The organism is uncultured Pseudomonas sp., from assembly GCF_913777995.1.
Taxonomy (GTDB): domain Bacteria; phylum Pseudomonadota; class Gammaproteobacteria; order Pseudomonadales; family Pseudomonadaceae; genus Aquipseudomonas.
The window spans coordinates 1-53,056 of the sequence record NZ_CAJYVE010000001.1; the positions used below are offsets into that span (position 1 = coordinate 1).

Genomic DNA, 53,056 nt, shown 5'->3' on the forward strand with positions numbered 1-53,056 from the left:
GGCGCCGGAAGGAGGGAAGTCTGCCCGCAGGGCAGACCCAAGCCAGGAGCAATGGCTTTTGGTTACTTTTGGCGCGCAGGGCACCTGGAAACCAAAAGTAACCCGCCGTAAAGGCGGAAAGGTGACTCAAGGGCACTGATGCAGCGACGGGTGTACCCGCTCCAGATAGTCTGCTATTCGCGAGCAAGCTCGCTCCCACCAAGCCGCAAAGCGCTTAACCGAACAGTATTGGCTTTAGCCGCGAAAACGCCGGGTAATTCACTGCATCTGTCGTGAACATGCGGCCGCTTCGCGGCTGGAGCCGCTCCTACCGGCCTAACTGACCCATATTGGCTTCAGCCGTGGGATATCCATGCTGGAATCAAGGATCCTATGCAGCGTGCTCGCCCCCTCGGGGTGAGGCCTAGTAAACTTCGCCGCCATGAACAGAACCCTCTATACCCTGCTGTTTCACCTGGGCCTGCCGCTGGTTGCGCTGCGCCTGTTCCTGCGTGCGCGCAAGGCTCCGGCCTATGCCAGACGGATCCGCGAGCGCTTCGCCTTCGGCCTGCCGCCCCTGCGCCAGGGCGGTATCTGGGTGCATGCGGTGTCGGTGGGCGAGAGCATCGCCGCTGCGCCCATGGTTCGCGCGCTGCTGGCTGCCTATCCGGAGCAGGTCATCACCCTGACCTGCATGACCCCCACCGGTTCTGAGCGCATTCAGGCGCTGTTCGCCAACGAACCGCGCGTGCAACATTGCTACCTGCCCTATGACCTGCCCTGGGCGGCCGGGCGCTTTCTCGACCGGGTCAAACCGCGGCTGGGCATCATCATGGAAACCGAGCTGTGGCCCAACCACATTCACCAGTGCGCCCGGCGCGGCATTGCGGTGTTGCTGGCCAACGCGCGCTTGTCCGAGCGTTCGGCGCGCGGTTATGCACGCTTCGCCGGCTTGACCCGGCCGATGCTCGCCGAGATGAACGGCATAGCCGTGCAGACCGAAGCCGAGGCCCAGCGCTTTCGGGACCTGGGCGCGCGGCCCGAGTGCGTGACGGTGACCGGCTCGATCAAGTTCGACCTGCGCGTCGACCCGCACCTGCCCGAGCAGGCCAGGCAGTTGCGTGAGCAATGGCAGGCTGACGGGCGGCCCGTATGGATCGCCGCCAGCACCCATGCCGGTGAAGACGAAAGCGTCCTGGCCGCGCATCGTCAGTTGCTGGCCAGTCACCCCCAGGCGCTGTTGATTCTGGTGCCGCGCCACCCGGAACGCTTCGACAGCGTGTATCAACTGTGTGAACAACAGGGTTTCGCCACGGTGCGTCGCTCCAGCGGCCAGCCAGTCACGGCGCAGACCTCGGTGCTGCTTGGCGACACCATGGGCGAGTTGCTGTTTCTCTATGCGCTGGCCGACTGCGCCTTCGTCGGTGGCAGCCTGGTGCCTAACGGCGGGCACAATCTATTGGAGCCGGCTGCGCTGGGCAAACCGGTGCTCAGCGGCCCGCACCTGTTCAACTTCCTGGAAATCGCCGCGATGCTGCGCACTGCCGGGGCCTTGCTGGAAGTCAGTGACTCGGCGGCCCTGGCCCGTGCGGTGGGTGAACTGTTCGAACAGCCGCAAACCGCCCGGCGCATGGCCGAGGCGGGGCAGCAGGTGATGCAGGCCAACCAGGGCGCCTTGCAGCGCCTGCTGGGCATGATTGCGCGGTTGATGGGGTAGTTCGTTGGCTCAGCGCTTGGCCGGGCGCTCGAAGTTCTTGCGGGCTTCCTGGGCCAGGTCCGGCGGCAGGAAGTCCCGGTCCGGGTTGTAGTCGGCCTTGAGGTAGCCTGACAGCGCCTGCAGGTCGCTGGGGCTGAGGGTGCCGGCAGCCTGCTTGAGGCGCAGGTTGTCGATGATGTAGTCGTAGCGGGTGTTGTTGTAGTCGCGCACCGAAGCGTAGAGCTGGCGCTGCGCGTCGAGTACGTCGACGATGTTGCGGGTGCCGACCTGGTAGCCGATCTCGGTGGCTTCCAGGGCGCTCTGGTTGGAGATGATCGCCTGTTTGCGAGCCTGCACCTGCTCGACGTCGGTGTTTACCGCACGGTGCAGATTGCGGGTGTTTTCCACCACCTGGCGGCGCAGGCTTTCGCGACGCTGTTCGCTCTGGTTCAGCCGCGCATAGGCCTCGCGCACCTGGGAACTGGTCAGCCCGCCGCTGTACAGCGGAATGTTCAACTCCACGCCGATGCTGCGCTGGTCAACGTCACCCCGATAGTCCATGCCGGTGTAGTTGGGGTTGGAAAAGCCCAGCAGATCGTTGTCGCCGCGCTGCCACCTGGCTACCGCATCCACCGTGGGCGCATGCCCGGCCTTGCGCTGGCTGAGGGTCTCGCGCGCCGCGTCCACGGCATGGTTGCTGGCCAGCAGGTCGAGGTTCTGTTGTGCCGCGGTGTCGACCCAGGCCTTGGCATCGTTCGGTGTCGGCGGCAGCACCGGCAGGTTGTGGTTGATGCCCTCGATGGCGTTGTATTGGCGGTTGGTCAGGGTCACCAGGGCCTGAAAAGCATCTTCGACCTGACGCTGGGCGATGAGTCGGGAGGCCCGCGAGCCGTCGTAGCGCGCCTGCGCCTGCAGCACGTCGGTCTTGTCCGAGAGGCCGACGTCGAAGCGTTCGTTGGCCTGGTCCAGTTGGCGGCGCAGCGCGGCTTCTTCGGCCTTGGCGGTGGCCAGGTTGTCCTGGGCGCGCAGGACGCCGAAGTAGCCCTGTGCCGACTGCAGGATGAGGTTTTGTTCGTTGGCCGACAGCTCCAGTGCGGCCTGCTCGTTGACCGCTTTGGCCGCTTGCAGCTGGAACCAGCGGTCGGCGCGGAACAGCGGCTGGCTCAGGGTTGCCTGGTACAGGGTGCCGTTGCGTGTGGCGGTGGCGTGGGGCTGGTCGATCTGCGTACGGGTGCTGCTGTTCTGGGCGCCGGCGGAGAGATTCGGCAGCAGCCCGGCGCGAGCTTGCGGAACGCCTTCGCTGCGCGCCTGGTAGTCGGCGCGTGCGGCGGCCAGGTCTGCGTTGTTGTCGACTGCCTGCTGGTAAACGTCGAGCAGCCCGTTGAGCGCCGTGAGCGGCGCGTCGCCGGCCTGGCTGGGGGCGCTGCAGGCGCAGGACACGGCAATGGCCAACGACAGTTTGCGCAGCATGGGGCGTTCCTTTTCCAGAAGATGATGGCAATCAGATTCGCGAGTGTAGAGTCTGCGGGTCATGGCAACAATCAGCCATTTCCGCCTTTTATCGCGGGTTTTGCTGCAAGGTCTGGCGCTCGCCCCCCTGGCCGGCATAGACTGGCGCCGTTCTTGTCGGGGTGCCTTGATGTGAGGCTGAGATCGGTTAAGCCGGATCCCGTTGAACCTGATCAGGTTAGCGCCTGCGTAGGGAACAAGATTGCTCGCTCCCGGCGAGTCCTCTTGAGTGTCGTCCGGGGTCGTGCGTTCAATTTTTTTGCACTCCGCCTCTTTCGACACTCTGCATCCACGTTCGCTGGATCGCGCCCCCCGTCCGTTCAGGTCACTCCGACAACCAATCCGCCGCTGGATGTCTGGAGAGACCGTGATGACTACAAGAGCAAAAAACGCCCCCCATCTGAGTGAATCGGCCCAGGTCGACTCGGGTTCGGTTCAACCCTTCGCTCGTTCGCAGAAAATCTACGTTCAGGGCTCGCGCCCGGACATTCGCGTGCCGATGCGCGAGATCAGCCTGGACGTGACACCCACCGACTTCGGCGGCGAGATCAACGCGCCGGTCACCGTCTATGACACCTCCGGCCCCTACACCGACCCGAACGTGATCATTGACGTGCGCAAGGGCCTGGCCGACGTGCGTTCGCCCTGGATCGAGTCGCGCGGCGACACCGAGCGCCTGGGTGGCCTGAGTTCGAACTTCGGCCAGCAGCGCCTCAACGACGCCGAACTGGCCGCGCTGCGCTTCGCCCACGTGAAAAATCCACGGCGTGCCAAGGCCGGCGCCAATGTCACGCAGATGCACTATGCCCGCCAGGGCATCATCACCGCCGAGATGGAGTACGTGGCCATCCGCGAGAACATGAAACTGCAAGAGGCGCGTGCCACCGGTCTGCTCGACCAGCAGCACGCCGGGCACAGCTTCGGCGCCAGCATTCCCAAGGAAATCACCCCCGAGTTCGTGCGCCAGGAAATCGCTCGTGGTCGGGCGATCATTCCGGCCAACATCAACCACACCGAGCTGGAGCCGATGATCATCGGCCGCAACTTCCTGGTGAAGATCAACGGCAATATCGGCAACAGCGCCCTGGGCTCCTCCATCGAGGAAGAAGTCGCCAAGCTGACCTGGGGCATCCGCTGGGGCTCGGACACGGTCATGGACCTGTCCACCGGCAAGCACATCCATGAAACCCGCGAGTGGATCATCCGCAACTCGCCGGTACCGATCGGCACCGTACCGATCTACCAGGCGCTGGAGAAGGTCGGCGGCATCGCCGAGGACCTGACCTGGGAGCTGTTCCGCGACACCCTGATCGAACAGGCCGAGCAGGGCGTGGACTACTTCACCATCCACGCCGGCGTGCTGCTGCGCTATGTGCCGCTGACCGCCAAGCGGGTCACCGGCATCGTCAGCCGCGGTGGCTCGATCATGGCCAAGTGGTGCCTGGCGCACCACAAGGAAAACTTCCTCTACACCCATTTCGAAGACATCTGCGAAATCATGAAGGCCTACGACGTCAGCTTCTCGCTGGGCGACGGCCTGCGCCCCGGCTCGATTGCCGACGCCAACGACGCCGCGCAGTTCGGTGAGCTGGAAACCCTCGGCGAGTTGACCAAGATCGCCTGGAAGCACGACGTGCAGACCATGATCGAAGGCCCCGGCCACGTGCCGATGCAACTGATCAAGGAAAACATGGACAAGCAGCTGGAGTGCTGTGAAGAGGCGCCGTTCTACACCCTCGGCCCGCTGACCACCGACATCGCACCCGGCTACGACCACATCACTTCCGGTATCGGTGCGGCGATGATCGGCTGGTTCGGCTGCGCCATGCTCTGCTACGTCACGCCCAAGGAACACTTGGGCCTGCCGAACAAGGATGACGTGAAGACCGGCATCATCACCTACAAGATCGCTGCCCACGCCGCCGACCTTGCCAAGGGCCACCCCGGTGCGCAGATCCGCGACAACGCGCTGAGCAAGGCGCGCTTCGAGTTCCGCTGGGAAGACCAGTTCAACCTGGGCCTGGACCCGGACACCGCCCGGGCCTACCACGACGAAACCCTGCCCAAGGAGTCGGCCAAGGTGGCGCATTTCTGCTCCATGTGCGGGCCGAAGTTCTGTTCGATGAAGATCACCCAGGAAGTGCGTGAATACGCCGCCAACCAGCGCATCGAGGCGGTGGACGTGGCGGTCGAGGACGGCATGCGTGAACAGGCCGAGCGCTTCAGGCAGGAAGGCAGCCAGCTGTATCAGAAGGTCTGAGCCGGCCGTTGCACGCGGCAAGCCGGCGCGTACGCCTGGCTTGCCGCTGTTCTTTTCCTCTCGTGAGACGCGAATGTGAGCACACCTGGCAGTTTTTCTCCGGACCAGCCGGTACCCGCAGCACAGCGGGTGTTTGGCGGTCGCGACTTGTTTTCCCTGTGGTTCTCCCTGGGCATCGGCTTGATGGTGCTGCAGGCCGGTGCCTTGCTGGCGCCGGGGCTGGGCATGGCCGGCGCTTTGCTGGCGGTGCTGTTGGGCTCGTCGATCGGCGTGCTGCTGCTCGCCGCGGCCGGGGTCATTGGCAGCGACACCGGGCTGTCGGCCATGGCCTCGCTGCGGCTCAGCCTGGGGCGGCAGGGGGCGCTGCTGCCGGCGGCGCTCAACCTGTTGCAACTGGTGGGTTGGGGCGCCTTCGAAATCGTGGTGATGCGCGACGCCGCCAGCCTGTTGGCCGAACGTGCCTGGGGGGCAGGCGCTGCGTGGGCCAGTCCGTTGCTCTGGGCCTTGCTGTTCGGCGCCCTGGCCACGTTGCTGGCGGTCAGCGGGCCGTTGACCTTCGTGCGCAAGGTGCTGCGTCAATGGGGCATCTGGCTGCTGCTGGGCGCCTGCCTGTGGCTGACCTGGAACCTGCTGGCCAAGGCCGACCTGGCGGCGCTGTGGGTCAAGGCCGGGGACGGCTCGATGCCGTTCGCCACCGGCCTGGACCTGGCCATCGCCATGCCGTTGTCGTGGCTGCCGCTGATCGCCGACTACTCACGCTTCGGCCGCCAGGCCAAGCCGGTGTTCATGGGCACGGCCTTGGGGTACTTCATCGGCAATTGCTGGCTGATGAGCCTGGGCGTGGCCTACACCCTGGCCTTCGTCGAAGCCGAGCAGGCCAATGCCTTGCTGCTGGCGCTGGCCGGAGCCGGCATGGGCATCCCGCTGTTGCTGATTCTGCTCGATGAGTCGGAAAAGGCCTTCGCCGACATTCACTCGGCGGCGGTGTCCAGCGCCTTGCTGTCAGGCTTGCGGGTCGAGCACCTGGCTCTGGGGATCGGGGTGCTCTGCACGCTGATCGCCTGTTTAGCGCCGTTGGCGCAGTACGAAGGCTTCCTGCTGCTGATCGGCTCGTTGTTTGCGCCGCTGTTCGGTGTGGTGCTGACCGACCACTTCATTCTGCGTCGGCGCCGGTTACCGGCCAACGTGCCGGCGCTGCGCTGGACCAGCCTGCTGGCCTGGCTGGGTGGGGTGAGCACCTACCACCTGCTGGCCAACCTGTACCCGGAGGTTGGCGCGACACTGCCGGCGCTGTTGCTCGCCGGCGTGCTGCAGGCGCTGCTGGGCGTGGGCTTCAGCTGCGGCCAGGGAACAGCTCCGGACGGATCACGCCGTTGAGCTGCGGGTAGGGGATCTTCAGTTCGATGTGGCCCATCGCGTACGGCGCGATGGTCGTCACCGGATACTTGAGGATCACCGCGCCGTAGGTCAGCGCCACATTCGGGGTGCGCTTGAACGGCCAGTTCTTGAGGAACTCGGGGTCTTCATTGACCTTGGTCGACACCAGCCAGGCCTGGTGGGCCAACTGTGCCTTCTGCCAGAACTCGTTTTCCTTGCCGGGCACGACCATGTCGGCCAGGGTCAGGACTTTCTGCTGCTGACGCGAATAGTTGATCAACGCCCGTCCGGGGTCGCCATGGGCGCCGCCGGTGTCCAGGTAGCTGGACAGCTCGATGACCACGATACCGTCATGCTGTTCGCGTACCTTGGCCTGCAGGTAGCTGTTGTTGCGTCCCTGTGCCTGGCTGAGGAATTGTTGCTCGTAGGCTTTCAGCGAGGTCGGCGCCGGCTGGCCGGGCAGGGCAGGCGCCAGCTGCAGCAGGTTCTTCTGCACGATGGCGTCCAGGCGCGGCTCATCAGGGAAATGCACGGTATCGATGTTCACCAGTGGGCAGTCACTGCTGCTGCAGCCAGGCTTGATCTGCTCCCAGGCTTCACGCTCGACCTGCAGAGGGGCACGCATGTTGGGTTTGAACAGGCTCTGGCAGGCGCCCAGGGTTACGACCAGGCAAACCAGTGCGGCGATCTTCGGTAACGACATGATGATCCTTGGCAGGTATCGGAAAAGGCGATGCGCAAGCGCATACAGGCCGGTTGGACTGTGAAAAGTGCCTTCGGTTCGCCATTGGGCGGATTAGAAATGCTTTGCCGTGGGCGCGTCTACCCTGCATCTTCATAGGGGGCTGCATCCGGTGCGCGATGCGCGTTAGGATGGCCCCATGCCAATGCCTTCCGCAGTGAGAAATCCATGACCCAGACGCCCCGTTCGACCCCGACCGCCTTCGAGATCACCCGACGCGAGACCTGCTTCAAGGGTTTCTACCGTCTGGACAAGCTGTTTCTGCGTCATGAACAGTTCGACGGCAGCATGGGGCGTGAGCTGAGCCGCGAGCTGTTCGTGCGTCACGATGCCGTGTGCGTGCTGCCCTACGATGCCAAGCGCGACGAAGTGGTGCTGATCGAGCAGTTCCGCGTCGGTGCGGCAGAGAAAACCGCCAACCCGTGGCTGATCGAAATGGTCGCCGGTCTGATCGACAAGGATGAGCAACCGGAAGAAGTTGCTCATCGCGAGGCAGAAGAGGAAGCTGGGCTGAAGTTCAGTGCGCTGTGGCCGATTACCCGGTACTTTCCTTCGCCGGGGGGCAGCGATGAATACGTGCATCTGTTCCTGGGGCAGTGCGACAGCCAGGATGCCGGTGGCATCCACGGGCTGGAATCCGAGGGGGAGGACATTCGTGTCACGGTCTGGTCGTTCGACGACGCCCTGCAAGCCGTGGCCGATGGCCGGATCATGAACGCGGCGGCGATCATTGCCATCCAGTGGCTGGCCTTGAACCGCAGCGAAATCAGGGGGCTATGGTCGTGAATCTGTTGCGCGAGCGCTATCGTGTGGATCTTGCCGGGCTGCAGGCAGCATGCGAGGCCAACTATGCCCGCCTGATGCGCCTGCTGCCTGACATGCGCACGCAGAAAAGCTCGCGCCGCGTGGCGGTGACCCAGGGCGACCAGATGCTGGGCGTGCTGACCCTCGAAGTGCTGCTCGACTGTCCCTACACCACCACCTTGCAGGTGCGCCAGGAACACAGCCTGCCCTGGCTGCCGGTGCCGCGCCTGGAGGTACAGGTCTACCACGATGCGCGCATGGCCGAGGTCATCGGCGCCGAACATGCGCGGCGCTTCCAGGGTATCTACCCGTACCCCAATGCAGACATGCATCAGCCTGACGAAAAGGCCCAGCTCAACCTGTTCCTCGGCGAGTGGCTGAGCCACTGCCTGGCGTGCGGGCATGAGTATGAAGTGGTGCGCTGAGACTTGTTTCCCGCTTCGGTAATTATCGTCGCAAGAAACGTCTATCGGGCTTTGTAGGTTGTTTCCGAAACAGATTTGAGTGCGATGTATCTCGCTGCGACCGCACGATAGGTCGTGCTAGTTTCGCCCTGACTTTCAATCAGGCGGTCGTGCATGGTTTATATTGCTGGCGATGGGCAGGTCGCGAGGGCAGTTAAGCTGTGAGCCCGAGTGTGAACCGGCTCTCAATCCCCATTTGCCGCGTCCCGTCTCAGCCACCATAATCGCAGCGTATCGTCCCCAGGAGACGGCCGTTGCCGAGTTCATCTATCAAGGACACCTCCGTCCTGCTGGTCCAGTTATCCGACAGTCACCTGTTCGCCGAGGCGGATGGCACGTTGCTGGGCCTGCCGACCCGCGACAGCCTGGAAAAGGTCGTCGAGCAGGTCCAGGCCGAACAGCCGGACATCGACCTGGTGCTGATGACCGGGGATATCTCTCAGGACGGCTCGTTGCTGTCCTACCAGGCCTTCCGCCAGCTCAGCGAGCGCCTCGGGGCGGCGGTGCGCTGGCTGCCGGGCAACCACGACGAAGCGCCGCAGATGCGTGCCGCCGCCGAGGGCAGCGAGGTGCTGCAGCCGGTGGTGGATGTCGGGCGCTGGCGGGTGACCCTGCTCGACTCCGAGGTCGAGGGCGCGGTGTTCGGCTACCTGGCCGATGAGCAACTGAGCCTTCTGGAGCGCTCGCTGCGCGAAGCGCCTGACCGCCATCACCTCGTTTGCCTGCATCACCATCCGGTCTCCATTGGTTGTGAATGGATGGCGCCGATCGGCCTGCACAATGCCGAGGCACTGTTCGCTGTGCTGGATCGTTATCCACAGGTGCGCGCGGTGCTCTGGGGGCATGTCCACCAAGCCTTCGACCAGCAGCGCAACGGGGTTCGTCTGCTGGCCACGCCATCCACCTGCATCCAGTTCGCGCCCGGCAGTGTGGACTTCACCCTCGACGAAGCGGCACCCGGCTATCGCTGGCTGCGCCTGCACGACGACGGACGGCTGGAAACCGCTGTTTCGCGCCTGAGCGGCGTAGATTTCGAGATCGACTTCTCAGGCGCGGGTTATTGAAACAAGTCGGCGTTACGGTCCTGCCTCCTGAGTCCTGTAAACTGTGCGGCTTTATCCTGATGCGTGTCTGCGGAGCACTGGCATGACCGGCGACAACCCCTCGCTGCTGTATATCCATGGCCTGAACAGTTCGGCCTTGTCGAAGAAGGCCACCTGGCTGGCGGCGTTGATGCGCTCGCTGGGCCTGCAGGAACGCCTGCGCGTACCGGAGTTGCATCATCATCCCCGCCAGGCCATCGCCCAGCTCGAGGAGGCGATCGAAGCCCTGGGGCGTCCGCTGCTGGTCGGCAGCTCGCTCGGCGGCTACTATGCGACCCATCTTGCGCAGCGCCACGGGCTCGAAGCGGTACTGGTCAACCCGGCGGTCAACCCGCACCAGTTGTTCGACGGCTACCTCGGCACCCAGCAGAACCTCTACACCGGGGAGCGCTGGGAACTGACCCAGGATCACATCCAGGCCCTGGTCGAGCTGGAAGTACCCGCGCCCGATGACCCACAGCGGATCCGCGTGTGGTTGCAGACCGGCGACGAAACCCTGGATTACCGCCGTGCCGCCGCGTTCTATGCGCAGTGCAGCCTGGACATCCAGGAGGGTGGCGACCACAGCTACCAGGGGTTCCAGGCGCGTCTGCCGGAACTGCTGGCCCTGGCCGGCTTCGAACAGCGGCTGCTGCGTGATATCGACCTTTCCGTGCTGTGAAAGGCAGACATGCGACATTCCATGAACCATTGATGACGAGAACCCATGGCCACTCCCAGCGCTAGTTCTTATAACGCCGATGCCATCGAAGTCCTCTCGGGCCTCGACCCGGTTCGCAAACGGCCGGGCATGTACACCGACACCGCGCGGCCCAACCACCTGGCCCAGGAAGTCATCGACAACAGCGTCGACGAAGCCCTGGCCGGCCACGCCCGCTCGGTGCAGGTGATCCTCCACGCCGACAACTCCCTGGAAGTGATCGACGACGGCCGCGGCATGCCAGTGGACATCCACCCCGAAGAGGGCGTGCCCGGTGTCGAACTGATCCTCACCAAGCTGCACGCGGGCGGCAAGTTCTCCAACAAGAACTATCAGTTCTCCGGCGGCCTGCACGGCGTGGGCATTTCCGTGGTCAACGCGCTGTCGACCCAGGTGCGGGTCAAGGTCAAGCGCGACGGCAACGAGTACCAGATGACCTTCGCCGACGGCTTCAAGGCCTCGGACCTGCAAGTCATCGGCACCGTCGGCAAGCGCAACACCGGCACCAGCGTGCACTTCAGCCCCGACCCGAAATACTTCGACAGCCCCAAGTTCTCGGTCAGCCGTCTCAAGCACGTGCTCAAGGCCAAGGCGGTGCTGTGCCCGGGCCTGCTGGTCAGCTTCGAAGACAAGTCCAGCGGCGAGAAGGTCGAATGGCACTACGAGGACGGCCTGCGCTCGTACCTGCAGGACTCGGTGAACGACTTCCTGCGCCTGCCCGACGAGCCGTTCTGCGGCAGCTTCGCTGGTAACAAGGAGGCGGTGGACTGGGCCCTGCTGTGGCTGCCCGAAGGCGGCGACAGCCTGCAGGAAAGCTACGTCAACCTGATTCCTACCGCCCAGGGCGGCACCCATGTGAACGGCCTGCGCCAGGGCCTGCTGGACGCCATGCGCGAGTTCTGCGAATTCCGCAGCCTGCTGCCACGGGGCGTGAAGCTGGCCCCTGAAGACGTCTGGGAGCGCATCGCCTTCGTGCTCTCGACCAAGATGCAGGAGCCGCAGTTCTCCGGCCAGACCAAGGAGCGCCTGTCATCCCGCGAGGCGGCGGCGTTCGTTTCCGGCGTGGTCAAGGACGCTTTCAGCCTGTGGCTCAATACCCATCCCGAGCTGGGCATGCAACTGGCCGAACTGGCGATCAGCAACGCTGGCCGCCGTCTCAAGGCCAGCAAGAAGGTCGAGCGCAAGCGCATCACCCAGGGGCCGGCATTGCCTGGCAAGCTGGCCGACTGCGCCGGCCAGGACCCGGCGCGTTCCGAGCTGTTCCTGGTCGAAGGTGACTCGGCAGGCGGTTCGGCCAAGCAGGCACGCGACAAGGAATACCAGGCGATCCTGCCGCTGCGTGGCAAGATCCTCAACACCTGGGAAGTCGACGGCGGCGAGGTGCTGGCCAGCCAGGAAGTGCACAACATCGCTGTGGCCATCGGCGTCGATCCCGGTGCCACCGACCTCAGCCAGCTGCGCTACGGCAAGATCTGCATCCTCGCCGATGCCGACTCCGACGGGCTGCACATCGCCACCTTGCTGTGCGCGCTGTTCGTCCAGCATTTCCGCCCGCTGGTGGATGCCGGGCACGTCTACGTGGCCATGCCGCCGCTGTACCGGATCGACCTGGGCAAGGAGATCTACTACGCCCTCGACGAGAGCGAGCGCGATGGCATCCTCGACCGCCTGGTGGCCGAGAAGAAGCGCGGCAAGCCGCAGGTCACCCGCTTCAAGGGCCTGGGCGAGATGAACCCGCCACAGTTGCGCGAAACCACCATGGACCCCAACACTCGCCGGCTGGTCCAGTTGACCCTGGACGACTACGCCGCCACCACGGAAATCATGGACATGCTGCTGGCCAAGAAGCGCGCCGGCGACCGCAAGTCGTGGCTCGAAGCCAAGGGCAACCTGGCCGAGGTCATGATTTGAGGGCTGTCTGGCTGGCCCTGCTGGTCCTGCTGGCGGTGCCGGCCTACGCCCGTGTGCCGTTGCAGCAGCTCAAGCTGGTTTCCGAGCACCCCGTGGACGGCATGACCGGCGGCAACCTGTCGGGGCTGGCGGCCTGCAATGGCGTGCTGTGGACGGTATCGGACCGCGACGACCTGGTGTTGTACCGCCTGGAACGCAGCCAGCGGGTCTGGCAGGCCGAAGCGGTGCCCATCGAGGTGCCCCAGCCGCCCAGCGATCTGCCGGTAAGCCTGCGTTCGCTGGCCAGCCTGTCAGCGGTGGTGCGTGGCGGTGGTATGGATTACGAAGGCATCAGTTGCGACGCCCAGGGCAATCGCTACGTGGTCAGTGAAGCCCATGGCGCGGTGCTCAAGGTGCCTGTACAAGGCGTGCCCACCTGGCTGCCACTGCCCGCGCAGGTCATCCAGCAGGCGCGTGAGAAGGACATGCTGCAGCGCTTCAATGCCCTGTACGAAGGCATCGCCATCAGCCCGGACGGCGAGCAGTTGTGGCTGGCGGCCGAGCGCGAGCAGCGCGGCCTGCTGCAGGTGCGCTTCAAGGATGGCCAGTGGCAATGCCCGGACAGCTGCGTGCTCTACCATGAGGCCGGCGTGACCCCGGACAAGAACCGGCCCTTGCCGGACTTTTCCGATGTGTCGCTGTTCAACGGCAAGCTGTTCACCCTGGAGCGTTCGGTGTACCGGGTGTGCAGGCGCAGTCTGGACGACGGGCAGATCGAGCGCTGCTGGTCGTTCGCCAACGAGGCGCGCAAGCCAGAGCGTCTTTATGACCAGCCCTATGGTTTGACCGAGGCCCTGGTGGTCGACGAAACCGGCGCCTGGATCGGCACCGACAACAATTTCGGCGCCCGCGCCGATGGCGAAAAACGCCCCGTGGTCTGGCGCTTCGCCGCGCCGACCGGCGGCTGGAGTGCGCCATGAGCCAGCCTTTGCCCGGCCAGCGCGCCGGCAAGGTGCTGATGATCCTGGCCTGGGTGGCCGGGCTGTTCCTGGCCACTCGGCTGTTCGGCCTGTGGGAGGAACGCCAGTACAACCCTAACGCCGAAATGCTTTCCCAGCACGGCGACGGTTACATCGAAGTGCGCCTGGCCAGTAACCGTCAGGGGCATTTCGTCGGTACCGCGCGCATCAACGACCGCGAAGTGCCATTCATGATCGACACCGGCGCCACCGATGTGGCGGTGCCCGGTGAAGTGGCCGACGAGCTGGGACTGGAGCGCGGCCTGCCGGTCACCCTGAATACCGCCAACGGCCGGGTGCAGGGCTTTCGCACCCGGCTCGAACGCCTGCAGCTGGGCGACATCGTGCTCAACGATGTACGCGCTCTGGTCACCCCGAGCCTGGAAGGCCGGGAGGTTCTGCTGGGCATGAGCGCCATGAAACAACTCGAATTCACCCAGCGTGGCGGCACTTTGCTGCTGCGCCAGACGACCCAATGACGAGGCCCGCATGAGCGACTCCCTTGACCTCAGCCTGGATGGCGTAGAACGCCGTTCACTGGCTGACTTCACCGAACAGGCCTATCTCAACTACTCCATGTACGTGATCATGGATCGCGCCCTGCCGCATATCGGCGACGGCCTCAAGCCGGTGCAGCGGCGCATCGTCTATGCCATGAGCGAACTCGGCCTGGGCGCCGATGCCAAGCACAAGAAGTCGGCGCGTACCGTCGGCGACGTGCTCGGCAAGTTCCACCCGCACGGCGACTCGGCCTGTTACGAAGCCATGGTGCTGATGGCCCAGCCGTTCAGCTACCGCTATACCCTGGTCGATGGCCAGGGCAACTGGGGTGCGCCGGACGATCCGAAATCCTTCGCCGCCATGCGCTACACCGAAGCCCGCCTGTCGCGCTACTCCGAGGTGCTGCTCAGCGAGCTGGGCCAGGGCACCGTGGACTGGGTGCCGAACTTCGACGGCACGCTCAACGAGCCGGCCGTGTTGCCGGCACGCCTGCCGAACATCCTGCTCAACGGCACCACCGGCATCGCCGTGGGCATGGCCACCGACGTACCACCGCACAACCTGCGCGAAGTCGCCGCTGCCTGCGTACGCCTGCTCGACGAGCCCAAGGCCAGCGTCGAACAGCTCTGTGAACACATTCCCGGCCCGGACTACCCGACCGAGGCGGAGATCGTCACCCCGCGTGCCGACCTGCTCAAACTCTACGAAACCGGTCGCGGCTCGGTACGCATGCGTGCCGTGTACCGTGTCGAGGACGGCGATATCGTGGTCACCGCCCTGCCGCATCAGGTCTCCGGGGCCAAGGTGCTGGAGCAGATCGCCGCGCAGATGCAGGCCAAGAAGCTGCCGATGGTCGCCGACCTGCGTGACGAATCGGACCACGAGAACCCCTGCCGGATCGTGATCATCCCGCGTTCCAACCGCGTGGATGCCGACGAACTGATGCAGCATCTGTTCGCGACCACCGATCTGGAGTCCAGCTACCGGGTCAACATCAACATCATCGGCCTGGACGGCAAGCCGCAGCTCAAGAACCTCAAGACCCTGCTCAACGAGTGGCTGGTGTTCCGTATCGCCACCGTGCGCAAGCGTCTGCAGTTCCGCCTGGACAAGGTCGAGCACCGCCTGCACCTGTTGGAAGGCTTGCTGACCGCCTACCTGAACCTCGACGAAGTGATCCATATCATTCGCACCTCGGATCAGCCCAAGGCCGACCTGATCGCGCGCTTCCAGCTTTCCGAGATCCAGGCCGACTACATCCTCGACACCCGCCTGCGTCAGCTGGCGCGTCTCGAAGAGATGAAGCTGCGCGGCGAGCAGGACGATCTGCTCAAGGAACAGGCCAAGCTCCTGGCCCTGCTGGGTAGCGACACCAAGCTGCGCAAGCTGGTGCGCAGCGAGCTGATCGCCGATGCCGAAACCTACGGCGATGACCGTCGTTCGCCGATCGTCGAGCGCGCCGAGGCCCGTGCGCTGTCGGAAAACGAGCTGATGCCCACCGAACCGGTCACCGTGGTGCTTTCCGAGAAAGGCTGGGTACGCTGTGCCAAGGGCCACGACATCGACGCCACCGGGCTGTCCTACAAGGCCGGCGACGCCTTCAAGGCCGCCGCAGCTGGCCGTTCCAACCAGTTCGCGGTGTTCATCGACTCCACCGGACGCAGCTATTCGATCGCTGCGCATACCCTGCCATCGGCCAGGGGGCAGGGCGAGCCATTGACCGGCAAGCTGCAGCCGCCGCCGGGCGCCAGCTTCGAATGCGTGTTGCTGCCCGATGATGAGGCGCTGTACGTGATCGCCTCGGACGCCGGCTATGGCTTCGTGGTCAAGGGCGAGGATCTGCAGGCCAAGAACAAGGCGGGCAAGGCGCTGCTGAGCCTGCCGTCCGGTTCCAAAGTCATGTCGCCGCGCCCCGTGCTGGACCGCGAAAACCATTGGCTCGCCGCCGTGACCACCGAAGGGCGCCTGCTGGTGTTCCGTGTCAGTGACCTGCCGCAACTGGGCAAGGGCAAGGGCAACAAGATCATCGGTGTGCCGGGGGAACGTGTGGCCAGCCGCGAAGAGTACGTCACCGATCTGGCGGTACTGCCAGAGGGCGCTACGCTGGTGCTGCAGGCCGGCAAGCGCACCCTGTCGCTGAAGGCCGACGACCTCGAGCACTACAAGGGCGAGCGCGGCCGGCGCGGCAACAAGCTGCCGCGCGGTTTCCAGCGCGTCGACGCGTTGTTGGTGGAAAACGGCTGAGAATCCTCATTTATGGTGGGCCATCTTCGTTTTGCCATGAAGATCGCCGCATAATCGCTGGAGTCATAGCGAATATTCACGGATGATATGGGGTCTTCAGGCTTGGGCGTGGCCCAATGCCTGTATGACCCTGACGATTTTTCAATTTGTAACCTGCGGGACGCAGGTCGGACAGGACGATGAATCTTCTACGCCTTCCCATGATTCTGTTGATGACGGGTGTGCTCGGCATGGCCGGGTGCAGCGTGCATCAACCGGCTGCGCTCTACCAGCTCGACAGCGGTGAGCCCGGCCAGCCCAAGCAGAGTAGCGGCCTTGCCGTACTGTTGGGCCCGGTTTCGATTGCCGATTACCTGCAACGTGAAACCCTGCTGCAACGCCAGCCCGATGGAACCCTGACCGCCTCGGCGGATGGTCGCTGGGCCGGTAACCTGGCCTCCGACATCGATCAACTGCTGCTGCGCCAGGTGTCCTGGAAGCTCGACAGCCAGCGCGTGGTGCTGGCCCCGGCGGTCGCCAACTTCAGCCCTGATGTGCAGGTGTTGCTGTCCATCACTCGCCTGGACTCCGGTGCCCGCCAGCCCGCCATCCTCGACGCCCAGTGGCGCCTGCTGGACCGCAAGGGCAACGTGCGCGACAGCCGCCTGGTGCACCTGGAGGAGGTCCACAACGGCTCCACCGCTTCTCAGGTCAAGGCCCAGGGCATTCTGCTGCAGCGCCTGGCCGAGCAGGTCAGCACCGCGATCAAGCCGATTTCCTGGCAGGTCGACGAACCCAAGAAGGCTGCACCGGTGGTACGCAATAACAAACAGGCGGAAAAGCCCAAGATCCCCATGGCTTCGCCGATCCGCACCGACCTTGAGGTGTTCCGCTTCTAAGGCGGCAGAAATGCAAAACCCGCGCAATGCGCGGGTTTTTTGTGCCTGCAATTCTGAGCCTCGTCGCTGGGCTTGCCCCGCTCGGAGCGGTTATGTGACTCGGTAGGAGCCGCTTCAGCTGCGAAAGCGCGAGAAAATTCACTGCATCTGCTGTGAGCATGCGCTCGCTTCGCGGCTGAAGCTGCTCCTACCCGGTCTAACTGGCTAAAGCCGCCCCTACCGATATCAGGCCTTGTCGTGCATGCGCGCCAGCTGGCGTTCGAGCATGGACGGGTAGGGCTCCATGAGGCGTTCGACGCAGCAGGCGCCTTCCGGGCTGGCGATCGGACGGATACGGGCACGCTGGCGGATCAGGTCATCGTCGTTGACCGAGCGCTCGACCAGCAGCAGGTTGCGGCTGTGTTGCGACAGAGCCAGGGCGTCCTGGGCTTTCTCGGTCAGCAACAAGTCGATCTGGCTGAGGCCGGCCATGCCTTCGCCCAGGGTCAGGCCCAGCTGCAGTTGCAGGGTGATGCCGCTGTCGGCCACCTCGATCTGCAGGGCGTGGCTCAGGGCGCGCAGCAGCTCGCCGCAGCAGATGGCGTTGGTGAGGTAGTCGTCGCCGCTGACCTGGCTATGGAACAGCATCAGGGTGCTGCCGTCGTTGAGCGTATGCAGCTCGCCGTCATACAGCGACGCCGCCTGATCCAGGCAATCGCGATAGCGTTGCAGCAGGTCGGTCAGGCGCGCCTTGGGCAGGCGCCGCAGCTGGTCCTGGCCGCCCAGCTGCACGGCGAGGATCGCGCTGTGCTGTGGCTCGCTGGAAGCCGCTACGGCAGCCACCGGTTTGATCGACGGGCTGGAGTGATCGCGCAGGTCGGCGAACGGGTCTTCCTCGTCGTCCAGGTCTTCCTCGGCCACCAGACGGCGTGGCGCCGGTGCAGGCGGCAGGCGCGGCCTGGCAGGCTCGGCTGGGTGCCTGTCCGAAACGCTGAAGGCGTCGTCGGCTTCGATCAGGTCGTCGTCGGCCAGTTCGGGTTCCGGCTCCGGCTCGGGTTCCGGCTCCGGCATGGGCGGTGCGAACGAGGCGCGCAGCTGGCGGGCCAGATCACCGACTTCATCCTGACGCTCGGTGGCGGGTGTGTACGGGTCGATGTCGCGCAGCCACAGGCGCAGCTGCAGCAGTGGGGTGGAAATGTGCCGCCCGAGGCGCAGGCTCAGGACCAGCGCCAGGGCCAGTAGGATACCGGCGAGGATGCCCATGCTCTGCAGGCTGATGGTCATCGGCTGCTGGAACTGCGACATGTCCAGGCTGATGCGCAGCTGCCCGGCCATCACGTCCTGGAAGGTGATCTTGATTTCGTACAGGCCCTGGCTCTCGCCCAGCAGGCCATTCTTCGGTCGCTGGCCGGCCTCGGCGAGGATACGGTTGTCGACGCTGTAGATCGCGGCGTGCGCCACCAGCGGGTTCTTCACCAGGTTGCCGAGCAGCACGTTGAGGCTGAGGATGTCGTTGGACACCAGCAGTTCGGTCGCCGAGGTGGCGGTCTGGGTGGTCAGTGCCTGGCCCAGGGCATCGGCCTGCTCGTGCATGGCCTGCTTGAACTGCAGGCCCATCACTCCGGCATAGATCACCAGCGCCAGGGCCACGAGGATCACGTTGTGGCTGGCGATACGCAGGGCGATCGGTACACGGCGATGGCGCAGGGCACGGAAGATCAGCAGGAAGAAGTTATCGGTTTTTACAGGCGTGGGCCGGTTCACTGAGCACGGCTCTTTCGGTGAGGAAGTTGCCGCGCAGTATAGCGAGCGCCCCTGGCGTGGCAAAGCGCTGGCGGTGCCCGATGGTCCGCGAAAGTGGGTAGAATGCGGTTTTTTTCCACCTGCGGGGGTGCGCCTTGCGCGAAATCGTCCTGATCAACATTACCGGGAGTGATCGTCCGGGTCTTACTGCCGCCATCACGGGCGTGCTTGCCCAAGGTGGCGTGAACATTCTGGACATCGGTCAGGCAGTGATCCACGACACGCTGTCGTTCGGCATCCTGGTCGAAATTCCGGACACCAGCGCCGCCTCTTCGGTGCTCAAGGACGTGTTGTTCACCGCTCATGAACTCGACCAGCAGGTGCGCTTCACCGCTGTTTCCGAAGAAGACTACCAGCGCTGGGTCGATGGTCAGGGCAAGGCGCGGCATATCGTGACCCTGCTGACCCGCAAGGTCACTGCCGAGCAGCTGCAGTGCGTCAGTTCCATCACCGCCCGCTATGGGCTGAACATTGACCGCATCGATCGCCTGTCCGGGCGCATGCCACTCGACACCCCGGCCGACAAGGGCAAGGGCTGCATCGAATTCTCGGTGCGCGGTGAACCGGCCGACCCCAAGGCCATGCAGGCCGAGTTTCTCAGCGTGGCCCAGGAGCTGAGCGTCGACATCGCCTTCCAGCAGGATTCGCTGTTCCGTCGTAACCGTCGCCTGGCGGTGTTCGACATGGACTCCACGCTGATCGAGGCCGAAGTCATCGACGAACTGGCCAAGGCCGCCGGTGTGGGCGAGAAGGTTTCGCAGATTACAGAACGTGCGATGCGTGGCGAGCTGGATTTCCGCGCCAGCTTCAAGGAGCGCCTGGCGCTGCTCAAGGGGCTGGACGTCAGTGTGCTCGACGAGATCGGCGCCTCCCTGCGTCTGACCGAAGGTGCCGAGACGCTGTTCGCCGAGCTCAAACGCCTGGGCTACAAGACCGCCATCCTGTCGGGCGGCTTCACCTACTTCGCCCGCCAATTGCAGGCCAGGCTGGGGATCGACTACGTGTTCGCCAACGAGCTGGAAGTGGTCGATGGCCGGGTGACCGGCGTGGCGGTCGAGCCGATCGTCGATGCCCAGCGCAAGGCCGACCTGCTGCGTGAGCTGGCCCAGAAGGAAGGCTTGAGTCTGGAGCAGACCATCGCCGTAGGCGACGGCGCCAACGACCTGCCGATGCTGGCCATCGCCGGCCTGGGCGTGGCTTTCCGTGCCAAGCCGCTGGTCAAGCAGTCGGCCAAGCAGGCGATTTCCACCTTGGGTCTGGACGGCGTTCTCTATCTGCTGGGCCTGCGCGACCGCGAAGCACGGCAGTGAATGGCGGCGTAAGCCGGTAAAGGTGCGGCGGCTCAAGCCGCACCACCTGCGTCATGCGTCAAAGCGCTGAAGCTACAGAGATTCCCACAGCGACTCGAATTCCTCGCCGGGTTTCTTCTCCGGCTCGGCGGATTTCGGTGCCTCCAAGACCTGATATTCGAACTGGTTGTAGCTGGCACTGGCGATATGTCGGGTCTTGAGTGCGGCGCGCGTCTCTTCGCCGTTAACGTTGAGCAGCACCTTGCTGTCTTCCTTGAACGGCAGGCGCGGGGCCAAAACCATCGCCGGTTTGGTCATCGCACGCACCTCGGGCAGCATCAGGCTGCGCAGGTACTGGCTGTTCTGTTCTTCACGCAGCAACTGCATGCCGCACGGCTGGGCGAACGGCGCGATCAGCTCGATACCCATCTGCGTGCCGCCACTGCGCACCTGGCGCACCCAGCGCACGATTGCGATGCTCCAGCTTTGCCCGCTTTCATCCTGGATGCCGAGCAGTTCGCCGGCCTGCAATTGCGATGGCACTTCCCGTGGCCAGGCCAGGCAATAGCCGCCCGGGCTGTGGTTGACGATATTCAGCTCGTAGGTGGGAAAGTTCTGCTGGGCATTGCTGGCGTCGGTTTCACCATCGACCTGTGGATACTCGATTTCCTCGAACGGCAGCAGGGTCGAGGATGTGCCGCCTTTATGGGTATCGAACGCCTGCGACCAGGGGTCGTCGGCATTTTCGCTGGCGATCTTGAGCGTGAAGTCGGCTGCCTTGATCACGGCGGGCAGTTGCAGCAGTTCGCTGAACGAGCGCCGGCCCGCCAGGTAGTAATGCACCGCGCTCATGCCAATGCACACCCTCAGGCTGCCCTGGCCGGCCATGCGCTGGAACGTGCGCTCGGCGACATCCCCCCAGGCAGCCGCCAGGTGCTGCAGCAAGTCGGCGCTGACTCCGGCGGGCACGTAGAGGCGCGACTCGGCACGTTTCTCGATGGGCAGGTCCAGGTACTGCTGGATGGCGTTGGCCAGCGGCAGGCTGTTGATACCTTGCAGGCGCGGCAGCAGTTGCTCGCCGAACAGGTTGCGGTACAGCGGTGGTTTGTCGACGCCGGGGTCGACGGCGAACAGGCTGTCCTGTGCATTGGCATCCTGCAGGCGCACCATGGCGCTCCAGGACTCCAGTACTTCGCCCAGCTTGCCGATGTTGAGCTGGCGCATCTGGTTGCAGCGCGCGCAGCCGACCATCAACGCAATGAGGTAGGTCTGTTCCAGGGACAGGTTGCGCACATGGATGGCCTGTGGCTCTGCAATCGGCACCTGATGCACCTGGCACTGGCGGCCGATCTGGTAGATCTGATGCAGCTCCAGCCACAAGCCTTCCTGTACGGGGCAATACAGCTGGCTGGCACGGATCAGCGGCCCGTTGAGCGCGTGCGCGGCACGTTGCAGGGCAGTGGTAAGCAGCGGCGCATGCTCGCGGGTCAGGCGGGGGGCAATGCTGTTGATGATCAGCTTGTAGCCGGTGGCCAGGTGGTTCTGCAGGGCCTGGCAGAGATTGGCGACCTTGCGCGGACGCTCATCGAGCACGATGGCCTGGTTGAGGAAGTGGCGCTCCAGATGCTTGCAGACGAAATACACTTCCGGGCGCAGCGCTTCGAGCATCTGCAGGCGGATTTCACTGGGCACCAGCAGCTGGTTGATTTCGCTCAGGCCCTGATACAGCTGCTTGGCCATTTCGCCAAGGTTTGCTTTGGGCAGGGTCGAGATCCAGCGTTTCAGGTCGCGGGCGTTGGCTTCACAGAATGTCAGGCTCGACAGTGTTGGCGCGGGAACGCGCAACAACAGCGGAAAGCTCAAGTTACTCATGTGACAGGCAAACTCCACGTCTTGATGGCCCGAACGGTGGCAGTTGACTGACGCCGTTTGTGTCCCTGACCTGCGAGGGGCCAAGGAGGCGATAGTCAGACGCGCTGTGTCCTACAGCACCGATGTACCGACTGTACCAGCATTGGCCAAGGGTCGCAGCTGATCTGGCACAACGCCATGATCCTGGGAGTTTAAGAGGCCGTGGGCCGGAAATGGTTCCGGCCCCTGCGCAAATCAGCCTTACGCCTTGTGCCCCAGGGCCTGGCCCATGCGCACGGCGGACCCGGCGGTCAGACCTTCGGCCCAGCGAACCTGGTCGGGGCCGAACAGCACGATGGCGGTGGAACCCAGTTTGAAACGGCCCATTTCGGCGCCTTTTTCCAGCTCGATGGGCGCACGGGCGGCTTCATCGTAGCGGAAGGTCTTGAGCTGGCGCTTCGGTGGCGTGACCAGGCCGGCCCACACCGTCTCGACCGAGGCGACGATCATCGCGCCGACCAGCACCAGGGCCATCGGGCCGCGCTCGGTGTCGAACAGGCAGACCACCCGCTCGTTGCGGGCGAACAGCTCCGGAACGTTTTCCGCCGTAGTCTGGTTGACCGAGAAGATTCGTCCTGGCACGTAGACCATTTCCCGCAGCGTGCCGCCCAGCGGCATGTGCACGCGGTGGTAATCCTTGGGTGACAGGTAGACGGTGGCGAACTGACCGCCCATGAACGGCGCCGACAGCTGTGGGTCGCCGCCCAGCAGCTCCAGCACGCTGAAGCTGTGGCCCTTGGCCTGGAAGATGCGGCCCTGCTCGATCGGGCCGAGCTGGCTGATCGCGCCGTCGGCCGGGCACAGGATCGCGCCGGGCGTGTCGTCCAGAGGACGGGCATCAGGCTTGAGGGCGCGGGTGAAGAAGGCGTTGAAGTGCTCGTAGGCGGTCAGGTCCTCGACCTGGGCCTGCGACATGTCGACCTGGTAGCGACGCGCGAACCAGGCGGTGAAGGCGTTCTTGAACCAGCGCACCCGGCACTCGGCGACGCAGCCGGCCAGCCGTGACAGCAGGTGATGGGGCAGCAGGTACTGACTCAGGATAAACAGACGCTCTTTCATGGATCTTCCTAGGCTTTGTACGGAAAACCGGCCGAGGGCCGGCTGAAGCGAAAACGTGGGCTGGCGCGCAGTCTATATGAAAGCGCGCACCGATGAGCCTTTCAGTCCCGTCGATGGGGCGGTATCAGGATTCGACCGGGGTGTCGGGGTGGTTGCCCCATTCGCTCCAGGAGCCGGCGTAGGCCTTGACCCGCGGATACCCCAGGGCCTTGGCGGCCAGGTAGGTGAAGCCCGAGCGGCGATGGGTCTGGCAGTGGGTGATGATTTCCTTGTCCGGGGTGATGCCCCGCGCCTTCAGGCATTCGCCCAGGTCCTGGCGGATGCGCAGCTGCTGCGCCTTGTCCATGCCGTCGGTCCATTCGAAATGGATGGCGCCGGGAATGTGCCCGCCCTTGGCCGCCAAAACCTTCTGCCCGTGGTATTCGTCCGCGCCACGGGCATCCCACACCGCCAGGTCGTCGGCGCCCAGGCGGCTTTGCAGGTATTCACGGGTGGCGGTGGGTTCGTCGTGCAGGGTCAGGCTCACGGGGGTGCTGTGCGCTGCGGGAGTTTCCCGGGACAGCGGCAGGCCGGCGGCCTCCCAGGCCAGCAGCCCGCCATTGAGGTAGTGGTAGCGGCTGTGGCCGATGACATCCAGCAGCCAGATGAAGCGTCCGGCCCAGCCGCCGCCTTCGTCGTCATAGACCACGTATACCGCGTCGCTGCGGTGGCCGAGTTCGCCGAACAGGCGTTCAAGATCGGTGAGCGCCGGGGCCAGGCCCGGTGCCGGAGGCTGGCCCAGCTGGGTGCGCTTGGGTTCGATGAAGTGTGCGCCGGGAATATGACCGGCCTCGAAGCGTGCGGGGTTGGTCAGGTCCACCAGGATCAATTCCGGGGCATCGAGACGTGCGTGCAGGTCGCTGGGTTCGATGACCAGCGGCAAGTCGGTGAACACGGACATTTCAGCCTTCCTCATGAACGAAAGGCGAAGATTGTAGCCCAGCCCCGTCGGGAAAACTGCTGCGCAGCGACAGGACGCTGCGCGCCGCTCATTCGCCGGCGGGCTTGCCGGCGCTCTTCTGGCGGGTGAAGTTGGCCAGCGCCCGCTCGATGCACTGCACGGTCTTGCCGAACGCCTGCACGGTCACTTCCGACATGGGGTTGCCGCCCTGGTCGGCGATCGCCAGGATCAACACCTTGCCGTTGCAGCTCAGGGAGCGGATCAGGCTGTGGTGGCCCTTGAACAGGGTCTTGAGGATCGGCGGCAACAAGGCGGAAAACTGCGCATGGTTGGCGGGCGTCAGGCGCAACTGGGTGGGTTGCGCCAGCAGCCTTTCCAGTACCTTGCTCTGGCTGATCGGAAATTGCAGCGCGGCGTTTTCCTTGCCTAGCCCGGCCATCTGATGCACCCGCAGGGTGCCGGTGTTCTTGTCGGGCATCAGCAGCATCAGGCGTTGCATGCCCACGGCGACCATCGCGTCCCGTGCGGTGCTGAGCAGGCCCATGGCGTTATTGAAGGGGCTCGGCTCGACCAGCAGCTCGGCGCACAGTGTGCGCCAGCGTTGCAGGTCTTCGGTCGACGGTGCTGCGGCCGGTTCATGCCCGCTGGGGATGCGCCGGAACGACCAGGGCCACAACAAGGCTTCGGCCGGATGCCACAGGCTGGGGGCGGCATGCTGGCGCGCGCTGCTGGCGGCATTCTGGTGGGCCTGCTGCTGCACATCGTCCAGTGACTGCTGCAGGTACAGGCTGCTGAGCAGCTGCCAGCGCAGGCAGTGCGGGCTGTTCCAGGCCTGTTGCGCCGCCAGGGCAAGGCCATTGCCCATCAGCACCGTATTGGCCGGCTGGTTGAACCAGCGTTGCAGGTCCGGGTTAGCGTCAAGGTCACGCTGCTGTTGCAGCGGGTCGTGGTTCTCCCGGGCAATGCGCAGGGCCTTGACCCATTCGCGGCGTTCTTCGATCAGCACCGTGTAGCCGCGGGTCACCCACATCGGCAGGCGCCAGGCGTGCGCCAGGGCCAGGCACAGGTCGAGCAGCTTGACGCCGAACAGTTCCTGTTCGACGGTGCGACTCGACTCGCCCTGATGGATCACGCGTAGCTCCCACTCCTCGAGAAGCTTGGGATGGGCCAGGGCCATCGGCCACAGAGGGGCCAGAAACAACAGGCTGCCCAGGTGGATGTCCTGCCAGAGGCGCGCCAGGCGACTGGCGAACAGGCCGTTGGCCTGTTGCGTGGCGTGCTGGCTGATCAGGATCAGTTGCCGGTAGGCCTGGGGAATCTCTTGCAGCGGCTTGGCTGGCAGGCGGTTGAGCAGCATCTCGGTCTTGCTCAGACCCAGGCGGTTGAGCGCGACCTCAAGGCTTTCCGCCGGCTCGGTGATGCCGTGGGTGTGCTGGTTGGCTTCGCGCAGCACGCTCAGCACCAGGGCCGGGCTCTCGTGCATCATGTCGGCGATGTCGCGCAGCGAGCGGCGGCTGTCGTTGAGTGCGGCGCGCACATGGGTGTGGTTGATCTGCGGCACCGGCAGCGCCAGGTCATCCAGCTGCTTGACCCAGGCGTCCAGTGTCCGGGGTCTAGGTAACGTCGTGTGGCTTGCAGAAGGCATACGGAAGACCTTTGTATTGAGCGCGTGCAGCCCTGGTTTGTACGTATCAGGTTTTGTACGAAAAGTGCCTGCGCTCGGCCATGCTGCGTTAAAAACAGCTCGGAATGCTCATTTACTCCAGTAAACTCCGCTTCCTCGCCTGTTTTTGCCTTGCCTGACCTTCGCTCGCCGACTTTTCGTATAAAACCTAAGAGCTCAGTGCGTAGTGTATTGTTACACCCCGTTTCGAAAGCGAAACAGGTTTTTCATCCGATCAGGCCTATAGTCTGGCTCACCGAGGCCGATAAGAAGAACAGCAGCGCCCTGATCCGCCGCACCTGTCCCTGAACCCGACTCAACAAGTATTTTTTACCTATGGCTAAAATCATCGGCATCATTGTCGTTTTCGCGAGCGTTCTCGGCGGATACGTGCTGTCCCACGGTCACCTGGCGGCCCTGTTTCAGCCGTTCGAAATCGTCATCATCGGCGGTGCCGCCCTGGGGGCCTTCATTCAGGCCAACCCTGGCTATATGACCATGCACGTGTTCAAGAAGTCGCTGAAGATGTTCAGTTCGCGCTTCACGCACGCCTATTACCTCGAGGTGCTGGGCCTGGTCTATGAAATTCTCAACAAGAGCCGTCGCGAAGGCATGATGGCCATCGAAGGGGATATCGAAGAGCCCGCCTCCAGCCCGATCTTCGCCAAGTACCCCGGTGTGCTCAAGGACGACCGCATGACCGCGTACATCTGCGACTACCTGCGCATCATGTCGTCCGGCAACATGGCGCCCCACGAGCTCGAAGGCCTGTTCGACATGGAACTGCTGAGCATGAAGGAAGAGCTGGAGCATCCTTCCCATGCCGTGACCGGCATCGCCGACGGTATGCCCGGCTTCGGTATCGTCGCGGCGGTACTGGGTATCGTGATCACCATGGCCATGCTCGGGGACGGCGACAAGGCCGCGATCGGTCAGCACGTGGCGGCGGCACTGGTGGGTACCTTCTTCGGTATCATCGCGGCCTACGGTTTCTTCGGTCCTCTGGCGCAGTGTCTGGCCCACGACGCCAAGGAAGAGATGAACGTCTACGAGTCGATCAAGGCTGCCCTGGTGGCCTCGGCTTCCGGCATGCCGCCTTCGCTGGCCGTCGAGTTCGGCCGCAAGGTTCTGTACCCCGCTCACCGACCCAGCTTCAGCGAGCTGGAGCAAGCAGTACGCGGTCGCTAAGCCATGGAAAATAACCAGCCGATTATCGTCAAGCGCGTAAAGCGCTTCGGCGGCGGACACCACGGTGGCGCCTGGAAGATCGCCTTCGCCGACTTCGCCACGGCGATGATGGCGTTCTTCCTGGTGCTCTGGCTGCTGTCGTCCGCGACGCCCGAGCAACTGGTGGCCATTGCCGGTTACTTCAAGGACCCGGTCGGCTTCAGCGACAGTGGCTCGCCTTATGTGATCGACCTTGGCGGCTCGCCGGAGATGTCGCCGAACCAGACCCTCAACCCCGAGGTAAAAAGCACCCCCAGCCCGGACACCGTGCCGATCGAATCCGACACCGCCGAGGCCAAGGCCGAGCAGGTGGAGCAGGAACGTCTGGAAATGCTGCTGCAGGAGCTGCAGACCAAGATCGAGCAAAGTCCTGAGCTGCAGAAGTTCAAGGACCAGATTCTGCTGGAGATCACCCCGGACGGCCTGCGGATCCAGATCGTCGACGCCGACAACCGGCCGATGTTCGACTCGGGCAGCGCACGCTTGAAGCCGTACTTCGAGGATATCCTGCTGACCTTGGCCGACACCATCAAGCAGGTGCCGAACAAGATCAGTGTCAGCGGCCATACCGATGCCAAGCCTTACGTGGGTAATGGCGAGTTCGGTAACTGGGAGCTGTCGGCCAACCGTGCCAACGCCGCGCGCCGTGCGTTGATCGCCGGCACTTACCCGGAAGGGCAGGTGGCTCGGGTGGTGGGTTTCGCGTCTTCGGCGCTGTTCGACCGCGACCACCCGCTGAACCCGATCAACCGTCGCATCGATATCGTCGTGCTGACCAAGAAGGCTCAGCAGCGCATCGAAGGTGGCCAGGGCAGCGCAGAGCCTGCCAAACCCGCTCCCGCCACGCCTGCGGCGCCCGGTGCGGCGGCTCCCGCAGCCCCGGCGGCAGCGCAGCCGGGCGCCGCGCAATCGAACGTGGTGCAGCCCCGCGAGTTGCGCGAGCGAGTCAATATCTTCGATCAGGGTCCGCTCAAGCCGCCGGGTTCCGCTCAGTAATCGCCCGGTCGCCGCATGACAAAGGCCGCACCCTTCACCGGTGCGGCCTTTGCATTTTCAGTATTCGTCTTGCGGCAGGCTGGCCAGGATCGAGCGGTAGCTGTGCATGCGCTGTGGGTGGATGCGGCCCTCTTCAAGGGCCTTGAGCAGCGCACAGCCCGGCTCGCGATCGTGCTTGCAGTCGCGGAAGCGGCAGGTGCCGAGCAGGTCCCTGAACTCGATGAAGCCGGCCTCGACGTCGTCGCGGCTGACGTGAACCAGGCCGAATTCGCGGATGCCCGGTGAGTCGATCAGGTCGCCCCCGCCGGGGAAGTGGAACAGCCGCGCGGTGGTGGTGGTGTGCGTGCCTTGCCCGGAAAACTCCGACAGCGGCCCTACGCGGGTGCCCACCTCGGGCAGCAGGCTGTTGACCAGCGACGACTTGCCGACCCCGGACTGGCCGACGAATACGCTGACCTGGCCATCCAGGCGCTGTTGCAACTGCTGCATGCCATCGCCCTGGTGGGCCGAGACCTCCAGCACCGGGTAACCCAGGCCGCGATAAACCGAGAGCAGATCTTCAAGGCCCGGACCGTTGCGTTCGTCGATCAGGTCGGCCTTGTTGAGCAGCAGCAGGGGGTGAATGCCGGCATGCTCGGCCGCCACCAGGTAGCGGTCGATGAGGTTGGCATGCGGTTCGGGCATGGGCGCGAAGACAATGACGATCAGGTCGACGTTGGCCGCCACCGGCTTGAGCAGCCCGCGTGAGTCCGGGCGGCACAGCTCGGTGCTGCGTGGCAGTTGGGCGACGATGACGCCGGTGCCCTGGTTGCCGGCCCGCCATACCACCTTGTCGCCGGTGACCAGCGCTGGCAGGTTGGCCCGCAGGTAGCAGCGGTAGGTCTGGCCGCGGTGCTCGCCGTCCTGGGCTTCGACCTCGACCTGTACGCCGAAGTGAGCGATCACCAGGCCGAACTCTTCCGGGCCCAGGTCGCCGCCTTCGAGAATCTCCAGGGCCTGGGATTCGCGTTTGGCGGCGCGCGCGGCACGCTCGCCCTGGATCTTTTCGATGCGCCAGTTCTGGCGGCGATTGAGTTGGCGTTTGGCCATGGGATTCCCGGTGAATAAGCTCGAACGCGCGATACTAGCATGCCGGGGCTGGGCTAAACTGCGCGCCTGTGCTGAGGAGCCGATATATGCAAAGCAAGAGCAACCTGATCTGGATCGACCTGGAAATGACCGGCCTGGATCCAGACAATGACGTCATCATCGAGATGGCCACCATCATCACCGACAGCGAACTCAACACCCTGGCCGAGGGGCCGGTGATCGCCGTGCACCAGAGCGACGAGATCCTCGCCGGCATGGACGAATGGAACACCCGTCAGCATGGCGGTTCCGGGCTGACCCAGCGGGTGCGCGAGAGCACCATCGACATGGCGCAGGCCGAGGCCATGACCCTGGCGTTCATCCGCCAGTGGGTGCCGGAGCGCAGCTCGCCGATCTGCGGCAACAGCATCTGCCAGGACCGCCGTTTCCTGTACCGGCACATGCCGACCCTGGAGAACTACTTCCACTACCGCAACCTGGACGTCTCCACGCTCAAGGAGCTGGCGGCACGCTGGGCGCCGGAACTGAAGTTCAAGAAGGGCAGCACCCACCTGGCGCTGGACGACATCCGTGAATCCATCGCCGAGCTGCGTTTCTACCGCCAGCACTTCATCAAGTGACAGCACCGGGCCGGCGCGCTGAATACTTTTGCCTGCACCCTTTCAGTGCGCCGGCCGGCTGGATAGACTGCGCGCCTTTGTCGCTGGGGAGCGCGCCATGTTGTTGATGCTGTATTTGATGGCGATCACCGCCGAAGCCATGACCGGTGCGCTGTCTGCGGGCCGACGCGGCATGGACTGGTTCGGCGTGGTACTGATCGCCTGCGTGACCGCCCTGGGCGGTGGCTCGGTGCGCGACGTGCTGCTCGGGCACTACCCCCTGACCTGGGTCAAGCACCCTGAATACCTGGTGCTGACCAGCGTTGCGGCGCTGGTGACCATCTTCATCGCGCCGCTGATGCGCCACTTGCGTTCGCTGTTCCTGGTGCTCGATGCCCTCGGGCTGGTGGCCTTTACCCTGATTGGCTGCATGACCGCCCTGGAGGCCGGCCACGGCATGCTGGTCGCTTCGGTGTGCGGCGTGATTACCGGGGTCTTCGGCGGCATCCTGCGCGACATCTTCTGCAACGACATCCCGCTGATCTTCCGTCGCGAGCTGTACGCCAGCGTGTCGTTCCTGGCCGCCTGGTGCTTCCTGTTGTGCCTGCACCTGAGCGTTGCCCAGGATCAGGCGATCCTCATCACCCTGTTCGGTGGGCTGCTGATGCGTCTGCTGGCGATTCGCTTCAAGTGGGAAATGCCCAAGTTCGTCTACAAGGACGACCACTGACCGCAGCCCTGGACCCTGCGAGGCGAGGAGCCTTCAGGAGGCTTGGGCCCTCTGGGCGTGCTGCCTGATGGCCCATTCGACATGTTCGCGAACCAGTTCCGAAGGATGCTCGCGGCGTGCTTCCAGGGCCTGCAGCACCGGGATGGTCGACGGGGCGTTGCCCAGCCCCACGGCCAGGTTGCGTAGCCAGCGCTCGTAGCCGGCGCGGCGCAGGGGCGAGCCTTCGGTGCTGCTGAGAAAGCGCTCTTCATCCCACATGAACAGCTCGGCCAGCCCGGCGTTGTCCAGGTTGTGGCGCGGCTGGAAATCCGCCTGCGCGGTGGGTTTGGCGAAGCGGTTCCACGGGCAGACGATCTGGCAGTCGTCGCAGCCGAATACCCGATTGCCGATCAAGGGTCGCAGATCCTCGGGGATGGCGGTCTTCAGCTCGATGGTGAGGTAGGAGATGCAGCGCCGTGCATCCAGCACGTAGGGGCCGGCGAAGGCGGCAGTGGGGCAGATGTCCAGGCAGGCCGTGCAGCGCCCGCAATGTTCGCTGGCATGGGGCGGGTCGACCGGCAGCGGCAGGTCGACGAACAGTTCGCCGAGAAAGAAGAAACTGCCGGCCTGACGGTTGAGCACCAGGGTGTTCTTGCCGATCCAGCCCAGCCCGGCCTGTTCGGCGATGGCCTTTTCCAGTACCGGGGCGCTGTCGACGAAGGCCCGGAAGCCGAACGGTCCGATGACCTGCTGGATGCGCTCGGCCAGCTGCTGCAGGCGTTTGCGCACCAGCTTGTGGTAATCGCGGCCCAGGGCATAGCGCGAGACGTAGGCTTTTTCCGGTTCGGCCAGGCGCTGGTTCATCTCGCTGTCGCCGGGCAGGTAGTCCATGCGCAGCGATACCACGCGCAGGGTGCCGGGCACCAGTTGCTCTGGGTGGGAACGTTTGCTGCCGTGCGCGGCCATATAGTCCATCTCGCCGTGGTAGCCCGCTTCCAGCCAGCGTTGCAGGTGCGCTTCATGCTCCTTGAGGTCCAGGCCACTGATACCGACCTGCTGGAAGCCCAGTTCGCGGCCCCAGGTCTTGATCGACAAGGCGAGTTCGACGAGCTGGTCGTCGGTCAGGTGTGCGGTGCTAGAGGACATGCGAGAGGGAGAAACCGGGACCAAGATGCGTATAATTCTGCCAGATATCGGAGCCCATAGACGCATGTCAGACCCTCAGACCCCTTTGCCCGACGTACTGTACGCTGCCGCGCAGGTCCGCGACCTGGATGCGCGGTTGATCGCCGCCGGCACGCCGGGCGCCGAGCTGATGCAGCGCGCCGCCCACGCCACCTGGCGCGCGCTGCGGCGGCGCTGGCCGGATGCCGGGGTGCTGAGCGTACTGGTCGGGCATGGCAACAACGCCGGAGACGGTTACCTGATTGCCGCACTTGCGCTGCGCGCCGGCTGGCGTGTGCGTGTGCATGCCGTCGGCGACCCGACAGCCCTGCGCGACGATGCCGCCGCCGCACATGCGCAGGCCGTGAGCGCCGGCGTCGAGATTCACGATGGGTGTCCGCAGGGCCTGGAGGGCGTGGTGCTCGATGCGTTGCTGGGTACCGGACTCAATGGCGAGGTGCGCGAACCCTATCGTTCGGCCATCGAAACCATCAATGCGGCCGGGCGCCCTGTGGTTGCTGTGGACATTCCTTCCGGGCTGTGTGCCGACACAGGCCGGGTCCTGGGTGCTGCGGTACGCGCCGACCTCACGGTGACCTTCATCGGCCTGAAGCTGGGGCTGTTCACTGCCGAAGCGCCCGATCATGTCGGCCAGCTGGTGTTCGACGACCTGCAGGCCGAGCCGTCGCTGGTGGCCCAGGCTCCATCGGCTGCCACGCGTCTCGACACCTTCAACCTGCCCACCCTCGCACCGCGTCCGCGGACTGCCCACAAGGGGCAGTATGGGCGGGTGCTGGTGGTCGGTGGCGACCATGGCTTTGGCGGTGCCGCCCTGCTCAGTGCGCAAAGTGCCCTGCGCAGCGGTGCCGGCATGCTGACCCTGGCGACCCGCCCTGAACACGTGGCGGCTGCGCTGGTGCGCATGCCTGAGGTCATGAGCGCTGGGGTCAGTTCTGCCAACCAGTTGATGGGGCTGGTCGAGGCGGCCAGCGTGCTGGTTGCCGGTCCCGGGCTGGGGCAGGGCAGTTGGGGGCGCAGCCTTCTTTCGGCGCTGGCCTGCGCCGACAAGCGGCAGGTGTGGGACGCCGATGCGCTCAACCTTCTTGCCGCCGGTGAAGTGCAGGTGCCCAAGGGAGCGGTCATTACCCCGCACCCCGGCGAGGCTGCGCGCCTGCTGGGTGTCGACACCCGGAAGGTCCAGCAGGATCGTCCGGCGGCCGCGCGCCAGCTGGCCGAGCGCTACGGCGTGACCTGTGTGCTCAAGGGCAGCGGTAGCCTGATCGCCGCGCCCGATGGGCGCCTGGCGCTGTGCGACCGTGGGCACCCGGCCATGGCCAGTGCCGGTCTGGGCGATGTGCTGGCCGGGGTGATCGGCGCCCTGCTGGCCCAGCACCTGGAACCCTTCGAAGCGGCCTGCCTGGGTGTGTGGCTGCACGCCCGTGCCGGCGAACTGGCAGGCCAGCAGGGCCGGGGCTTGCTGGCCAGCGATTTGATCGATGAAATACGCCGCCTGTTGGAGGAGCTGCAACCTTGTCTGAAATAACCCTGCAAGTAGACGGCGAAGAGGCGATGGTCGCCTTGGGCGCACGCCTGGCGCAGCTCTGCGCGGCGCAAGGCGTGATCTTTCTCGAAGGCGACCTGGGCGCGGGCAAGACCACCTTGTCCCGCGGGTTGATTCGCGGCCTGGGCCATGAAGGTGCGGTCAAGAGCCCGACCTTCACGCTGGTGGAACCCTACGAGATCGGTGAACGACGGGCTTTCCATTTCGACCTGTATCGTCTGGTCGACCCGGAAGAGCTGGAATACATGGGTATTCGCGATTATTTCGACGGCCAGGCGCTGTGCCTGATCGAGTGGCCTGATCGCGGCGCAGGCTTTTTGCCAAAGCCCGACCTGACCATTACCATTACGCACCATGATCGCGGCCGTGCCGTGACCCTGAAGCCGCAAGGCTCGCGTGGCGAAAGCTGGTGTGCCGCTCTCGCCCTGGAATCCAAGTAGATACTCAATCATAGATGGGGATGAATATGCGCATGCGCGCGCCGCTGGCGGTGCTTGGTTTGCTGTTGATGGCCATGGCTGTCGATGTGTGGGCGGCGACGACCCAGGTGCGCAGCGTCCGCCTCTGGCGCGCGCCTGACAACACGCGCCTGGTGTTCGACCTGAGCGGTCCGGTTCAGCACAGTGTGTTCACCCTGACTTCGCCCGATCGCCTGGTCATCGACATCAATGGCGCGACCCTGGCCGGCCCGTTGAATGTCGCCACGGCCAACACGCCGATCACCAGCGTTCGTTCGGCGCAGCGCACGCCCACCGATCTGCGCGTGGTGGTCGACCTGAAGAAGGCCGTCACCCCCAAGAGCTTTACCCTGGCGCCCAACCAGCAGTACGGCAACCGCCTGGTGGTCGACCTGTTCGATAACCCGGCCGATGCCAACCCGCCGCCCAGCCTGCCGGAAACCTCGGTGGCCACGGCGCCGTCGGTGCCGATCAGCCCGTCCAAGCCCGACGTGAAGCTCACGCCCGTGCCGAGCGGCAAGCGTGACATCGTGGTCGTGGTCGATGCCGGGCACGGTGGCGAGGACCCTGGCGCCTCGGGCGGGCGTGGGCAGCAGGAGAAGAACGTAGTGCTGTCCATCGCCAAGGAGCTGCAGCGGCAGATCAACGCCGAACGCGGCTACCGGGCCGAGCTGACCCGTACCGGCGACTACTTCATCCCGCTGCGCAAGCGCACCGAGATCGCCCGCGCCAAGGGCGCCGACCTGTTCGTGTCCATCCACGCCGACGCCGCGCCGTCTACCGCCGCCTTCGGGGCTTCGGTGTTCGCGCTCTCCGACCGTGGCGCGACCTCCGAGACCGCACGCTGGCTGGCCGACAGCGAGAACCGTTCCGACCTGATCGGTGGTGCCGGGGCGGTGAGCCTCGACGACAAGGATCGCATGCTGGCCGGCGTACTGCTCGACCTGTCGATGACCGCGTCGCTGTCGTCGAGCCTGAACGTCGGGCAGAAGGTGCTGAGCAACATCGGCCGTGTCACCCCGCTGCACAAGTCGCGGGTCGAGCAGGCCGGCTTCATGGTGCTGAAGTCGCCGGACATCCCTTCGATCCTGGTCGAGACGGGGTTCATCTCCAATGCCAACGAAGCCAACAAACTGACCACCAGCTCGCACCAACAGGCGCTGGCGCGCTCCATCACGGCCGGGGTCAAGCAGTTCTTCCAGCAGAACCCGCCGCAGGGCACCTACATCGCCTGGCTGCGTGACAACGGCAAGCTGGCCCAGGGCCCACGCACGCACACGGTACGCTCCGGCGAAACCCTGGCGATGCTCGCGGCCCGTTACGACATGAGCGTGGCGACGCTGCGCAGCGCGAACGCGCTGAAGTCCGATGAACTGCGTGTCGGCCAGGACCTGCGTATCCCCAGTGCCGAGGTGGCAACCCAAGAATGACTGACCTGCTAGCCGACGACGTAACTGCCGGGGCAGCCGGCGACGCCCCGGCCGCTTCACGTATCCACCTGCTGAGTCCGCGCCTGGCCAACCAGATCGCCGCCGGCGAAGTGGTCGAGCGCCCGGCCTCGGTGGCCAAGGAGCTGCTGGAAAACAGCCTGGACTCCGGAGCCCGGCGCATCGACGTGGAAGTCGAGCAGGGCGGCGTCAAGCTGCTCAAGGTGCGTGACGATGGCCGCGGCATCGCTGCCGACGACCTGCCGCTGGCCCTGGCCCGCCACGCGACCAGCAAGATCCGTGAACTCGAAGACCTGGAAAGCGTGATGAGCCTGGGGTTTCGCGGCGAGGCCCTGGCGTCGATCAGCTCGGTGTCACGCCTGACCCTGACCTCGCGTACCCGTGATGCCGATCAGGCCTGGCAGGTCGAGACCGAGGGGCGTGACATGAACTCGCGCGTGCAGCCGTCGGCACATCCGGTGGGCACTACCGTCGAAGTCCGTGACCTGTTCTTCAATACCCCGGCGCGGCGCAAGTTCCTCAAGGCCGAGAAGACCGAATTCGATCACCTGCACGAAGTCATCAAGCGCATGGCTCTGGCGCGTTTCGACGTGGCCTTTCACCTGCGTCACAATGGCAAGAGCGTGCTGAGCCTGCATGAAGCCCGGGATGACACCGCCAAGGCGCGCCGGGTCGGCGCGATCTGTGGGCCGGGCTTCCTGGAGCAGGCGCTGCCCATCGATATCGAGCGCAACGGCCTGCGGCTGTGGGGCTGGGTCGGTTTGCCGACGTTCTCGCGCAGCCAGGCCGACCTGCAGTACTTCTTCGTCAATGGCCGTGCGGTACGCGACAAACTGGTGGCCCACGCGGTGCGCCAGGCCTACCGCGACGTGCTGTTCAACGGTCGCCACCCGACCTTCGTGCTGTTCCTTGAAGTCGACCCGGCCGCGGTGGACGTCAACGTGCACCCGACCAAGCACGAAGTGCGCTTCCGTGACGGCCGCATGGTCCACGACTTCCTCTATGGCACTCTGCATCGGTCACTGGGCGACGTACGCCCGCAGGACCAGTTGCCGGAAGCCGACATGCAGCCACCGGCGCCGCGGCCCAGCGGGATCGCCGCTGGCGAGTTCGGCCCGCAGGGCGAGATGAGCCTGGCCGCTCATGTGCTGGAGCGCCCGCAAGGCCCTGGCTATATCGCCCCAACGGGCACGGCTTCTTCCGGCGGTGCAGGCGGCTACTCCTACGGTTTCACGCCGCGCCCAGCGTCCGGCCTGCCCACCGCCGAGACCCAGAGTGTCTACCGCGACTTCTATGCGCCGTTGCCAGGCGCCACAGCGTCGACCCAGCCAGCGGCGCTGCCGGAGTCGAGCAACGACATTCCACCGCTCGGCTATGCCCTGGCACAGCTCAAGGGTATCTACATCCTCGCCGAAAACGCCCATGGCCTGGTGCTGGTCGACATGCATGCCGCCCATGAGCGGATCATGTACGAGCGGCTCAAGGTGGCCATGGCCCATGAGGGGCTGAGCGGCCAGCCGCTGCTGGTGCCCGAGTCGCTGGCGGTGAGCCAGCGTGAGGCGGACTGCGCCGAGGAGCACTTCGAGACGTTCCGCCAGCTGGGCTTCGAGCTGCAGCGCCTGGGCCCCGAGACCCTGGCGATCCGGCAGATCCCGGCGCTGCTCAAGCAGGCCGAGGCCAATCGCCTGGTCAGTGATGTGCTCGGTGACCTGATGGAGTTCGGCACCAGCGACCGGGTGCAGGCGCACATGAACGAGCTGCTCGGCACCATGGCCTGCCACGGCGCGGTGCGTGCCAACCGCCGCCTGGCGATCCCGGAAATGAACGCCCTGCTGCGCGACATGGAAAACACCGAGCGCAGCGGTCAATGCAACCATGGCCGGCCTACCTGGACCCAGATGGGCCTGGATGACCTGGACAAACTCTTTCTGCGCGGTCGCTGAATGAACGCCTTACCTCCTGCCATCTTCCTGATGGGGCCGACCGCCGCCGGCAAGACCGACCTGGCCATCGAACTGACCCGCGTGCTGCCCTGCGAACTCATCAGCGTCGACTCGGCGCTGGTCTATCGTGGCATGGACATCGGCACCGCCAAGCCTTCGCGCGAGCAACTGGCCCAGTTTCCGCACCGCCTGATCGACATTCTCGACCCGGCGCAGAGCTATTCGGCCGCCGATTTCCGTCGCGATGCACTGCAGGCGATGGCCGAGATCAGCGCGCGCGGCAACATTCCTTTGCTGGTCGGCGGCACTATGTTGTATTTCAAGGCTCTATTGGATGGACTGGCCGACATGCCGTCTGCCGATGCCCAGGTCCGCGCCCGTCTCGAAGCTCAGGCCCGGACCCACGGCTGGCAGGCATTGCATGACCGGCTGGCCGAGGTGGACCCGGTGTCGGCGGCACGCATTCATCCCAATGACCCACAGCGGCTGGTTCGTGCGCTGGAAGTGTTCGAAGTCAGTGGAATGAGCATGACTGCACACCGGGAGCAACAAATTGCGCGAAGTGCCGAAGGATCAGCGTCGGGACAGGGGCAATTGCCCTATACTGTCGCCAATCTTGCGATAGCACCGGCTGATCGCAAGGTACTGCATGACCGCATTGCATTACGTTTTGTGCAAATGCTGGAACAGGGGTTTCTGGACGAAGTACTGGCATTGCGCTCCAGGACGGATCTGCATGCGGATCTGCCCTCCATGAGAGCCGTCGGTTATCGCCAGGTCTGGGATCACCTGGATGGAAAGCTGACACTGGAAGAAATGCGGGAGAGGGGCATCATTGCCACGCGCCAACTGGCCAAACGGCAGTTCACCTGGCTGCGCAGCTGGGAGAATCTGCATTGGCTTGACAGCCTGGCTCGCGACAATCTGCCACGCGCCTTGAAATACCTGGGATCGGTCTCCATATTGAGCTGAGCCTCTGCAATTGCCGTTCATCCTTGGGGGGTGGCGGCCTGAGCCAATCGAATTCGATTTTTTTATTTATTGATCCTTAAAGGAGTGCGGCACATGTCAAAAGGGCATTCGCTACAAGACCCTTACTTGAATACCTTGCGCAAGGAGAAGGTCGGCGTTTCGATCTACCTGGTCAACGGTATCAAGCTGCAAGGCACGATCGAGTCCTTCGATCAGTTCGTCATCCTGCTGAAGAACACTGTCAGCCAGATGGTCTACAAACACGCTATTTCCACCGTCGTTCCGGTTCGCCCGATTCGCCTGCCAAGCGCTACCGATGACTCGGGTGACGCTGACTCCGGTAACGCCTGATAGGAGCCTGCCTTGTTCTTTGAGCGCCACAGTGGTGGTGAGCGGGCGTTGCTTGTTCATCTGGAAGGTCAAGACCCTGAGGCGCGCGAAGATCCGCAGGAGTTTCAGGAGCTGGCCCTGTCGGCAGGTGCCGACACGGTCGCGCTGGTCAACATCTCGCGTCATCGGCCTTCTGCCAAGTTCCTGATCGGCAGCGGCAAGGTCGAAGAGCTTCGTGATCAGATCAAGACCGAAGAGGTCGATCTGGTCATTTTCAATCACACCCTCACGCCCAGCCAGGAACGTAACCTCGAACGTGTCTTCGAGTGCCGCGTGCTCGATCGCACCGGGCTGATCCTGGACATCTTCGCCCAGCGCGCACGAACCCATGAAGGCAAGCTGCAGGTCGAACTGGCCCAGCTCGAGCACATGAGCACCCGCCTGGTACGCGGCTGGACCCACCTTGAGCGTCAGAAGGGCGGTATCGGCCTGCGCGGCCCTGGCGAAACCCAGCTGGAAACCGACCGGCGTCTGTTGCGGATCCGTCTGCGGCAGATCAAGGCGCGCCTGGAGAAGGTGCGCAGCCAGCGCGACCAGGCGCGGCGCGGGCGCAAGCGGGCCGACATTCCTTCGGTTTCGCTGGTGGGCTACACCAACGCTGGCAAATCCACGCTGTTCAATGCGGTGACCGATTCCGAGGTCTATGCGGCGGACCAGCTGTTCGCCACGCTCGACCCGACCCTGCGGCGCTTGCAGCTCGACGACCTGGGGCCGATCGTGCTGGCCGATACGGTGGGTTTCATTCGCCATCTGCCGCACAAGCTGGTCGAGGCTTTCCGCGCCACGCTGGAGGAGTCGAGCAACTCCGATCTGCTGCTGCACGTGATCGACTCTCACGAGCCGGAGCGTGACGCCCAGATCGAGCAGGTGATGGAGGTGCTGGGCGAGATCGGTGCCGAGGGCTTGCCGATACTCGAGGTGTATAACAAACTCGATCTGCTCGAAGGGGTGGAGCCGCACATTCAGCGCACGCCCGACGGCAAGCCGGAGCGGGTCTGGGTGTCGGCCCGCGACGGGCGTGGCCTCGAGCTGCTCAAGCAGGCCGTGGCCGAACTGCTGGGCGAGGATCTGTTCGTCGCCACCCTGCGCCTGCCGCAGCGTCTGGCCCGGCTGCGGGCACGCTTTTTCGAGGTGGGTGCGGTACAGACCGAAACGCATGATGAAGAGGGTGCCAGCCTGCTGGCTGTTCGTTTGCCACGTGTCGAACTCAATCGTATGGTGAGTCGCGAGGGATTGCAGCCGCTGGAGTTCATTGAGCAACACACTTTGCAATAAAAAGCGCGGGAAAGCGACTGCACGGCTTTCCCGTGCATTCTGTAGCATGGGGCGGCGCGCCGAGGGCGCGTCTTTGCTTTATCAGATGGAGAGCGCTATGGCTTGGAATGAGCCGGGTGGCAACTCGAACAATCAGGATCCCTGGGGTGGCAACGGCAAACGTCGTGGTGGCGACCGCAAGGGGCCACCGGATCTCGACGAAGCCTTCCGCAAGCTGCAGGAAAGCCTGAACGGGCTGTTCGGCGGCGGTAAGAAACGCAGTGGTGACGGCAATGGTCAGGGCGGCTCGGGCAAGAGCGGCGGCTTTGGTCTGCTGGGCATCGGTCTGTTCGTGGTCCTGGCCTTCTGGCTGTACAACGCCATCTATGTGGTCGACGAGCAGGAGCAGGCGGTAGTCCTGCGTTTCGGCAAGTACTACGAGACCGTAGGTCCCGGCCTGAACATCTATTTCCCGCCGTTCGACCGCAAGTACATGGAGAACGTCACTCGCGAGCGTGCCTACAGCAAGCAGGGCCAGATGCTCACCGAGGACGAGAACATCGTCGAAGTGCCGCTGACCGTGCAGTACCGAATCTCCAACCTGCAGGACTTCGTGCTCAACGTCGACCAGCCTGAGGTGAGCTTGCAGCACGCCACCGAAAGCGCGCTGCGCCATGTCGTGGGTTCCACGGCCATGGACCAGGTGTTGACCGAGGGCCGCGAACTGATGGCCAGCGAGATCAAGGAACGCCTGCAGCGCTTCCTCGATACCTACCGCACCGGCATCACCGTCACCCAGGTGAACGTGCAGAGCGCTGCCGCACCCCGTGAAGTCCAAGAGGCCTTCGATGACGTGATCCGTGCCCGTGAAGACGAGCAGCGGGCCCGTAACCAGGCCGAAGGCTATGCCAATGGCGTGATCCCCGAGGCGCGCGGCCAGGCCCAGCGCATCATCGAAAACGCCAACGGCTACCGTGACGAAGTCATCTCCCGTGCCAAGGGTGAGGCTGACCGTTTCACCAAGCTGGTGGCCGAGTACCGCAAGGCACCGGAAGTCACCCGCGAGCGTCTGTACCTGGAAACCATGCAGGAAGTCTTCAGCAATACCAGCAAGGTGCTGGTGACCGGCGACAAGGGGCAGAACAACCTGCTCTATCTGCCGCTGGACAAGATGATCGAGAACAGCCGCGGCAACAGCCCTGCGGCCACCTCGAGCAGCAATGCATCGTCGGTGACCACGGATGCCAATGCGCGTCCGGTCGAGACCCAGCAGCGTGAGACGCGTACCAGGGAGAGCCGCTGATGAGCAATAAATCACTGTTCGCGCTCATCGTGGGCGTGGTTCTGGCGGTCATCGCCTGGAACAGCTTCTATATCGTGTCGCAGACCGAGCGTGCGGTGCTGCTGCAGTTCGGTCGTGTCGTCGAAGCCGACGTGCAGCCCGGCCTGCATGTGAAGGTTCCCTACGTGAACCAGGTGCGCAAATTCGACGCTCGCCTGCTGACCCTTGACGCGCCGACCCAGCGGTTCCTGACCCTGGAGAAGAAGGCGGTGATGGTCGACGCCTACGCCAAGTGGCGGGTCAAGGATGCCGAGCGCTTCTACACGGCGACCTCGGGCCTCAAGCAGATCGCCGACGAGCGCTTGTCGCGTCGTCTGGAGTCCGGTCTGCGTGACCAGTTCGGCAAGCGCACCCTGCACGAGGTCGTGTCGGGCGAGCGTGATGCGCTGATGGCTGACATCACCGCTTCGCTCAATCGCATGGCCGAGCGCGAGCTGGGTATCGAAGTGATCGACGTCCGGGTCAAGGCCATCGACCTGCCCAAGGAAGTCAACCGCAGCGTATTCGAGCGCATGAGCACCGAGCGTGAGCGTGAAGCCCGCGAGCACCGTGCCAAAGGTAACGAGCTGGCCGAAGGTATCCGTGCCGATGCCGACCGTCAGCGCCGCGTACTGCTGGCCGAGGCCTATCGCGAGTCCGAAGAGACCCGCGGTGATGGCGATGCCCAGGCGGCCGCCATCTACGCCAAGGCTTACGGCCAGGACCAGGAGTTCTACGCGTTCTACCGTAGCCTGCTGGCCTACCGCGAGAGCTTCGCGAACAAGAGCGACGTGATGGTGCTGGATCCGAAGAGCGAGTTCTTCCGCTACCTCGAGAAGCCCAAGCCCTGATGCGCACACCCCATTGGGCGGCAAAACCGTCTGATGGGGTGAACCTGCGGTAAAACGTGTGTATCATGCGGCAGCCGGGAAATTCCCGGCTTTTTTGCGTCTGCACGATTGATTGGCCGCAGCCCTTGGGCGGGCGGCAGAATTTTTCGAGGAGAGCGGGGCCCGAAACCTGTTTTCGGTTGTTTGTCGTGCCCGTCGTACGGCGTTTCGCTCTCTGCTTCACTCAAGGCTTGCCCCAGGGCTGGCCGCCCGGAATAAGGGGAATGGCTTAATGGCAACGGTTGATCGCTGGCTGCTACCGGATGGCATCGAAGAGGTGCTGCCACCGGATGCGGCACGCATTGAAGTCGCACGACGTCAGGTGCTGGATCTGTTCCAGAGCTGGGGCTATGAGTTCGTCGTCACTCCGCATATCGAATACCTGGAATCGCTGCTGACCGGCGCGGGCTCCGACCTGGACCTGCGCACCTTCAAGGTGGTCGATCCACAGTCCGGCCGGCAGATGGGCTTTCGTGCCGACATCACCCCGCAGGTCGCGCGTATCGACGCTCATACCCTCAAGCGCGAAGGCCCGAGCCGGCTGTGCTACGCCGGCAGCGTGCTGCATGCCAAGCCGCGCGCCCTGTCCAGTTCGCGCAGCCCGATCCAGCTGGGTGCCGAGCTGTATGGCGATGCCAGCACCAGCAGTGACGTGGAAGTGATCAGCCTGATGCTGGCCATGCTGCAGATGGCTGATGTGCCAGACGTGCACATGGACCTCGGGCATGTCGGCATCTACCGTGGACTGGCGCGCGCCGCCGGCCTGTCCGGCGAAGTCGAACAGCAGTTGTTCGATGCCATGCAGCGCAAGGCCATCGACGAAGTCGTCGAGCTGACTGCCGGCCTGCCGGCCGAGCTGGCGTCGATGCTGCGCGCGCTGGTCGATCTGTGCGGTGGTCGTGAAGTGCTGGTCGCGGCCCGCGACCGCCTGGCGGGTGCGCCGGCGGCGGTGCTGGCGGCGCTCGATGACCTGGTGGTGGTGGCTGAGCGCCTGGAGGCGCGTTTCCCGGAGCTGCCGCTGTACTTCGACCTGGGCGAGCTGCGTGGCTACCACTACCACACTGGCGTGGTCTTCGCCGCTTTCGTGCCGGGTGTCGGCCAGTCCATCGCCCAGGGCGGTCGCTATGACGACATCGGTGCTGACTTTGGTCGGGCGCGTCCGGCGACCGGCTTCTCCACCGACCTGAAGACCCTGGTGACCCTGGGGCGGGCCGAAATCGAATTGCCGTGCGGTGGCATCTGGGTGCCCGACAGCACGGACTCAGCGCTCTGGAAGTTGATCTGCCAGCTGCGCCAAGACGGGCAACGTGTGGTCCAGGCCTTGCCTGGGCAGCAGGTAAGCGCCGCGCGTGAAGCTGGCTGCGACCGGCAATTGATCCAGCAAGGTGAGCGCTGGCAGGTAATGCCGCTGGCCTTTTGAGTATTCCAGCCGGCCGCTGCCGGCACCAAGTTTGCGTGAATGAGGACGAGTGTTATGGGTAAGAATGTCGTAGTCCTGGGCACCCAATGGGGTGATGAGGGCAAAGGCAAGATCGTCGATCTGCTGACCGAACATGCCGCCGCCGTAGTTCGTTACCAGGGCGGTCACAACGCGGGCCACACGCTGGTGATCGACGGTGAGAAGACCGTACTGCACCTGATTCCATCCGGCGTGCTGCGCGAAGGCGTGCAGTGCCTGATCGGTAACGGCGTGGTGGTGGCACCCGATGCGCTCATGCGCGAAATCGTCAAGCTCGAAGAGAAGGGTGTTCCGGTGCGCGAGCGCCTGCGTATCAGCCCTTCCTGCCCGTTGATCCTGTCCTATCACGTTGCGCTGGACCAGGCGCGCGAGAAGGCCCGTGGCGAGCTGAAGATCGGCACCACCGGCCGCGGCATCGGCCCGGCCTACGAAGACAAGGTCGCGCGCCGCGGCCTGCGCGTGGGTGACCTGTTCCACCGTGAGCGTTTCGCCGCCAAGCTGGGCGAGTTGCTGGACTACCACAACTTCCAGCTGGTCAATTACTACAAAGAGCCGGCCATCGACTTCCAGAAGACCCTGGACGAGTGCATGGAGTACGCCGAGCTGCTCAAGCCGCTGATGCTCGACGTTACCGCCGAACTGCACGAGCTGCGTCGCAACGGCAAGGACATCATGTTCGAAGGTGCCCAGGGCTCGCTGCTGGACATCGACCACGGCACCTACCCGTACGTGACCAGCTCCAACACCACCGCAGGCGGCATCGCCACCGGTTCCGGTTTTGGTCCTCTGTACCTGGACTACATCCTGGGTATCACCAAGGCCTACACCACGCGTGTGGGTTCGGGCCCGTTCCCGACCGAACTGTTCGACGATACAGGTGCCTTTCTGGCCAAGCGTGGTCATGAGTTCGGTTCCACCACCGGTCGTGCCCGTCGCTGCGGCTGGTTCGATGCCGTCATCCTGCGTCGCGCCATCGAGATCAACAGTATCTCGGGCCTGTGCCTGACCAAGCTGGACGTACTCGATGGTCTGGAGACCATCAATATCTGCGTCGGCTACGAGAACGAGCAGGGTGCAGTGATCGAAGCACCGACCGATGCCGACAGCTACGTGGGTCTGCGTCCGGTGTACGAGGAAATGCCGGGCTGGAGCGAATCCACCCTGGGCGCCAAGACCCTGGAAGAGCTGCCGGCCAATGCTCGCGCCTACATCAAACGCATCGAAGAGCTGGTGGGTGCACCGATCGACATCGTTTCCACCGGTCCTGACCGCAACGAAACCATCGTGCTGCGTCATCCGTTCGCCTGATCGGCATCGCGTCATCCACAAAGGGTCGCCTCGTGCGGCCCTTTGTCGTTTCTGGCGTTCGGCGGCGAACCGGTCAAGTCGCTTGCTGTCGGCACGACCTTTGCTGTAGAAACGTCAGAAAAGTTACTGGCAGTTTAATGGCGTTACCAGTGAAAGGAGTTTCCCGTGTCCGCTGTTCTCTCTCTCCTGCGCAGTCGCTTGCTGCGCCCCGTGTTCATTGCCCTTGGGGTGGCCCTGCTGGTGCAGGTGTTGGTGGCAGTGGCGTTGACGCGCAGCACGGTATCGGCACTGGAGGCCGATCTGGCGCGCACCCTGGGTGGTGATTCGCAACAGTTGTCCGCCCAGCTGGAGAAAGCCAGTAACGATGTCGCTGCGAGCCTGGATGCCCTGTCGGCTAATACCCGCCAGCGTCTGACCGAAGGTCTGTCGACCCGACTCAAGGACGAGCAGGCGCAATTGCGCGGTACGCTGGAAAAGAGCCTGCGCGAGTCTGCCAACGATATGGCTGAGCTGCTGGCTGCCGTTGCTCCGCGCGCCATGTGGGATAACGACACGCCGACCCTTTCCGAATTCGCACGGCGTGCCCAGCGCAATCCCAACGTGTTGTTCGTCATCTACGACGACGCTTCTGGTGAGCACCTGACCCGCTATCTGGATCGCGATAACCCCAAGATCAAGGCCTTGCTGGCCAAGGGGCAGGGTGAGCGCGCCATGGACAAGGTGCTCGATGCGGCCAAGAGTGATCCGGGCGTGTATTACCTGGAAGCTTCGATCAGCCCCAACGGTGTGGAAATCGGCAAGGTGCGCATGGGGGTTTCCACCGGTGCCGTGGAAGAAAGCCTGCAGGCTCTCGACCAGCGCTTCTCTGCGCTCATCGCCAGCGGCGACAAGCTGGTTTCCGATAGCCTGACGCAGGCGGCGGCCGGCAGTTCCGCAGCGTTGCGCAGCCGTCTGCAAGAGGCGCAAGGCACTGCCCAGAAAATGGCGGGCAACACCAGTGCCGCCGTGCAAGGCGCCGCCGAGACTCTGCGCTGGAGAATCGGCATGAGCCTGGCGCTGGTTGGCCTGGGTGTGTTGCTGCTGGTGGCCGTGGTGCTGGGGCATCGAGTGGTGAGCAAGCTGCGCCTGCTGATCGTGGCGTTGAACGACCTGGCGGCAGGTGAGGGGGACCTGACCAAGCGGGTCAGGCTCGACAGCAATGACGAGATCGGTGACATGTCGGCGGCGGTCAACCGTTTCGTCGACAAGCTGCAGCCTATCGTCCGCGAGGCGGGGGAGGTGGCGCAGCGTACCGGTGTCGAGATTGGCGTGATGAGTCAGCGCAATGCCGGTGCGGATGCGGCAGCCGAGCGTCAGCGCGACGAAGTGGCGGCCAGCCTTCAGGCGCTGGAGCGCATGGCGGATGAGGCGCAGAACGAAAGCCAGACCATGCAGGCTGCCCTGCAGCAGGTCGAGGGTATCAAGCGTGCAACCGACGAGACCACCCGTACGGCGGGTCAGGTCGGAGGGCTGATCGAGGCGCTGGCCGGGCAGGTGGAAACCGGTGCCCAGGTGATCGAGCGGCTGGCGCAGCAGAGTGAGCAGATTGAAGTGGTGCTCGAAGTGATCCATGGCATTGCCGAGCAGACCAACCTGCTGGCGCTGAACGCGGCCATCGAGGCGGCGCGTGCCGGTGAGACCGGGCGCGGTTTTGCGGTGGTCGCCGACGAGGTGCGGGCCCTGGCCAGCAAGACGCAGAGTTCCACCGGCGATATCCAGGAGCACATCGGTGCCTTGCAGCGTGGTGCCAAGGAGGCAGTGGCGGCCATCGACCAGGCCGGCAAGCAGGCCCGGGAGGGGTTGGCTGTGCTGCGTGACAGCGTCCGTCTGCAGCAAACCGTGCAGGAATCGGTGGAGCAGGTGCACTCGGCGATTGGTCTGGCGACCCAGGCGGCGGTGCATCAGGCCGAGGGCGCTCAGGCGGTGCGTGGACGGGTCGAGGTGATTCATGCCCAGGCCGAGCGCGCCGCGCAGGCGGTTTCGGAAACCACCGCCAGTGGCAAGGTGCTCAATGGTCTGGCTGCGCAGCTCAAGGCCAGTCTGGGGCAGTTCAAGGCTTGATATGGCATGAGCCGCACCGGTTGTGCCGGTGCGGCTCATGCCAATACTGTTCAGTTAGTCGGTATGTGGCTTGGTGGGAGCGGTTTTAGCCGCGAAAGCGCCAGGAAATTCAATGCATCTGCTGTGAGCATGCGGTCGCTTCGCGGCTGAAGCCGCTCCTACCCGGTCTAACTGACCAGTATTGCCCGCCGCTGTGCGAGTCTGCAGCCTATATCGCGGTTGAGGGGGATATTGGAGAGAAAGCAGGTAAGGCAGAAAGCACAAAACCGAGCACTTGGCTCGGTTTTGTCTGAATTGGTGCCCAGGAGAAGACTCGAACTTCCACGACCGTAAGGTCACCAGCACCTGAAGCTGGCGTGTCTACCAATTTCACCACCTGGGCGGGTATTGCGTATGATGCGAATCTTAAGACTCTGCATCGCCTCAAGACAAGGTCTTGAGTTTTGAATTGGTGCCCAGGAGAAGACTCGAACTTCCACGGCCGTAAGGCCACCAGCACCTGAAGCTGGCGTGTCTACCAATTTCACCACCTGGGCAACTCGTTGCTTTGAGCTTTAATTTCGTTTGAAATCAAGGCTTCGTGCAACTCAACGTTGGCTTGGCCTCCGTTGTGGTGCGCATCATAGGGATGGCTCGAAAGCCTGTAAAGCTCTTTTTTCAGGTTTTTGAAAAAAAGTGACCGGGTGTGTGAAATGGCCGCTTAGCGTTTCAAACCCGTATATGCGAAACTGCGCCCTTACAGACAAGGTGAACAAATACTAATGGCCGATTGGCAGTCCCTCGATCCCGAGGCCGCTCGTGAAGCGGAAAAATACGAAAACCCCATTCCCAGCCGTGAGCTGATCCTGCAGCACCTCGCTGAGCGTGGATCGCCCGCCGCCCGTGAACAACTGGTCGACGAATTCGGCCTGACCACCGAAGACCAGATCGAAGCCCTGCGTCGGCGCCTGCGCGCCATGGAACGTGACGGTCAGCTCATCTATACCCGGCGCGGCACCTATGCCCCGGTAGACAAGCTGGACCTGATCCTCGGCCGCATCATCGGCCACCGCGACGGCTTCGGCTTCCTGTCGCCCGACGACGGCTCCGATGATCTGTTCCTCAGCCCCGCGCAGATGCGCCTGGTGTTCGACGGCGACCGCGCCCTGGCGCGTGTCTCGGGCTTCGATCGTCGTGGCCGTCGTGAAGGCGTGATCGTCGAAGTCATTTCCCGTGGGCATGAAACCGTGGTGGGTCGCTATTACGAAGAAAGCGGCATCGGTTTCGTCATCCCGGACAACCCCAAGATCCAGCAGGAAGTGCTGGTGACCCATGGCCGCAATGGCGGCGCCAAGGTGGGTCAGTTCGTCGCGGTGAAAATCACCCACTGGCCGACCCCGCGCTTCCAGCCCCAGGGTGACGTGGTCGAGGTGGTGGGCAACTACATGGCCCCCGGCATGGAAATCGATGTCGCGCTGCGCAGCTACGACATCCCGCACGTCTGGCCCCAGGGTGTGCTGAAAGAGGCCGGTCGCCTCAAGCCCGAGGTCGAGGAAAAGGACAAGGTCAACCGCATCGACCTGCGTCACCTGCCGTTCGTGACCATCGACGGCGAAGACGCTCGCGACTTCGACGACGCCGTGTACTGCGAGCCGCGCCCCGGCAAGCTGCGCCTGTTCTCCGGCGGCTGGAAGCTCTACGTCGCCATCGCCGACGTCTCCAGCTACGTGAAGGTGGGGTCGGCGCTGGACGCCGAGGCCCAGGAGCGCGGCAACTCGGTGTACTTCCCCGAGCGCGTGGTGCCGATGCTCCCCGAGGAACTGTCCAACGGGTTGTGCTCGCTCAACCCGCATGTCGATCGCCTGGCCATGGTCTGCGAGATGGACTTCTCCAAGACCGGCGAGATGATCGACTACGTCTTCTACGAGGCGGTGATCCACTCCCACGCACGGCTGACCTACAACAAGGTCAGCACCATGCTGGAGCACTCGCGCACTGCCGAGGCGCGCAAGCTGCGTGACGAGTACAGCGAGGTGGTGTCGCACCTCAAGCCCCTGTATGCCCTGTACAAGGCGCTGCTCGGCGCCCGCCACGTGCGTGGTGCGATTGACTTCGAGACCCAGGAGACCCGTATCGTCTTCGGTGCCGAGCGCAAGATCGCCGAGATCCGTCCGACCACCCGCAACGATGCTCACAAGCTGATCGAGGAGTGCATGCTGGCGGCCAACGTGGCCACCGCCGAGTTCCTCAAGAAGCACGAGATTCCGGCGTTGTACCGGGTTCACGAAGGACCGCCTCCGGAGCGCCTGGAAAAACTCACCGCGTTCCTCGGTGAGCTGGGCCTGTCGCTGCACAAAGGCAAGGAGGGGCCGTCACCCAAGGATTATCAGGCCTTGCTGGCGGCCATTCGCGAGCGGCCGGATCACCACCTGATCCAGACCGTGATGCTGCGCTCGCTGAGCCAGGCGATCTACACCTCGGACAACAACGGCCACTTCGGTCTGAATTACGAGGCCTACACGCACTTCACCTCGCCGATCCGCCGTTATCCCGATCTGCTGACCCATCGGGCGATCCGCAGCGTGATTCGCTCCAAGCGCGAGACGCCGCATGTGCGCCGCGCCGGTGCCGCGACGATTCCCAAGGCACGTATTTATCCGTACGACGAAAACAGCCTGGAGCAACTCGGCGAGCAATGTTCGATGACCGAGCGCCGCGCCGACGAGGCGACCCGCGACGTGGTCAACTGGCTCAAGTGCGAGTACATGAAAGACCGCGTGGGCGAGACCTTCCAGGGTGTCATCACCGCAGTGACCGGTTTCGGTCTGTTCGTCGAACTGAAAGACATCTACGTCGAAGGCATGGTGCACGTCACTGCGCTGCCAGATGACTACTACCACTTCGACCCTGTGCATCACCGCCTGGCTGGCGAGCGCAGCGGGCGCAGCTACCGCCTGGGCGACACCGTCGAAGTCACGGTGATGCGCGTCAACCTCGATGAGCGCAAGATCGATTTCGAGGTGTCCAAGAAGTCCGCCAGTGCGCCAGCGCCGCGCAAGCGTGAAGTACGCAGTGGTACGCCGTTCGACGAGCCAGCGCCAACGCCTGCGCCGGCACCGACCGCCAAGCCTGCCAAGGGCGAAGGTCGGCGCGGCGCGTCCAAGCGGGCCGTGGCCGATGCCTACTACCCCAGCGATGCGGTGGCCAAGAACGCCGAGGTGCGCAAGAGCCGGGAAATGAAGAAAGCCCTGCTGGCCGAAGCCAAGAGCGGTGGCAAATCTTCGGGCAAGTCGGGGCGGGGCGGCAATGACGCTTCGCGTGGCAGCGAGTCGTCGGGCAAGCCCACCAAGCATCGCAAGGGGCCTTCGCGTTCCAAGTCCAAGGGCAAGTCATGAGTGAGCTGGAAAAAGTCTACGGCGTGCATGCCGTAGAGGCCTTGTTGCGTCACCACCCCAAGCGGGTCAAGCAGATCTGGCTGGCCGAAGGGCGCAGCGAGCCGCGCGTGCAGACGCTGGTCGAACTGGCCGGGCAGAATCGTGTGCAGATTGGCCAAGCCGAGCGTCGCGAGATGGATGCCTGGGTCGAGGGCGTGCACCAGGGCGTGGTCGCCGAAGTCAGCCCCAGCCAGGTCTGGGGCGAAGCGATGCTCGACGAGCTGCTGGAGCGCCATGAGGGTACGCCGCTGCTGCTGGTGCTCGATGGCGTGACCGACCCGCACAACCTCGGTGCCTGCCTGCGTACTGCCGATGCCGCAGGGGCGCTGGCAGTGATCGTGCCCAAGGACAAGTCCGCGACGCTCAACGCCACGGTGCGCAAGGTCGCCTGTGGCGCAGCTGAGGTCATCCCGCTGGTGGCGGTCACCAACCTGGCGCGCAGCCTGGAAAAGCTGCAGAAGCGCGGAGTGTGGATCGTCGGTACCGCTGGTGAGGCCGAGCAGGAGCTTTATGCCCAGGATCTCACCGGCCCGATCGCCATCGTCATGGGCGCCGAAGGCAAAGGCATGCGTCGCCTGACCCGCGAGCACTGTGACTTCCTGGTGCGCCTGCCCATGGCTGGCAGCGTCAGCAGCCTCAATGTCTCGGTGGCCACCGGCGTGTGCCTGTTCGAGGCCCTGCGCCAGCGCAAGGTGCCGCGCGCCAGTTAAAAGCGCCAAGCTACAAGCTGCAAGGAGAAGCGGGCGGGGCGGCCTCGGTATCTGTTGCTCGCCATGATCTGCTTTTGTCTTGCAGCTTGCAGCTTGTAAAACTGCTCAAATATTCGCCAATGTCCTTGCGCCGCCTCCGGCCCTTCTCTACAATTGCGCCCCTTGCCGTCACGGCAGGCCTTCATGTGCCTGCAGGCGGGCAAGACACAACGAGTCATTCACTCCTTGTCTGACCGTGCAAGCGGCAGGCTACAACCCGTAAGGAGCATTCATGCGTCATTACGAAATCATCTTCCTGGTCCACCCGGATCAGAGCGAGCAAGTCGGCGGCATGGTAGAGCGTTACACCAAGCTGATCGAAGAAGACGGCGGCAAGATCCACCGTCTGGAAGACTGGGGCCGTCGTCAACTGGCCTACGCCATCAACAACGTTCACAAGGCTCACTACGTGATGCTGAACGTTGAGTGCACCGGCAAGGCCCTGGCCGAGCTGGAAGACAACTTCCGCTACAACGATGCCGTGATCCGTAACCTGGTCATCCGTCGCGACGAAGCCATCACTGGCCAGTCCGAGATGCTCAAGGCTGAAGAAAACCGCAGCGAGCGCCGTGAGCGTCGCGACCGTCCTGAGCACGCTGACAGCGCCGATGGCGACGACAGCGACAACAGCGACAACAGCGATAACGCTGACGAGTAATCCACGGACCTTTTGAGGAGCCTATTACATGGCACGTTTCTTCCGTCGTCGTAAATTCTGCCGTTTCACCGCTGAAGGCGTGAAAGAGATCGACTTCAAGGATCTCAACACCCTGAAGGCCTACGTATCGGAAACCGGCAAAATCGTTCCAAGCCGCATCACCGGTACCAAAGCCCGTTATCAGCGTCAGCTGGCCACCGCTATCAAGCGCGCCCGCTTCCTGGCCTTGCTGCCTTACACCGACAGCCACGGCCGCTGAGACCGGGTCGTCGACAAGCGTAACAAGGGATAGATCGCATGCGCGCCCTGGCTGAATTGATCATGCGCGGCCGTATGCAGGCCACCCTCGCGGTGGTCGGATGTGCGGCATTGCCGCTGCTGTTCTGGTTGAGTGCTGCCGCAGGAAGCCTGGTGCTCCTGCGACGCGGGTTCAGTGATGCCGCCGGCATCCTGGCCTGGGCTCTGCTGCCGGCCTTGGCCTGGTGGTATTTCGGCGAACCGCGCACCGCTCTGGTGCTGGTCGGAACGCTGGGCCTGGCAATGGTTTTGCGTGCCAGCGAGTCTTGGGCCCGTGTATTACTCGCCAGTGTGGCGTGGGGACTGTTGTACGCAGTGATTCTGGGAGCGGTGTTCCGCGAACCCATCGAGCAGTTGGCGCAGGAGATACAGAAACACCTGCCTGCCATGCTCGGTGACCTCTACGCACAGATGAGCGTAGAAGAGCGGAGCCGCCTGGGGTCACTGATCGCACCGGTGCTCAACGGCCTTATAGCGACATTGCTGCAGATCGTCAGCGTGCTGAGCCTGATGTTGGGGCGTTACTGGCAGGCTTTGTTGTACAACCCTGGCGGTTTCGGGCGCGAATTCCGGGCCTTGAGACTGTCGCCGGTGCCGATGCTGGTACTGGTGGTCGCCATGCTGTTGGGGCCGAATTTCGGTGCACACATGGCCATGCTGACACCTCTGTGCAGCGTGCCACTGGTCTTCGCCGGCCTCTCGCTGATGCATGCGCAGGTGGCTGACAAGCGCCTGGGCAAGTTCTGGCTGGTGGGGATGTACATCATGCTGGTGGTATCGACGCAGTTGATCTATCCGTTGCTCGTGGTCTTGGCCATTGTCGACAGCCTGATTGATTTTCGCGGCCGCCGGGGGTCGAAAGACACCGGAAGTGGTCCTGCGAACGGTGAAGGTTAAAAGTTAAGAGGATTTCCACATGCAACTGATCCTTCTGGAAAAAGTCGCCAACCTGGGCAACCTGGGCGACAAAGTAAACGTCAAGGCCGGCTACGGCCGTAACTACCTGCTGCCATACGGCAAGGCCACCCCTGCGACCCCAGCCAACCTGGCTGCGTTCGAAGAGCGTCGCGCCGAGCTGGAAAAGCTGGCTGCAGAGCGTATCGCTTCGGCTCAGAGCCGTGCTGCCCAACTGGCCGAGCTGGAAGTGACCATCACTGCCACCGCTGGCGACGAAGGCAAGCTGTTCGGTTCGATCGGCACCCACGACATCGCTGACGCCCTGACCGCCTCCGGCGTTGAAG

Annotated in this window: 44 protein-coding genes, 2 tRNA genes and 1 riboswitch; of the genes, 35 read left to right on the forward strand and 11 right to left on the reverse strand. The window is 64.1% G+C overall.

Annotated elements, in window-relative coordinates; translation table 11 throughout:
• The first annotated feature begins 421 nt into the window (after nucleotides 1-421).
• Nucleotides 422-1,696: a lipid IV(A) 3-deoxy-D-manno-octulosonic acid transferase gene (gene waaA, locus QZ497_RS00005; protein WP_295469784.1), complete on the forward strand. Its 1,275-nt coding sequence runs from the start codon at nucleotides 422-424 to the stop codon at nucleotides 1,694-1,696.
• A 9-nt stretch (nucleotides 1,697-1,705) separates the two neighbouring features.
• Here the strand turns inward: waaA and QZ497_RS00010 are convergent, their stop codons facing one another.
• Nucleotides 1,706-3,145 carry a TolC family outer membrane protein gene (locus QZ497_RS00010; RefSeq protein WP_295469786.1) on the reverse strand — a complete coding sequence of 480 codons (1,440 nt, stop codon included), beginning with the start codon at nucleotides 3,143-3,145 and terminating at the stop codon, nucleotides 1,706-1,708.
• Nucleotides 3,146-3,292: 147 nt separating this feature from the next.
• Nucleotides 3,293-3,397, forward strand: a riboswitch (TPP riboswitch).
• 157 nt (nucleotides 3,398-3,554) lie between these two features.
• Here QZ497_RS00010 and thiC point away from each other — a divergent pair.
• Both thiC and cytX read left to right on the forward strand, forming a co-directional pair.
• Nucleotides 3,555-5,444, forward strand: coding sequence for a phosphomethylpyrimidine synthase ThiC (gene thiC / locus QZ497_RS00015; protein WP_295469788.1), 1,890 nt, complete (start codon nucleotides 3,555-3,557; stop codon nucleotides 5,442-5,444).
• 75 nt (nucleotides 5,445-5,519) lie between these two features.
• Nucleotides 5,520-6,821: a putative hydroxymethylpyrimidine transporter CytX gene (gene cytX / locus QZ497_RS00020; RefSeq protein WP_295469791.1), complete on the forward strand. Its 1,302-nt coding sequence runs from the start codon at nucleotides 5,520-5,522 to the stop codon at nucleotides 6,819-6,821.
• On the opposite strand, the gene QZ497_RS00025 is transcribed toward cytX, so the two are convergent.
• Nucleotides 6,778-7,524: an RsiV family protein gene (locus QZ497_RS00025; RefSeq protein ID WP_295469794.1), complete on the reverse strand. Its 747-nt coding sequence runs from the start codon at nucleotides 7,522-7,524 to the stop codon at nucleotides 6,778-6,780. The genes cytX and QZ497_RS00025 overlap by 44 nt on opposite strands.
• A gap of 207 nt (nucleotides 7,525-7,731) precedes the next feature.
• Between QZ497_RS00025 and QZ497_RS00030 the strand changes: the two genes are divergently transcribed.
• From QZ497_RS00030 to QZ497_RS00070, 9 genes are all read left to right on the forward strand, one after another.
• The gene (locus QZ497_RS00030) at nucleotides 7,732-8,349 is read left to right on the forward strand and encodes an NUDIX domain-containing protein (RefSeq protein WP_295469796.1); all 618 of its coding nucleotides are present in this window, start codon (nucleotides 7,732-7,734) and stop codon (nucleotides 8,347-8,349) included.
• Nucleotides 8,340-8,792, forward strand: a complete 453-nt coding sequence (locus QZ497_RS00035; RefSeq protein WP_295469798.1) for a DUF1249 domain-containing protein — start codon at nucleotides 8,340-8,342, stop codon at nucleotides 8,790-8,792. The genes QZ497_RS00030 and QZ497_RS00035 overlap by 10 nt, the downstream gene beginning before the upstream one ends.
• Nucleotides 8,793-9,085: 293 nt before the next feature.
• A complete protein-coding gene (cpdA, locus tag QZ497_RS00040) occupies nucleotides 9,086-9,895 on the forward strand; it encodes a 3',5'-cyclic-AMP phosphodiesterase (RefSeq protein ID WP_295469801.1) in 810 nt (269 codons plus the stop codon).
• 82 nt (nucleotides 9,896-9,977) lie between these two features.
• Nucleotides 9,978-10,595: a YqiA/YcfP family alpha/beta fold hydrolase gene (locus tag QZ497_RS00045; protein WP_295469803.1), complete on the forward strand. Its 618-nt coding sequence runs from the start codon at nucleotides 9,978-9,980 to the stop codon at nucleotides 10,593-10,595.
• Nucleotides 10,596-10,640: 45 nt separating this feature from the next.
• On the forward strand, nucleotides 10,641-12,545 hold the full coding sequence (parE, locus tag QZ497_RS00050; protein ID WP_295469806.1) for a DNA topoisomerase IV subunit B: 1,905 nt from the start codon (nucleotides 10,641-10,643) through the stop codon (nucleotides 12,543-12,545).
• Nucleotides 12,542-13,504 (forward strand): esterase-like activity of phytase family protein, encoded by a 963-nt coding sequence (locus QZ497_RS00055; protein WP_295469808.1) that lies wholly within the window; start codon nucleotides 12,542-12,544, stop codon nucleotides 13,502-13,504. The genes parE and QZ497_RS00055 overlap by 4 nt, the downstream gene beginning before the upstream one ends.
• The gene (locus QZ497_RS00060; protein ID WP_295469887.1) at nucleotides 13,489-14,022 is read left to right on the forward strand and encodes a TIGR02281 family clan AA aspartic protease; all 534 of its coding nucleotides are present in this window, start codon (nucleotides 13,489-13,491) and stop codon (nucleotides 14,020-14,022) included. The genes QZ497_RS00055 and QZ497_RS00060 overlap by 16 nt, the downstream gene beginning before the upstream one ends.
• Before the next feature lie 10 nt (nucleotides 14,023-14,032).
• Nucleotides 14,033-16,288, forward strand: a complete 2,256-nt coding sequence (gene parC / locus QZ497_RS00065; RefSeq protein WP_295469810.1) for a DNA topoisomerase IV subunit A — start codon at nucleotides 14,033-14,035, stop codon at nucleotides 16,286-16,288.
• 179 nt (nucleotides 16,289-16,467) lie between these two features.
• Nucleotides 16,468-17,166, forward strand: coding sequence for an ABC-type transport auxiliary lipoprotein family protein (locus QZ497_RS00070; RefSeq protein ID WP_295469813.1), 699 nt, complete (start codon nucleotides 16,468-16,470; stop codon nucleotides 17,164-17,166).
• A gap of 225 nt (nucleotides 17,167-17,391) precedes the next feature.
• Here QZ497_RS00070 and QZ497_RS00075 read toward each other — a convergent pair whose 3' ends face one another.
• Nucleotides 17,392-18,909: a histidine kinase gene (locus QZ497_RS00075; protein ID WP_295469815.1), complete on the reverse strand. Its 1,518-nt coding sequence runs from the start codon at nucleotides 18,907-18,909 to the stop codon at nucleotides 17,392-17,394.
• 134 nt (nucleotides 18,910-19,043) lie between these two features.
• On the opposite strand from QZ497_RS00075, the gene serB reads away from it, so the two are divergent.
• On the forward strand, nucleotides 19,044-20,258 hold the full coding sequence (gene serB / locus QZ497_RS00080) for a phosphoserine phosphatase SerB (protein ID WP_295469818.1): 1,215 nt from the start codon (nucleotides 19,044-19,046) through the stop codon (nucleotides 20,256-20,258).
• Between the two features lie 72 nt (nucleotides 20,259-20,330).
• Here serB and QZ497_RS00085 read toward each other — a convergent pair whose 3' ends face one another.
• The 4 genes from QZ497_RS00085 to QZ497_RS00100 all read right to left on the reverse strand — a co-directional run bounded on the left by QZ497_RS00085 (nucleotide 20,331) and on the right by QZ497_RS00100 (nucleotide 25,792).
• Complete coding sequence (locus QZ497_RS00085; RefSeq protein WP_295469820.1) at nucleotides 20,331-22,109, reverse strand: molecular chaperone; 1,779 nt, start codon at nucleotides 22,107-22,109, stop codon at nucleotides 20,331-20,333.
• Between the two features lie 240 nt (nucleotides 22,110-22,349).
• Nucleotides 22,350-23,207, reverse strand: a complete 858-nt coding sequence (asd, locus tag QZ497_RS00090; protein ID WP_295469823.1) for an archaetidylserine decarboxylase — start codon at nucleotides 23,205-23,207, stop codon at nucleotides 22,350-22,352.
• A gap of 124 nt (nucleotides 23,208-23,331) precedes the next feature.
• A complete protein-coding gene (locus QZ497_RS00095; RefSeq protein WP_295469826.1) occupies nucleotides 23,332-24,147 on the reverse strand; it encodes a rhodanese-like domain-containing protein in 816 nt (271 codons plus the stop codon).
• Nucleotides 24,148-24,235: 88 nt separating this feature from the next.
• A complete protein-coding gene (locus QZ497_RS00100; protein ID WP_295469828.1) occupies nucleotides 24,236-25,792 on the reverse strand; it encodes an HDOD domain-containing protein in 1,557 nt (518 codons plus the stop codon).
• A 354-nt stretch (nucleotides 25,793-26,146) separates the two neighbouring features.
• Between QZ497_RS00100 and motA the strand changes: the two genes are divergently transcribed.
• A complete protein-coding gene (gene motA, locus QZ497_RS00105; protein WP_295469830.1) occupies nucleotides 26,147-26,998 on the forward strand; it encodes a flagellar motor stator protein MotA in 852 nt (283 codons plus the stop codon).
• A gap of 3 nt (nucleotides 26,999-27,001) precedes the next feature.
• Entirely contained in the window at nucleotides 27,002-28,033 is a 1,032-nt protein-coding gene (gene motB, locus QZ497_RS00110; RefSeq protein ID WP_295469832.1) for a flagellar motor protein MotB, read from the forward strand.
• Between the two features lie 57 nt (nucleotides 28,034-28,090).
• Here the strand turns inward: motB and rsgA are convergent, their stop codons facing one another.
• Complete coding sequence (gene rsgA, locus QZ497_RS00115) at nucleotides 28,091-29,122, reverse strand: small ribosomal subunit biogenesis GTPase RsgA (protein WP_295469835.1); 1,032 nt, start codon at nucleotides 29,120-29,122, stop codon at nucleotides 28,091-28,093.
• A gap of 86 nt (nucleotides 29,123-29,208) precedes the next feature.
• Between rsgA and orn the strand changes: the two genes are divergently transcribed.
• Together orn and QZ497_RS00125 are read left to right on the forward strand one after the other, a co-directional pair.
• Entirely contained in the window at nucleotides 29,209-29,742 is a 534-nt protein-coding gene (orn, locus tag QZ497_RS00120) for an oligoribonuclease (protein ID WP_295469838.1), read from the forward strand.
• A 97-nt stretch (nucleotides 29,743-29,839) separates the two neighbouring features.
• Nucleotides 29,840-30,451 carry a trimeric intracellular cation channel family protein gene (locus tag QZ497_RS00125; RefSeq protein ID WP_295469841.1) on the forward strand — a complete coding sequence of 204 codons (612 nt, stop codon included), beginning with the start codon at nucleotides 29,840-29,842 and terminating at the stop codon, nucleotides 30,449-30,451.
• Between the two features lie 33 nt (nucleotides 30,452-30,484).
• Here QZ497_RS00125 and queG read toward each other — a convergent pair whose 3' ends face one another.
• Nucleotides 30,485-31,576 (reverse strand): tRNA epoxyqueuosine(34) reductase QueG, encoded by a 1,092-nt coding sequence (gene queG / locus QZ497_RS00130; protein WP_295469844.1) that lies wholly within the window; start codon nucleotides 31,574-31,576, stop codon nucleotides 30,485-30,487.
• A gap of 64 nt (nucleotides 31,577-31,640) precedes the next feature.
• Here queG and QZ497_RS00135 point away from each other — a divergent pair, with 64 nt between their 5' ends.
• From QZ497_RS00135 to QZ497_RS00190, 12 genes are all read left to right on the forward strand, one after another.
• Nucleotides 31,641-33,137: an NAD(P)H-hydrate dehydratase gene (locus QZ497_RS00135; protein ID WP_295469846.1), complete on the forward strand. Its 1,497-nt coding sequence runs from the start codon at nucleotides 31,641-31,643 to the stop codon at nucleotides 33,135-33,137.
• The gene (tsaE, locus tag QZ497_RS00140) at nucleotides 33,125-33,595 is read left to right on the forward strand and encodes a tRNA (adenosine(37)-N6)-threonylcarbamoyltransferase complex ATPase subunit type 1 TsaE (RefSeq protein WP_295469848.1); all 471 of its coding nucleotides are present in this window, start codon (nucleotides 33,125-33,127) and stop codon (nucleotides 33,593-33,595) included. Before QZ497_RS00135 ends, tsaE begins: the two co-directional genes overlap by 13 nt.
• A gap of 26 nt (nucleotides 33,596-33,621) precedes the next feature.
• Entirely contained in the window at nucleotides 33,622-35,043 is a 1,422-nt protein-coding gene (locus tag QZ497_RS00145) for an N-acetylmuramoyl-L-alanine amidase (RefSeq protein ID WP_295469890.1), read from the forward strand.
• Entirely contained in the window at nucleotides 35,040-37,004 is a 1,965-nt protein-coding gene (mutL, locus tag QZ497_RS00150) for a DNA mismatch repair endonuclease MutL (protein WP_295469851.1), read from the forward strand. Before QZ497_RS00145 ends, mutL begins: the two co-directional genes overlap by 4 nt.
• A complete protein-coding gene (gene miaA / locus QZ497_RS00155) occupies nucleotides 37,005-37,976 on the forward strand; it encodes a tRNA (adenosine(37)-N6)-dimethylallyltransferase MiaA (protein ID WP_295469853.1) in 972 nt (323 codons plus the stop codon).
• A gap of 93 nt (nucleotides 37,977-38,069) precedes the next feature.
• The gene (gene hfq / locus QZ497_RS00160) at nucleotides 38,070-38,327 is read left to right on the forward strand and encodes an RNA chaperone Hfq (RefSeq protein ID WP_295469856.1); all 258 of its coding nucleotides are present in this window, start codon (nucleotides 38,070-38,072) and stop codon (nucleotides 38,325-38,327) included.
• 12 nt (nucleotides 38,328-38,339) lie between these two features.
• Nucleotides 38,340-39,641 (forward strand): ribosome rescue GTPase HflX, encoded by a 1,302-nt coding sequence (gene hflX / locus QZ497_RS00165; protein WP_295469859.1) that lies wholly within the window; start codon nucleotides 38,340-38,342, stop codon nucleotides 39,639-39,641.
• Between the two features lie 97 nt (nucleotides 39,642-39,738).
• Complete coding sequence (gene hflK, locus QZ497_RS00170) at nucleotides 39,739-40,923, forward strand: FtsH protease activity modulator HflK (RefSeq protein WP_295469862.1); 1,185 nt, start codon at nucleotides 39,739-39,741, stop codon at nucleotides 40,921-40,923.
• Complete coding sequence (gene hflC / locus QZ497_RS00175; RefSeq protein ID WP_295469864.1) at nucleotides 40,923-41,792, forward strand: protease modulator HflC; 870 nt, start codon at nucleotides 40,923-40,925, stop codon at nucleotides 41,790-41,792. The genes hflK and hflC overlap by 1 nt, the downstream gene beginning before the upstream one ends.
• Nucleotides 41,793-42,063: 271 nt before the next feature.
• Nucleotides 42,064-43,251: an ATP phosphoribosyltransferase regulatory subunit gene (locus tag QZ497_RS00180; RefSeq protein WP_295469867.1), complete on the forward strand. Its 1,188-nt coding sequence runs from the start codon at nucleotides 42,064-42,066 to the stop codon at nucleotides 43,249-43,251.
• Nucleotides 43,252-43,305: 54 nt separating this feature from the next.
• A complete protein-coding gene (locus QZ497_RS00185; protein ID WP_295469869.1) occupies nucleotides 43,306-44,598 on the forward strand; it encodes an adenylosuccinate synthase in 1,293 nt (430 codons plus the stop codon).
• A gap of 165 nt (nucleotides 44,599-44,763) precedes the next feature.
• Nucleotides 44,764-46,698 carry a methyl-accepting chemotaxis protein gene (locus tag QZ497_RS00190; RefSeq protein WP_295469871.1) on the forward strand — a complete coding sequence of 645 codons (1,935 nt, stop codon included), beginning with the start codon at nucleotides 44,764-44,766 and terminating at the stop codon, nucleotides 46,696-46,698.
• A gap of 295 nt (nucleotides 46,699-46,993) precedes the next feature.
• Here the strand turns inward: QZ497_RS00190 and QZ497_RS00195 are convergent.
• Nucleotides 46,994-47,080, reverse strand: a tRNA-Leu gene (locus QZ497_RS00195).
• Nucleotides 47,081-47,147: 67 nt separating this feature from the next.
• Nucleotides 47,148-47,234: transfer RNA gene (locus QZ497_RS00200), tRNA-Leu, on the reverse strand.
• 225 nt (nucleotides 47,235-47,459) lie between these two features.
• Between QZ497_RS00200 and rnr the strand changes: the two genes are divergently transcribed.
• The 6 genes from rnr to rplI form a co-directional block, all read left to right on the forward strand.
• Nucleotides 47,460-50,072, forward strand: coding sequence for a ribonuclease R (gene rnr, locus QZ497_RS00205; protein WP_295469873.1), 2,613 nt, complete (start codon nucleotides 47,460-47,462; stop codon nucleotides 50,070-50,072).
• Complete coding sequence (gene rlmB, locus QZ497_RS00210; RefSeq protein WP_295469875.1) at nucleotides 50,069-50,821, forward strand: 23S rRNA (guanosine(2251)-2'-O)-methyltransferase RlmB; 753 nt, start codon at nucleotides 50,069-50,071, stop codon at nucleotides 50,819-50,821. Before rnr ends, rlmB begins: the two co-directional genes overlap by 4 nt.
• 271 nt (nucleotides 50,822-51,092) lie before the next feature.
• Nucleotides 51,093-51,518, forward strand: a complete 426-nt coding sequence (gene rpsF, locus QZ497_RS00215) for a 30S ribosomal protein S6 (RefSeq protein WP_295469877.1) — start codon at nucleotides 51,093-51,095, stop codon at nucleotides 51,516-51,518.
• 28 nt (nucleotides 51,519-51,546) lie between these two features.
• Nucleotides 51,547-51,777, forward strand: coding sequence for a 30S ribosomal protein S18 (rpsR, locus tag QZ497_RS00220; RefSeq protein WP_295469880.1), 231 nt, complete (start codon nucleotides 51,547-51,549; stop codon nucleotides 51,775-51,777).
• Nucleotides 51,778-51,815: 38 nt separating this feature from the next.
• Nucleotides 51,816-52,712 carry a hypothetical protein gene (locus QZ497_RS00225; RefSeq protein WP_295469883.1) on the forward strand — a complete coding sequence of 299 codons (897 nt, stop codon included), beginning with the start codon at nucleotides 51,816-51,818 and terminating at the stop codon, nucleotides 52,710-52,712.
• 19 nt (nucleotides 52,713-52,731) lie between these two features.
• Nucleotides 52,732-53,056, forward strand: a 325-nt coding sequence (gene rplI / locus QZ497_RS00230; protein WP_295469885.1) for a 50S ribosomal protein L9, incomplete at its 3' end; no start/stop codon positions are given.

Excerpts from the sequence above, each read along its gene's own strand:
- QZ497_RS00180 (WP_295469867.1), top strand. The coding sequence starts at position 42,064 with ATGGCAACGGTTGATCGCTGGCTGCTACCGGATGGCATCGAAGAGGTG.
- rlmB (WP_295469875.1), top strand. The coding sequence starts at position 50,069 with ATGAGTGAGCTGGAAAAAGTCTACGGCGTGCATGCCGTAGAGGCCTTG.
- motA (WP_295469830.1), top strand. The coding sequence starts at position 26,147 with ATGGCTAAAATCATCGGCATCATTGTCGTTTTCGCGAGCGTTCTCGGC.
- QZ497_RS00185 (WP_295469869.1), top strand. The coding sequence starts at position 43,306 with ATGGGTAAGAATGTCGTAGTCCTGGGCACCCAATGGGGTGATGAGGGC.
- QZ497_RS00045 (WP_295469803.1), top strand. The coding sequence starts at position 9,978 with ATGACCGGCGACAACCCCTCGCTGCTGTATATCCATGGCCTGAACAGT.
- motB (WP_295469832.1), top strand. The coding sequence starts at position 27,002 with ATGGAAAATAACCAGCCGATTATCGTCAAGCGCGTAAAGCGCTTCGGC.
- rpsR (WP_295469880.1), top strand. The coding sequence starts at position 51,547 with ATGGCACGTTTCTTCCGTCGTCGTAAATTCTGCCGTTTCACCGCTGAA.
- parC (WP_295469810.1), top strand. The coding sequence starts at position 14,033 with ATGAGCGACTCCCTTGACCTCAGCCTGGATGGCGTAGAACGCCGTTCA.
- orn (WP_295469838.1), top strand. The coding sequence starts at position 29,209 with ATGCAAAGCAAGAGCAACCTGATCTGGATCGACCTGGAAATGACCGGC.
- thiC (WP_295469788.1), top strand. The coding sequence starts at position 3,555 with ATGACTACAAGAGCAAAAAACGCCCCCCATCTGAGTGAATCGGCCCAG.
- parE (WP_295469806.1), top strand. The coding sequence starts at position 10,641 with ATGGCCACTCCCAGCGCTAGTTCTTATAACGCCGATGCCATCGAAGTC.
- hfq (WP_295469856.1), top strand. The coding sequence starts at position 38,070 with ATGTCAAAAGGGCATTCGCTACAAGACCCTTACTTGAATACCTTGCGC.
- QZ497_RS00085 (WP_295469820.1), bottom strand. The coding sequence starts at position 22,109 with ATGAGTAACTTGAGCTTTCCGCTGTTGTTGCGCGTTCCCGCGCCAACA.
- QZ497_RS00145 (WP_295469890.1), top strand. The coding sequence starts at position 33,622 with ATGCGCATGCGCGCGCCGCTGGCGGTGCTTGGTTTGCTGTTGATGGCC.
- QZ497_RS00070 (WP_295469813.1), top strand. The coding sequence starts at position 16,468 with ATGAATCTTCTACGCCTTCCCATGATTCTGTTGATGACGGGTGTGCTC.
- QZ497_RS00225 (WP_295469883.1), top strand. The coding sequence starts at position 51,816 with ATGCGCGCCCTGGCTGAATTGATCATGCGCGGCCGTATGCAGGCCACC.
- QZ497_RS00125 (WP_295469841.1), top strand. The coding sequence starts at position 29,840 with ATGTTGTTGATGCTGTATTTGATGGCGATCACCGCCGAAGCCATGACC.
- QZ497_RS00035 (WP_295469798.1), top strand. The coding sequence starts at position 8,340 with ATGGTCGTGAATCTGTTGCGCGAGCGCTATCGTGTGGATCTTGCCGGG.
- mutL (WP_295469851.1), top strand. The coding sequence starts at position 35,040 with ATGACTGACCTGCTAGCCGACGACGTAACTGCCGGGGCAGCCGGCGAC.
- QZ497_RS00025 (WP_295469794.1), bottom strand. The coding sequence starts at position 7,524 with ATGTCGTTACCGAAGATCGCCGCACTGGTTTGCCTGGTCGTAACCCTG.
- QZ497_RS00095 (WP_295469826.1), bottom strand. The coding sequence starts at position 24,147 with ATGTCCGTGTTCACCGACTTGCCGCTGGTCATCGAACCCAGCGACCTG.
- queG (WP_295469844.1), bottom strand. The coding sequence starts at position 31,576 with ATGTCCTCTAGCACCGCACACCTGACCGACGACCAGCTCGTCGAACTC.
- rpsF (WP_295469877.1), top strand. The coding sequence starts at position 51,093 with ATGCGTCATTACGAAATCATCTTCCTGGTCCACCCGGATCAGAGCGAG.
- hflK (WP_295469862.1), top strand. The coding sequence starts at position 39,739 with ATGGCTTGGAATGAGCCGGGTGGCAACTCGAACAATCAGGATCCCTGG.
- miaA (WP_295469853.1), top strand. The coding sequence starts at position 37,005 with ATGAACGCCTTACCTCCTGCCATCTTCCTGATGGGGCCGACCGCCGCC.
- waaA (WP_295469784.1), top strand. The coding sequence starts at position 422 with ATGAACAGAACCCTCTATACCCTGCTGTTTCACCTGGGCCTGCCGCTG.
- QZ497_RS00030 (WP_295469796.1), top strand. The coding sequence starts at position 7,732 with ATGACCCAGACGCCCCGTTCGACCCCGACCGCCTTCGAGATCACCCGA.
- QZ497_RS00100 (WP_295469828.1), bottom strand. The coding sequence starts at position 25,792 with ATGCCTTCTGCAAGCCACACGACGTTACCTAGACCCCGGACACTGGAC.
- asd (WP_295469823.1), bottom strand. The coding sequence starts at position 23,207 with ATGAAAGAGCGTCTGTTTATCCTGAGTCAGTACCTGCTGCCCCATCAC.
- QZ497_RS00010 (WP_295469786.1), bottom strand. The coding sequence starts at position 3,145 with ATGCTGCGCAAACTGTCGTTGGCCATTGCCGTGTCCTGCGCCTGCAGC.
- rnr (WP_295469873.1), top strand. The coding sequence starts at position 47,460 with ATGGCCGATTGGCAGTCCCTCGATCCCGAGGCCGCTCGTGAAGCGGAA.
- rsgA (WP_295469835.1), bottom strand. The coding sequence starts at position 29,122 with ATGGCCAAACGCCAACTCAATCGCCGCCAGAACTGGCGCATCGAAAAG.
- QZ497_RS00135 (WP_295469846.1), top strand. The coding sequence starts at position 31,641 with ATGTCAGACCCTCAGACCCCTTTGCCCGACGTACTGTACGCTGCCGCG.
- hflC (WP_295469864.1), top strand. The coding sequence starts at position 40,923 with ATGAGCAATAAATCACTGTTCGCGCTCATCGTGGGCGTGGTTCTGGCG.